Genomic DNA, 57,671 nt, shown 5'->3' with positions numbered 1-57,671 from the left:
TCCCGCGGGCCGCGCGCGGGGACGTCCTGCCGCTGTCCAGCGCCCAACGGCGGCTGTGGTTCCTCGACGACCTCACCGCCGGCGGCACCGAGTACAACACCGGCGTCGCGCTGCGGCTGTCCGGGCCCCTCGACGCGGACGCCCTGCGCCGCTGCCTGCTGCGCCTCGCCGCCCGGCACGACTCCCTGCGGACGACGTTCGAGACGGTCGACGGCCGGGGCGCACAGCGCGTCGCACCCGAACCGGTACTGCCGCTGCGGACGGCCGACCTCGCGGACACCCCCGCGCCGCAGCGCGCCGAGGCCGCCGAACGGCTGCTCACCGACGAGCTGAGCCGCCCCTACGACCTGGCCCGCGGCCCGCTCACCCGGGCCCTGCTCGTCCGGCTCACCGCCGAAGAGCACCTGCTGCTCCTCGCCCAGCACCACATCGTCACCGACGGCTGGTCGGTGGGCGTCCTGACCCGGGAACTCGCCGCCCTGTACCACGCCGAGGTCACCGGCGAGCCGGACGGCCTGCCCGAACCCGCCCTCCACTACCCCGACTTCGCCGTCTGGGAGCAGCGGCAGCGGGCCAGTGGCCAGGACGCCGAGGATCTCGCCTACTGGAGGCGGCACCTGGCCGGCATCCAGCACCTGGAGCTGCCCACCGACCGGCCGCGGCCCGCCGTGCGCACCACCGCCGGCGCCGCGCACCGGCACCGGCTGCCCGCCGACCTGGTGAACCGGCTGCGGCACCTCGCCGCGGGCCGGGGCACGACGGTGTTCACCCTGTACGCCGGAGCCTGCGCGCTGCTCTTCTCGCGTTACTCCGGGCAGCGGGACGTCGCCTTCGGCACGGTCACCAACGGCCGCGGCCGCCGGGACCTGGAGGACGTGCCGGGCTTCTTCGCCAACACCGTGGTGCTGCGCGGTGAGGTGGACGAGCACGTCACCGTCGACCGGTTCGTGCAGTCCGTGCGGACGACGGTGCTGGACGCGTTCGCCCACGACGCCGTTCCGTTCGACCGGGTGGTCGAGGAACTCGCCCCGCCCCGCGACCCCAGCCGCACCCCGCTGGTGCAGGCGCTCGTGGTGCAGCAGACCGCCCCCGCTCTGCCGGCGCTCGCCGGCGGCCTGCGCCTGGCCGACCACCCGCTGCCGCGCCCGGCCGCCCGCTTCGACCTGGTGCTGGAGTTCCAGCCGGACCCGGCGGGCGGCTGCGCGCTGACCGTGGAGTACAACACGGACCTGTTCGAGGCGGCGACCGCGGCCGGCCTGGCCCGGCATCTGCACCGCCTGCTGGACGGCATGGCCGAGGGTCCGGGCCGGACCCTGGCCGAGCTGAGCATGCTGTCGCAGGCCGAACAGCGCACCCTGGTGGACGCGTGGAACCCGCCCGCGGCCCCGGCACGCGGGGAAGGGGCCGCCACACTGCCGGAACTCTTCCGGGCACAGGTGGCTCGCACTCCGCGCCGTACGGCCGTGACCTGCGGGCCGGTCCGGCTGGACTACGCGGAGGTCGACCGCCGGGCCAACCGCCTGGCCCGGCTGCTCGTGGCGCGCGGCGTGGGCCCCGAGGACCTGGTCGCGCTGTGCCTGCCGCGCTCCGCCGACCTGGTGCCCGTGCTGTGGGCGGTGCTGAAGTCGGGGGCCGGATACCTGCCCGTCGATCCCGGCTACCCGGCCGAGCGCATCCGCTTCATGCTCGACGACGCCCAACCCGCCCTCGTCGTGGCGACCGCCGAGACCGCGGCGGCGCTGCCCGAGGAGTGCACCCCGCTGGTCCTGCGCGACCGGGCGGAGCCCGCCGGCGTTCCGGGCGCCGGGCCCGGCGCCGCGGGACCGTCCGACCCCGGCCTGAGCGACGCCGAGCCGAGCGATGCCGCCCTGACCGACGCCGACCGGATCCGGCCGCTCGGCGCGGACCACCCCGCGTACGTCATCTACACCTCCGGATCCACCGGCCGCCCCAAGGGCGTCGTGATCACCCACCGCAGCGTCACCGCGCTGGCCGACTGGGCACGGGAGCGGTTCGGGGCCGACGGGCTGGCGCACGTGATCGCCTCCACCTCCCTGAACTTCGACGTGTCGGTCTTCGAGCTGCTGTGCCCGCTGCTGGCCGGAGGCGCGGTGGAGGTGGTCGCCGACCTGCCCGCGCTGGCCGACGCACCGGCCCCGCGGCGGGCGGGACTTATCAGCGGCGTGCCGTCCGTGCTCTCCCGCCTGGTCGCGGGCGGCACGTCCCCCGTCACCGCGGACACGGTCGTCCTCGCAGGCGAGGCCCTGCCCGCCCAGACGCTGCGCGACCTGCGCGCCGCCCTGCCCGCCGGCCGGATCGCCAACATCTACGGCCCCACCGAGGCCACCGTCTACGCCACCGCCTGGTACGCCGGTGACCGGCTCCCCGACCAGGCGCCGCCGATCGGCAGGCCGGTCGCCCGCACCCGCTGCTACGTCCTGGACCGCGCCCTGCGCCCCCAACCGCCCGGCGTCACCGGCGAGTTGTACCTGGGTGGCGGCGGACTGGCCCGCGGCTACCTGAACCGCCCCGGACTGACCGCCGCCCGGTTCCTCCCCGATCCGTTCGGCGCACCCGGCGCGCGCATGTACCGCACCGGAGACCTGGTGCGCTGGAGCGCCGACGGCGAACTGGAGTACGTGGGCCGGGCCGACCAGCAGGTCAAGGTGCGGGGCTTTCGCATCGAACTCGGCGAGGTCGAGGAGGCGCTGCGCCGCTGCCCGGGCATCGCCGAGGCGGCGGCCGTCGCCACCGACGGACACCGGCGCTTGGTCGGCTACGTCGTCCCGGCCGCCGGGCAGCATGTGCAGCCGGATGCGGTACGCCGGCTGCTCGGCCGTACCCTGCCCGACTACATGGTGCCCGCGACCGTCCTGGTGCTGGACGCCCTGCCGCTCAGCCCCAACGGCAAGGTGGACCGGAGCCGGCTGCCCGATCCGGGTCCCGCCCCGCGCACCGCCCACCACGTCGCGCCGCGCACCGCAACCGAGCGCACGCTCGCCACGATCTGGGCGGACGTGCTGCACCTGGAACGGGTCGGCGCGGACGACAACTTCTTCGAACTCGGCGGCGACTCGATCCTCAGCATCCAGGTGGTGGCACGGGCCCGGCAGCACGGCCTCACCGTGACCTCCGGCGACGTCTACCGGCACCAGACGGTCGCCGCCCTCGCCCGCGCCGCGGACACCGCGGGCAGTCGGCGGCAGGCCGCGCCCGCCCCGGAGGCCGCCACCGGGACGGCGCCCCTGACGCCCATCCAGCACTGGCTGTTCGCCACCGCCGCCGAACGCGCCGGGCACTTCGGCCAGGCCCTGTCGCTGGAACTCGCCGACGACACCGACCCGTCGGCCCTCGAAGCCGCCCTGGGCGACCTCGTCGCCCACCACGACGCCCTCCGCTCCCGCTTCGTGGGCGGCGCCGACCCCGCGGCGCCCGACTGGCACATCGACGCGCGGGCCCCCCGGGTCGCCCTGGCCCGGCACACCGGCCCGGAGACCGACACCCCGCACTTCGGCCCCTTCGACCTGGCCCGCGACCCGCTGCTGCGGGCCGTGCTGCACGACCGCGGCCCCGGCCGGCCCCCCGTGCTGCACCTGGCCGTGCACCACCTGGTGGTCGACGGGGTGTCCTGGCGGCTGCTGCTGGAGGACCTCGACCGCGCCTACCGGGCCCACCGGGACGGCGCCGACACCGCCACGGCGCTGCCCGCCAAGTCCTCACCGCTGCGCCAGTGGGCCCGACGGCTGCACGCCCACACCGCCGAGGGCGGCTTCGACGACGAGCGGGCGTACTGGGCGCGGGCGGTGCCGGACGCCGAGCCCACCCTGCCCACCGATCTCGGCGGCGCCAACACCTACGCCTCGGCGCGCGCGGTGACGGTGCGCCTGAGCCCCGAGGACACCTCCCTGCTGCTGCGCACCCTGCCCGAGACCCACCGCACCCAGGCCAACGACGTGCTGCTCGCCGCCCTCGGCAGGACGCTGTGCGGCTGGAGCGGACGGGACCGGGTGGTCGTGGACGTCGAGGGGCACGGCCGCGAGGAACTCTTCCCCGACCTGGACACCAGCCGCACCCTGGGCTGGTTCACCACCCGCTACCCCGTCGCCCTCGCCGTCCCCGCGGACGCCGGCTGGGACGCCGTGCTGAAGCAGGTCAAGGAGCAGCTGCGGACCGTACCCCGGCACGGGATCGGCCACGACGCCCTGCGGTACCTGGGCGGCCCCGGGCGGGCACCGCGCACCGCGGCCGCCCAGGTCAGCTTCAACTACCTGGGCCGCATGGCGCCGCCGGACGCGGCCGGCGGCCTGTACCGGGGCACCTTCCGGCCACTGGAGCTGGACGCCGACCCGGACGCCGTACGCCCGCACGCCCTGGAGGTGGTGGGCCGGCTCGACGGGGACGCGCTGGAGTTCACCTGGTTCTACTCCGACCGGCTGCACCACGAGGCCACCGTCGCCGGCCTCGCGGCACGCTTCGCCGGCGCCCTGGCCGCACTCGCCCGGTACGCCGCCCGGCCGGGCTCCGCCGCCCGCACCCCGTCCGACTTCCCGCTGGCACGGCTCGACCAGGCGGCCGTGGACAGCCTCGCGGGGCAGGACCCGGGCGCCGTCGAGGACGTCCTGCCGCTGACCCCGACCCAGGCCGGCATGCTGTTCCACGGCCTGTCCGCGGACGACCGGGGCGTCTACCTCCAGCAGCTCACCTTCGTGCTGGACGGCGTGCCCGACCCCGCGGCGCTCGCCGCCGCCTGGCAGCGGGTCACCGACCGCACCGAGGTGCTGCGCGCCCGGGCCGTCTGGCAGGACGTGCCCGAACCGCTGCTGGTGGTGCAGCGCACGGCGACCGTGCCGGTCACCCACCTCGACTGGCGGGAGCTGACCGGCGACGAGCGCCGCGACCGGCTGCGGGAGGTGCTCGCGCGCGACCGCGCCACCGGCCTCGACCTCACCGCGGCCCCGCTCCAGCGGCTGCTGTTCGCCCGGCTCTCCGACTCCGCGGTGCGCGTGGTGTGGTCCTTCCACCATCTGCTGCTGGACGGCTGGAGTCTGTTCCAGGTCCTGTCGGACGTGTTCGCCTGCCACGCGGCGGGCCCCGGCGCACTCCTGCCCGACCGCCGCCCGTTCCGGGACTACGTCGCCTGGCTGCGCGAACGCGACCAGGCCGCGGCCGAACGGCACTGGCGGCAGCGGCTGTCCGCACTGACCGAGCCCACACCCCTGCCGTACGACCGCGAGCCGCGCGAGTCACACCGCGCCGAGTCCACCGCGGCGGTGCGCGCCACGCTGCCCGCCGCCACGACCCGGGCCCTGGAGGACCTCGCCCGCACCTCGGGCCTGACCCTGAACACCCTCGTCCAGGGAGCCTGGGCGCTGCTGCTGGGCCGCCAGGCGGGCCGAAAGGACGTGGTCTTCGGCACCACGGTGTCCGGGCGCCCGCCCGAGCTGCCCGGCGCGGAGGCGATGACCGGCCTGTTCATCACTACCCTGCCCACCCGGGTCGCGCTCCCGGCCGGCGGCACCCTCCTGGACTGGCTGCGCCGGCTCCAGCGGGACCAGAGCGAGGATCGGCGCTTCGACCACACGCCGCTCACCCGGCTGCGCACCTTCACCGAACTCCCGGAGCGGGCCGCCCTCTTCGACAGCATCGTCGTCTTCGAGAACTACCCGGTCGACGGCGACCTCGCCGCCGCCCACGGGCTGCGCCTGAGCGAGCTGGACGCTGTCGAGACCACCAACTACCCGCTGAGCCTCGTCGCCTACCCGGGCACCGAACTGACCCTGCGCCTCGGGTACGACCCCGAGCTGTTCGACGCCGCGACCGCGCACCGCATGACCGAGTACCTCACCGTCCTGCTGGACGGCATGGCGGGCGGCGCCCACCTCCCGCCCGCCCGCCTCAGCCTGCTGACCCCCGCCCGGCGCGAGCAGGTGCTGCGCGCATGGAACGACACGGCCACCGCGCTTCCCGAGGCAACGGTGGCCGGCCTCTTCGCCGCGCAGGTGCGGCGCACCCCCGACGCCATCGCTGTCCAGGCCGGTGCCGAGCACGTCACCTACCGCGAACTCGACCACAGGGCCGCGCGGTTCGCGGCCCGGCTGGCCGGGGCCGGGGTCGGCCCGGAGCGTGCCGTGGCCGTGCTGATGGACCGCTCGGTGGAGCTGGTCGTCGTCCAGCTGGCGCTCGTCCGTACAGGCGGGGTGTACGTGCCGCTGGACGGCAGGGCCCCGCACGAGCGGCTGCGCCGCACCCTGGCCGGGTCCGGAGCCGGTCTGCTGGTCACGGACGCCGCGTGGGAGGAGACCGCGCGGCAGGTGATCCCGGCCGGCGGCGCCCTGCTGCGTGCCGACGACCCGCGCACCGCACCGGCGCCGGCCGGGACCCGCCCCCCGCACCCGGACCAGGTGCAGTACCTGATGTTCACCTCCGGCTCCACGGGCGCTCCCAAGGGGGTGGCGGTGCGGCAGCGGGACGTCGCCTCCCTCGCCATGGACCGCGCGTTCGCCGGACACGACCGGGTCCTCGTGCACTCCCCGCACGCCTTCGACGCCGCCACGTACGAGGTGTGGGTGCCGCTGCTGCGCGGCGGCACGGCTGTCCTGGCCCCGCCCGGCGAGCTGGACGCGGCCCTCGTCCGGCACGCCGTCGCCGAACAGGGCGTGACCTGCCTGTGGCTGACCGCGGGGCTGTTCCGCCTGCTCGCCCAGGAGGATCCCGGCTGTCTGCGCGGCGCCCGGGAGGTGTGGACCGGCGGCGAGGCCGTGCCGGGCGCGGTCGTGCGCCGGGTCCTGGACGCCTGCCCCGCCCTGACCGTCGTCGACGGCTACGGCCCCACCGAGACCACGACCTTCGCCACCCGGCGGGTCTTCCGCGCCGGCGACCCGCTGCCCGCCGTGCTGCCGATCGGACGCCCGCTGGACAACACCCGCGTCTACGTCCTGGACGACGCGCTGCAACCCCAGCCGCCGGGTGTGCCGGGGGAGTTGTACATCGCCGGTGCGGGACTCGCGCGGGGGTACGCGGGCCGGCCCGGCAGCACCGCCGTCCGCTATGTCGCGGACCCGTTCGGCCCGCCCGGTGAGCGGATGTACCGCACCGGGGACCTCGTGCGGTGGAGCGACGACGGCGAACTGCATTTCGTGGGCCGCGCCGACGACCAGGTCAAGATCCGCGGCTTCCGCGTCGAACCCGCCGAGATCGAGGCCCGGCTCACCGCGCACCCGGCCGTCGCCGAGGCGGTCGTCTCCCTCCTGCACGACGGCGGGCGCGGGCGACTGGCCGCCCACCTCGTGCCGTCCGCCGGCACCGATGTGCCGCCCGCCGCCGACCTGCGCGCCCATCTCGCCGCCGACCTGCCCGACTACATGCTGCCCGCCGCCTTCGTCACGGTGCCGGAGCTGCCGCTGACCGCCAACGGAAAGGTCGACCGGCGACGGCTGCCCGCCCCCGACTGGTCGGCGGGCGCGGACCGCGCCTTCCGGGCGCCGCGCACCGAGGCCGAGCGCGTCCTCACCGGCATCTGGGCCGACCTGCTCGGCGTGCAGCGGATCGGCGTGGACGACAACTTCTTCATGCTGGGCGGCGATTCGATCCTGTCCATCCAGGTCGTCTCGCGGGCCCGGACCGCCGGTCTCGCCCTGACCCCCCGCGACCTGTTCCGGCACCCCACCGTGGCCGCGCTGGCCCGGGCCGCCGGCGTCACCGCGTCCGTCGCCGGCACCGCACCGGTCAGCGGCGAGGCGCCGCTCACCCCGATCCAGCACTGGTTCCTCGACCCGCGCCCGCCGCACGCCGGGTTCTTCGACCAGTGCGTCCTCATCGAGACCCCGGACACCGTCGACCCCGACGCCCTGCGCCGCGCCCTCGCCGCTCTGTGGGCCCACCACGACGCCCTGCGCGCCCGGTTCGTCCTCGACGGCGACGGCGACGGCGGCGGCACCTGGCACCAGTACGTCACCGGCGCGGACGCCGCCGCACCCGAACTGCTCCAGGTCTGCGACCCGGGGACGGAGGCCCGCGTCACGGCGGAGGCGCACGCCGGGTTCCGGCTGGACGCGGGCCCGCTGCTCACCGCCCGGCTGTTCACCGCGGGCTCCGGACCCGCCCGGCTGCTGCTGGTGGTGCACCACCTGGTGGTCGACGGGGTGTCCTGGCGCATCCTGCTGGAGGACCTGGAGACCGCCTACCGGCAGGCCGCGGCGGGCGAGCCGGTACGGCTGCCCGCCCGCACGACCTCCGTGCGGGAATGGGCCCGCAGGCTGCGCGAGCGCGCCGCCGGCGGCGGCCTCGCGGACCAGCGGGACCACTGGGCGCGCACCGCCCGTGCCTGCGCCGAGCCGCTCCCCGCCGACGGCGACGGCCCCGGCACGGCGGCCGACGTCCGCGAGGTGACCGTCCGCCTGGACCGACAGAGCACCGCCGACCTGCTGCGCAAGGTGCCCGGCGTCTACCGCACCCGCGTCGACGACGTGCTGCTGACCGCGCTCGGCCGGGTGCTCGCCGACTGGACCGGACGCGACACCGTCGCCGTGGACCTGGAGGGCCACGGCCGCGAGGACCAGCTCTTCGAGGACGTCGACCTGTCCCGCACGGTCGGCTGGTTCACCTCGCTCTTCCCGGTCGCCCTCCGCGTCCCGGACGGCGACTGGGGAACCGTGCTGAAGTCCGTGAAGGAACAGCTCCGTGCCGTGCCCGACAAGGGGCTCGGCTACGGCGTCCTGCGCCACCTCGCCCGCGACGAGGCCCTCACCGGCACACCGATGCCCGGCATCAGCTTCAACTACCTGGGCCGCTTCGACTGGTCGGGCGGCGGCGCCCTCGTCGGCGCGGTCCCCGGCGGCCTCGGCGGCGCGGAGGCGCCCGGCACCCGGCGCCCGCACCTGCTGGACGTGGTGGCCCGCGTCGAGGACGACCGGCTGGAGATCAGCTGGTACCACGACCCCGGCCGGCACAGCGCCCGCAGCGTCACCCGGCTCGCCGAGGGCATGCTGGCGGCGCTCGGGGACATCGTCGCCCACTGCGCCCGGCCCGAGGCCGGCGGCCGCACGCCCTCCGACTTCCCGCTGGCCCGTCTGGACCAGGCGGCCGTGGACCGGATCGTCGGGCAGGACGGACCCGACGTCGAGGACGTCCACCCGCTGACGCCGATGCAGGCCGGCATGCTCTTCCACAGCCTGCTCGACCCCGAGGGCCGCACCTACGTCAACCAGGTGCAGCTGGTGCTGTCCGGCGTCACCGACCCGCACGCCCTCGCCGCTGCCTGGCAGCACACCGCCGACGCCAACCCGGTCCTGCGCACCCGCCTGGAGTGGCAGGACACCGCCGAGCCCGTCCAGGTCGTACGGCACCGCGCCACCGTGCCCGTCACCCACCTCGACTGGTCCGCCCGGCCTGCCGACGACGCCGAACGCGCCCTGGAGGACCTGCTCGCCGCGGACCGGGCGTCCGGCATCGACCTCGCGGCGGCCCCCCTGATGCGGCTGACCCTGATCCGGCTCTCGCCCGACCGGGTACGGCTGGTGTGGACCTTCCACCACGTCCTGCTCGACGGATGGAGCGCGGCCCAGGTCTTCGACGAGGTGTGCGAGCGGTACGCCGCCCTGACCACCGGACGCCGTCCGCACCTGCCCGAACGGCCGCCCTTCGCCGACTACGTGCGCTGGCTGGCCGGGCAGGACACCGGCCGGGCCGAACGGTACTGGCGCGAGCTGCTCGCCGGGTTCCACGCCCCCACCGAACTGCCCCGGGACCGGCGGCCCGCCGCGGCCCACGGCAGTTCCTCGTCCGAGTCGGTGCGCGTCACCCTGGACGCCGGTGTCTCGGCGCGGCTGCGCGAGACGGCCCAGCGGGCGGGCCTGACGCTCAACACCGTGCTGCAAGGGGCCTGGGCGCTGCTGCTGTCCCGCTACGGCGGCACGCAGGACGTGGTGTTCGGCACGACCGTCTCCGGACGGCCCGCCGAACTGCCCGGCGTCACCTCGATGGTCGGCCTGTTCATCAACACCCTGCCCACCCGGGTCCGCGTCGAGGGGCGGCGCCCGCTGCTGGACTGGCTGCGCGCGTTGCAGGCCGCCCAGTCGGAGGCCCGTCGCCACGACTTCGTCCCGCTCGCCCAGGTGCAGTCGTGGAGCGAAGTTCCGGGCGGGACCAGCCTGTTCGACTCCCTCGTGGTCTTCGAGAACTACCCGTTCGACGAAGGGGCGCTGGCCCGCCACGGCCTGGCCATGGAACAGGAACGGGATCTGGAGCCCACCAACTACCCGCTCAGCGTGGTCGTCGCGCCCGGTGACACACTGGCCGTCAACCTCGACTACGACCCCGCCGCGTTCGACACCGCGACCGTCGCCGGAATCGGCGAGAGCCTGCGCACGCTGCTGACCCAGATGGCCGCCGATCCCGGCCGCCGCCTGGCCGACCTGGCCCTCTTGGACCCCGGCGCCGGCCGTGACCTCGTCGGCCGGTTCGGCGGGCCCCGCACGCGACGGCCGCACGGCACCCTGCCCGAGGCGTTCCGGCGGCAGGCCGCCCGCACCCCCGGCGCCGTGGCCGTCCGGCACGGCGAGGACCGCCTCACCTACCGGGAGCTGGACGAGCGCTCCAACCGGCTGGCCCGCCTGCTCATCGGCGCCGGGGCCGGCCCCGAGCGCTTCGTCGCCCTGTGCCTGCCCCGCACCGCCGACCTGGTGGTGGCCCTCCTGGCCGTCCTCAAGAGCGGCGCCGCCTATCTGCCGGTCGACCCGCAGTACCCGGCCGAGCGGATCGCGTTCCTCTTCGAGGACGTACGCCCCGACGCCGTGATCACCTGCGCGCAGACCGCCGGCCGGCTGCCCGAGGGGCCGTACCCCCGGATCCTCCCGGACGACCCCGGGCTGTCCGCCGCCTCGCCGGACCCGATCGGCGACGACGAACGGCACGGCACGCTGCTGCCCGACCACCCGGCCTACGTCATCCACACCTCGGGCTCCACCGGCCGCCCCAAGGGCGTGGTGGTCAGCCACGCCTCCGTGCTGGCCCTGACCGACTGGGCCGCGGCCGAGTTCACCGGCCGGGGACTGGAGCACGTCGTCGCCTCCACCTCGCTGAACTTCGACGTGTCGGTGTTCGAGATCTTCGCACCGCTGCTCGCCGGCGGCTGCGTGGAGGTGGTCCGCGACCTGCTGGCCCTGGCCGAACGCACCGAACCCTGGCGTGCCGGACTGCTCAGCGCGGTGCCGTCGGCGCTGGGCAGGCTGCTCGCCGAGGACACCGTGCACGTCACCGCGGACACCGTGGTGCTCGCGGGCGAGGGCCTGCCCGCCCGCACCGTGCGCCAGGTGCGCGCGGCCGTCCCCGGCTGCCGGGTGCACAACATCTACGGCCCCACCGAGGCCACCGTCTACGCCACCGCCTTCACCTGCGACCCGGCCGACCCCGACCGCGACCCGCCGATCGGCCGGCCGCTGGGCGGCGCCCGCGCCTACGTCCTGGACGACCGGATGCGCCCGGTGCCCATCGGCGCACCCGGCGAACTGTTCCTCGCCGGGACCGGCGTGGCCCGCGGCTATCTGCGCCGCCCCGGCCTGACCGCGTCCCGCTTCCTGCCCGACCCCTTCGGCCCGCCCGGTGAGCGCATGTACCGCACCGGCGACCTGGTCCGCTGGACGGCCGACGGCGACCTCGTCTACCTCGGCCGCGGCGACGACCAGGTGAAGGTGCGCGGCTTCCGCATCGAACTGGGCGAGGTGGAGGCCGCGTTGGCCCGCCACCCCGCCGTGGCGGCCGCGGCGGCCCGGGTGGTCGAGGCGGACGGCCACCGCCGGCTCGTCGGCTACGCGGTGCCCCGCGGCACCGGGCTCTCCGACCCGGCCGACCTGCGTGCCTTCCTCGCCCGCAGCCTCCCGGACCACCTGGTGCCCGCCGCCGTCGTACCGCTGGAGCGGCTGCCGCTCGGGGCCACCGGCAAGCTGGACCGGCGGGCGCTGCCCGCACCGCGGTGGGCGGCCCCGGCCGGGAGCCGGCCGCCGCGCACCGAGGCGGAGCGGACCCTCGCCGCGATCTGGTCCGAGGTGCTCGGCGTGCCCCTGCCGGGCGCGGACGACAACTACTTCGCGCTCGGCGGCGACTCCGTCCTGGGCATCCAGATCGTCTCCGCCGCCCGCCGGGCGGGCCTCACCCTCACCCCCCGGCACCTGTTCACCCACCAGACCGTCGCGGAACTCGCCCGCGCCGCCGAGGAGTCGTCCGCCCCCGCCGCAGCCGACGCCGAGCAGGGCCCGGTGACCGGCACCGCCCCGCTGACGCCCGTACAGCACTGGCTGCTCGACACCGTCCCCGGCGATCCGGCCCACTTCGCCCAGGCGGTCTCCTACGAGGTGGCGCAGGACACGGACGCGTCGCTGCTGCGGGACGCCCTGGCCGTCGTACTGGAGCACCACGACGCGCTGCGGCTGCGGTTCGAACGGGCCGCGGACGGGACGTGGCGGCAGCACGGCACCGCGCCCGGCGGGGCACCGCACCTCGAGGTGCACCACGGCGCCGCCTCGCCCGAGATCGCCGACGCCCTGACGGCAGGATTCGACCTGGCCGCCGGGCCGCTGCTGCGGGCCGCGCTGTGCCGGCCGGCGGACGGCGGCCGGCCCGTGCTGCTGCTGGCCGCGCACCACCTGGTCGTGGACGCGGTGTCCTGGCGGCTGATCCTGGCGGACCTGGACACCGCCTACCGCGCCCTGCGCGCCGGCGAGCGGCCCGCCCCGGGCGCCAAGAGCACGTCGTTCCGGGCCTGGGCCGAGCGGCTCGCCGCGCACACCGCCGCCGGCGGCTTCGACGCCGAACTCACCCACTGGCGCGGCCTCGACACCGGCACCGCGCTGCCCGTCGACCACCCGGGCGGCAGCAACCGCGCCGCCGACGAGGAGACCGTGACCGTGTGCCTGGGCGCCGACGACACCCGGCGGCTGCTGCGCGACGTCCCCGACGCCTACCGCACCCGGATCAACGACGCGCTGCTGTACGGCCTCGGCCGGGTGCTGGCCCGCTGGACCGGTCGGGACCGGGCGGCCCTCACCCTGGAGGGCCACGGCCGCGAGGAACTGTTCGCGGATGTCGACCTCGCCCGGACAGTCGGCTGGTTCACCACCCTGTACCCGGTCGTCCTGGACATCGCCCCCGACGCGGACCCCGGCACGGCGCTGAAGGCCGTCAAGGAGAACCTGCGGGCCGTACCGCACGGCGGGCTCGGCTACGGCGCCCTGCGCCACCTGCGCCCCACGCCCTGCCCGGATCTGCCCGACCTGCCGCGGATCTGCTTCAACTACCTCGGCCAGGAGGACCGGCACACCGGCTCCGCAAACGGGCTGCTGCACGCCGCGCACCACGGCCTGACCGGCGGCACCGACGCCTCGGCGGACCGGCCCCACCTCCTGGACGTGCTGGCCCGGGTAACCGGCGGCGAGCTGCGGTTCACCTGGTCGTACTCCCGGGCGGTGCACCGGCGCGAGACCGTCGCCCGGCTGGCGGACGAACTGGTCGGCGAACTGCGCGCGCTGGTACGGCACTGCGCCGAGCCCGGCGCCGGCGGCCGCACCCCCTCCGACTTCCCGCTGGCCCCGCTGGACCAGGCGGCCGTCGACCGGCTCGTCGGCACCGGCGCGCACGTCGAGGACGTGTACCCGCTCACGCCCACCCAGACCGGCATGGTCGTGCACGGCATGGACGACGCCGAACACGGCCTGTACGTCGAGCAGATCACCTGCGTGGTGGACGGCGCCCGCGATCCGGCGCTGCTGGCCGACGCCTGGCGGCACGTCGTGGCCCGCACCCCCGTACTGCGCACCCGTGTCGCCCTCCGCGACGCGCCCGTGCCCCTCCAGGTCGTCCACCGGGACGCCACCGTACCGGTCACCGCGCACGACTGGACCGCGCTGCCGGCCGAGCGCCGCGCGACGGAACTGGAGCGGCTGCTGGCCGACGAGCGGGCCCGCGGCATCGACCTCGGCCGCCCCCCGCTGCTGCGGCTCGCCCTGGTCCGGCTCGGCCCGGACGCGGTGCGCATGGTGTGGACCTTCCACCACGTCCTGCTGGACGGCTGGAGCGTCTTCCACGTCCTGTCCGACGTCCTGGCCGCGCACGCCGCCCTGACCCGCGGCGAGATGCCCCGGCTGCCCGAGCGCAGGCCGTTCGCGCACTACGTCGCCTGGCTCGCCGCCCGCGACACCGGCCGCGCCGAGGAGCACTGGCGGCAGGCCCTGGCCGGCCTGTCCGCCCCGACGCCGCTGCCCTACGACCGCCGGCCCGCCCCCGGCACGACGGCCCGCTCCGGCACCTGGCGCTCGCAACGGCTCGGCCCCGACGCCACACACCGGCTCCAGGAGTTCGCGCGCCGCCACCGCCTCACCCTCAACACGCTGGTGCAGGGCGCCTGGGCGCTGCTGCTGGCGCGCTGGAGCGGGGAGCACGAGGTGTGCTTCGGCACCACCGTCTCCGGGCGCCCCGCCGATCTGCCCGGCGCCGACACCATCACCGGCCTGTTCATCACCACGCTGCCGGCCCGCGTCACCGTCGACGGCACCGACCGCTGCGCGCCCTGGCTGCGGACGCTGCAAGAGGCCCGCGCCGAGGACCGCCGCTTCGACCACGTGCCGCTGAGCGCGCTGCACACCCTGAGCCGACTGCCCGCCGGAACACCGCTGTTCGACAGCCTCGTGGTGTTCGAGAACTACCCCGTCGGCGACGCCACCGCCGGGGCGCACGGACTCACGCTGCGCGACCTGGACGCCCGCGAGGCCACCAACTACCCCCTCACCGTGGTCGTCTCACCCGGCGTCGACCTCGCCGTCGAACTCGGCTACGACAAGCGGTACTTCGACGAGGCCACCGCCGGATCCCTCGCCGGGCAGCTGCTGCACACCCTGCGTGCCCTGGCCGGCTGCGACGGCGCTGCCCGCCTGGACGACATCGACGTACTGCCCCCCGAACAGCGGGCCCGGCTGCTGCGCGGTCCCGCCCGCCCGGCGCTCGGCCCGGTCCCCGAGGCCGCGCTGCCCACGCTGGTCGAGGCCGCCGTCGACCGCTGGCCGGCCGCGCCGGCGCTGGAGGAGTCCGACCGGCTGCTGACCTTCGGCGAGGCCGAGAGCGCGGCCAACCGCCTCGCCCACCGGCTCATCGCCCGGGGCGCCGGACCCGGCGGCCTCGTCGCGCTGCTCCTGCCGCGCTCGGCCGACATGGTGCTGGCGCAGCTCGCGGTCGCCAAGTCGGGCGCCGCGTTCCTGCCCGTGGACCCCGCCTACCCGGAGGAACGCATCGCGCTGATGCTGCGCGACGCGGCCCCCGCCCTCACCCTCGACGCCAAGGAGGTCGCCGCCCTGCTCGCCGCGCCCCCCGACGAGGCGCCCGGCCACCGGCCCACCGACACCGACCGCGTCCGGCCGCTCGACCTGGACGACCCGGCGTACGTCATCTACACCTCGGGCTCCACCGGCACCCCCAAGGGCGTCGTCGTCACCCACCGCGGGCTCGCCGCCTTCGCCGCGGCCGAGGCCGCCCACTACCACGTGGCGCCCGGCGACCGGGTGCTGGCCTTCGCGACGCCCAGCTTCGACGCCTCCGTGCTGGAGCTGTGCATGTCCCTGCCGCACGGCGCCCGACTGGTCGTGCCCCCGCCCGGTCCGCTGCTCGGCGCCCAGCTCGCCGAGGTGCTGCGCGCCGGGCACGTCACCCACACCCTGCTGCCGCCGGCCGCGCTCGCCACCGTGCCGCAGGACACGCCCGGCACCCTGCCGGACCTGAAGACGCTGATCGTCGGCGCCGACGCGTGCGGCGCCGACCTGGTCGCCCGCTGGGCCCCCCACCACCGGATGGTCAACTCCTACGGGCCCACCGAGGCCACCGTCGTCGCCACCTGGTCCGCACCCCTGGCCCCGGACGGCGCCGCGCCGCCCATCGGACGCCCGCTGCCCGACACCGGCGGCTACGTCCTCGACGCCCGGCTGCGCCCGGTCCCCGACGGCGTCGTGGGCGAACTCTGGCTGAGCGGACCGGCGTTGGCCCGCGGCTACCTCGGCCGCCCGGGGCTGACCGCGGCCCGCTTCGTCGCCGACCCGTTCGGGCCGCCCGGCACCCGCATGTACCGCACCGGCGACCTGGTCCGCCGCGACGGACACGGCGAACTGCACTACCTCGGGCGTGCCGACCACCAGCTCAAACTGCGCGGCCACCGCATCGAGGCGGGCGAGGTGGAGGCGACCCTGGTGCGCCACCCGGCCGTGCTGGACGCCGTGGTGACCGTACGGGAGGACGAACCGGGCACACCGCGCCTGGTCGCCCACCTGCTCACCGCACCCGGCGCCGAACCGCCCGCCGCCGCGGAACTGCGGGCCCTGGCCGCCCGTTCGCTGCCCGGTCACATGGTCCCCTCGGCGTTCGTGCCCCTGGAGCGCTTCCCGCTCACCGAGAACGGCAAGACCGACCGCACCGCCCTGCCCGCCCCGGCACCCGACCAGGTGCGGGAACGCCCCGGGCGGGTGGCACCCCGCACGCCGACCGAGGAGGCCCTGGCGGTCATCTGGGAGGAGATCCTCCAGATTCCCGTGGGCGTCGAGGACGACTACTTCCTGCTGGGCGGCGACTCCATGCGCGCCCTGCTCATCGCCTCCCGGGCGGGCGACGCGTTCGGGGTGGCGCTCACCCCGCGCGACGTCCTGGTCTCCGGCTCCGTCGCGACCCTGGCGGAGCTGGTGGAGGAGCAGGTGCTGAGCGAACTCGAAGACGCCGCGTACGGCGGCCACGACCACGACGAACGGTGAGGACCCGACGACCATGACGTCTTCGAACCCCGCGACCCCCGACGGCGTTCCGCAGCCCTCCCGGCGGGACCGGGCCCAGGCGCTGCCCGAGGACCTGCGCGAGGCGCTGCGCCGGCGCCTGGCCGGGCGGGCCGGTGCCGCCCCGGCCGGGGCGCGCGGCATCCCGCGCGCCGACCGCGACCGCCCGCTGCCGCTCTCCTTCGCCCAGCAGCGCCTGTGGTTCCTGGACCGGCTGCGTCCCGGCGACGCCCGCTACAACAGCGCCGTCGCCGTCCGGCTCACCGGCCCCCTGGACCAGGACGCGCTGCGAGCCGCCCTCGCCGCCGTCGTGGCCCGCCACGAGGCGCTGCGCACCACCTTCGACGAGACCGACGGGCGCCCGGTGCAGACCGTGCACCCCGCCGGCTCCGTGCCGCTGGCCGTCCTGGCGCCGGACGACCTCGACGCCGCCCTGCTCACGGAGTACTCCCGCCCCTTCGACCTGCGGCGGGGCCCACTGCTGCGCGCCGTCCTGCTGTGCGAGTCGGCGACCTCGCACGTCCTGCTGCTGACGGCCCACCACATCGTCACCGACGGCTGGTCGATGGGCATCGTCCTGGACGAGCTGTGCACCGCCTACGACGCCCTCGCCCGGGGCGCCGCACCGGACCTGCCCGCGGTGCCCGTGCAGTACCCGGACTTCGCGGTGTGGCAGCGAGAACAGCTCTCCGGCGCCCGCCTGGAGCACCATCTGGCGTACTGGCGCGGACAGCTGGCGGACGCGACCGCACCCGCACCGCCCCTGGACCGGCCGCGGCGCGGCGCGGAGGCCGGCGCGGGCGCCGTCCACACCTTCCCGGTCCCGGCCGGTCTCACCGCCCGGCTGCGCGACCTCGCGAGAGAGCAGCACACCACCCTCTTCACCGCCCTCGTCGCGGCGACAGCGGCCCTGCTGGCCCGCTGGTCCGGGCAGGACGACATCAGCGTCGGCTCCCTGACCCCCGGCCGGTCCCGCACCGAGCTGGAACGGGCCGTCGGCTTCTTCGTGAACACGATCGTGCTGCGCACCCCGGTGGCGGCCACCGCGTCCTTCCGCGACCTGCTGGCGCGGACGGCCGACACCGTCAACGACGCCTTCGCGCACGGCGACACGCCCTTCGAGCGGATCGTGGAAGCGGTCGGCGCGCGCCGCGAGGCGGGCCGCAACCCGTTGTTCGACGTGATGGTCCTGCTCCACCCCGACCCGCCCGCCGCCGGTGCCGCGCACCGGCTCGCCCCCGCACCGGTCGCCGTGCCCCGGCAGGCGGCCACCTTCGACCTGAGCGTGGAGTTCGTCCCCGCAGCCGGCGGCCTGACCGGCCTGCTGGAGTACCGCACCGACCTGTTCGATGCGGCGACCGCCGCGCGCATGGCCGGGCAGCTGCTGCGCCTGCTGGAGAGCGCCGCCGCCGAACCCGACCGGCCGCTGCGCACCCTGCCCCTGCTCTCGGAGCGGGAGGCGCGGCAGGTCACACACGGCTGGAACGCCACCGCTCGCCCGGTCGAGGACACCACCTACCCCGAGATCTTCCAGCGCCGGGCCGCCCGCACCCCCGACGCGCCCGCCCTGGTCGCCGGCGGCGAACGCCTCGACTACGCCACGCTCAACACGCGCGCCAACCGGCTCGCCCACCACCTCATCGCCCGCGGCGCCGGACCCGAGCGGCTGGTCGGACTGCGGCTGCCGCGCACCGCCGACATGATCGTCGCGATGCTCGCCGTGTGGAAGTCCGGCGCCGGCTGCCTGCCCCTGGACCCGGCGCTGCCCGAGGAACGCGTCCGCCACCTGGTGGCCGACGCCCGGCCCGTGCTGGTCCTCGACGAGCCCGCCCTGCGGGAGGCACCCGGCGACGGCCCGGACACCGACCCCACCGACGCCGACCGCCGCGCGCCGCTGCACCCCCGGCACACCGCCTACGTCGTCTTCACCTCCGGCTCCACCGGCCGCCCCAAGGGCGTCGCAGTGGAACACCGCTCGGCGGTCAACCTGCTGGCCGCCCACCGCGACGGGTTCGTCGCCGACGCCGGCGGCGGCCCGCTGCGCGTCGCCCTGACCGCTTCCTTCTCCTTCGACACCTCCCTCGAAGGCGTGCTGCTGATGGCCGACGGCCACCCGCTGCACCTGGTGGACGAGACGACCCGGATGGATCCGGCCGCCCTCGTCGAGTACGTCGTGGCGCACCGCGTCGACTTCCTCGACGTCACCCCCTCCTACCTGCGGCAGCTGCTGCCCGCCGGGCTGCTCACCGACCCCCGCCACCGCCCGCGGGTGCTGATGCTCGGCGGTGAGGCGGTCGGCCCCGCCCTGTGGCGCGAGCTGGCCGCCCACCCGGACGTCGCCGCCTACAACTTCTACGGCCCCACCGAGTGCACGGTCGACGCGCTCGCCTGCCGCGTCGACGCCGGGAGCCGCCCGCTGGTGGGCCGCCCCCTGCCGAACGTACGGGCCTACGTCCTCGACGACCGGCTCCGGCCGGTGCCGCCCGGCGTCGGCGGTGAGCTGTACCTGGCGGGCGAGCAGCTGGCCCGCGGCTACCTCCACCGGCCGGCCCTGACCGCCGCCCGGTTCCTGCCCGACCCCTACGGGCCGCCCGGCACCCGCATGTACCGCACCGGCGACCTGGCCCGCTGGACGGCGGACGGCCGCCTCGACTACCTCGGACGCGCCGACGACCAGGTCAAGGTGCGCGGCCACCGCATCGAACCCGGCGAGATCGAGGCGGCCCTGCTCGACCTGCCCGAGGTCGGCGCCGCCGCGGTCGCCGCGGTGACGGACGGCAACGGCCACACCCGCCTCGCCGCCTACGTCGTCCCCGCGCCCGGTGCGCCCCGGCCCGCCCCCGCCGAGCTGCGGGCAGCCCTGCGCCGCGTGCTGCCCGACCACATGGTGCCCTCCTCGTTCACCGCGCTCGACACGCTGCCGCTGACCGTCAGCGGCAAGCTGGACCGCCGCGCGCTTCCCGCCCCGGACCCCGACGCCGACGAGCGGCAGCGCGAGTTCGTCGCCCCGCGCACACCCGCCGAGGAGACCCTCGCCGGTATCTGGGCCGAGGTGCTCGGAGTGCCCCGGGTCGGCGTCACGGACAACTTCTTCGAGCTGGGCGGTGACTCGATCCTGAGCATCCAGGCCGTCTCGCGCGCCCGCGCCGCGGGACTGCACCTCGCCTCGCAGGACGTCTTCCGCCACCAGACGGTCGCCGACCTGGCCATGGCATCGGCCCGGCGCACCGCCCCCGTACCCGCGCCCCGGTGCGCACCCGACGACGGGCCCGCACCGCTCACGCCCGTCCAGGAATGGTTCCTCGCCACGCACGGCCCGCTGCGGCACTTCAGCATGTCGATGCTGCTCGACCTGCCGCACGACCTCGACGAGCGGGCGCTGGAGCGGGCACTGGAGGCCGTCGTCGCCGCGCACCCCGCACTGCGCACCCGCTTCACCCGCAGCGAGGACGGCTGGCGGCAGCACCCGGCCCCGGCCGCGCCCGCCGCAGCGCTGACCCGGGCCGCGCCGGGCACCGCGCCCGCCGAGGCCGCCGACGCCGCGCGCGCGGCCCTGGACCCGGGCACGGGGGCGCTGCTGCGTGCCGTCCTGCTGCCGGGAGGCGAGCGCCCGCAGCTCTTCCTGACGGCTCATCACCTCGCTGTGGACAGCGTCTCCTGGCGCGTCCTGCTCGCCGACCTGGAGCGCGCCTACCGGCAGGCCGCCGCCGGCTCGGACATCGAACTCGACGGCGAGCGGACCGCGTCGGCGCACTGGGCCAGCGCTCTCGCCGAGCAGGTGCGGGCCGGCGCCCTGGACGACGACCTGCCGTACTGGACGGCCGAGACCGCCCGGCCGCGCACCCCGCTGCCCGTGGACCTGCCCGGCACCCCGCTCGCCGGATCCGTGCGCACCGTGCGCAGCCGCCTCGGCCGCGCCACCACCGACGCGCTGCTGCGGCGGGTGCCCGGCGCCTACCGCACGCAGGTCAACGACGTGCTGCTGAGCGCGCTGAGCCGGGTGCTGGCCGACTGGGCGGGCGCCGAGCGGGTGACCCTCGCCCTGGAGGGCCACGGCCGCGAGGAGGACCTGGTGCCCGGCGCCGATCTCGCCCGCACGGTCGGCTGGTTCACCACCCAGTACCCGGTCACCCTCACCCCCGCCGAGCCGGACGACTGGGGCGCCACGCTCAAGTCCGTCAAGGAACAGCTGCGGGCCGTGCCCCGCCGCGGCCTGAGCTACCAGGCACTCGCCCACCTGGGCACGCCCCGGCCGCAGACCCGCGCCCTGCGGGACCTGCCGCTGCCCCAGGTCTGCTTCACCTATCACGGGCAGTGGGAGACACCCGCCGGCCGGGACTTCGCGCCCGCCGCCGGCGTACCCGGCCGGGACACGGACCCGGGCGAACCGCTCGACCACCTCCTGGACGTCTCCGCCGCGGTCACCGACGGCGAACTGGAGATCACGTGGCACTACAGCGACCGGGTCCACCGCGCCGAGACCGTGCGCGCGCTGGCCGACGCCATGGAACGGGCGCTCACGGCCATCACCGAGCACTGCGCCCGTCCGGACGCCGGCGGCCGCACCCCCTCCGACTTCCCGCTCGCCCCGCTGGACCAGGCGGCGGTGGACCGGCTCGTCGGCGACGGACGGGGCGTCGAGGACCTGCTGCCGCTCACCCCGCTCCAGGAGGGCATGCTCTTCCACCGGCTGGTCGGCGGACCCGACGACGTGTACGTCGACCAGGCCGCGCTGCTGCTGGACGGCGTCGGCGATCCCGACGCCCTGGCCGCGGCCTGGCAGCACGTCACCGACCGCACCCCCGCCCTGCGCACCCGCGTGGTGTGGCAGGACGTGCCCGTGCCGCTCCAGGTCGTGCACCGCCGCGTGCGGCTGCCCGTCGAGCTGCTGGACTGGCGCGCGCTGCCCGCAGGGGAGCGGGCCGAGCGGTTCGACCGGCTGCGCGCCGACGACCTGGCGCGCGGCCTCGACCTCGACCGCGCCCCGCTGACGCGGCTCACCCTGGTGCGCCTGCCCGACGCCCGCGTCCACCTCCTGTGGACCTCCCACCACCTGATCCTGGACGGCTGGAGTCTCGCCCAGGTGCTCACCGAGGTCTTCACGGAGTACGCCGCGCTCACCGCCGGCACCGAACCGCGACCCTGCGCGCGGCGCCCGTTCGGCGACTACGTGCGCTGGCTCGCCGGCCAGGACACCGCCGCCGCCCGCGCCCACTGGCAGAAGGTCCTCGGCGGCTTCGGCACGCCGACCCCGCTGCCCGCCGACCGGGTCCGGCGGCCCGGACACGAGAGCCGCTCGGCCGGCGTGCACACCGCCGCCCTGTCCGAGGAGGTCTCCGCGCGACTGGCCCGCACCGCCCGGACCGCCGGAGTGACCCTGGGCACCGTGGTGCAGGGCGCCTGGGCGCTGCTGCTGTCCCGGTACGGCGCCGAGCCGGACGTGCTCTTCGGGACCACGGTCTCCGGCCGCCCCGACGACCTGCCCGGCGTGGAGTCGATGGTCGGCATGTTCATCAACACCCTGCCCACGCGCGTCCGCGTGGACGGCACCCGCGGCGCCGTCGCCTGGCTCCGGGAACTCCAGCAGGCCCAGGCCGAGGCCCGGCGGTTCGCCGCCGTGTCCCTCGCCGAGCTGACCGCGATGAGCGACGTACCCGCCGGCGAGGCGCTGTTCGACAGCATCGTGGCCTTCGAGAACTACCCCTTCGACGAGGCCGCCGCCGCCGGCTCGGGCATCCGCCTGGCCGAGGTCTCCTCGCGCGACGCCACCAACTACCCGCTCGTGCTGCGGGCCCACCACGGCGAGCGACTCGGCTTCGACCTGGCCTACGACCCCGAGCTGTTCGACGCGGCCACCGTACGGGCCCTGGCCCACCGGCTGTGCCTGCTGCTGACCGGCCTGGCCGACGACCCCGACCGCCCGCTCGCCCGCCTGCCCTGGACCACCGCCGAGGAGGAGCGGCACATCCTGGAGGACTGGAACGGCACCGCGCAGGGCCGCCCGGCGGACACCCTCGTGGACCTCTTCGAGGCGCAGGCCGCCCGCACCCCGCACGCCGAAGCCGTCACCTGCGGCGACGACCGCCTCGACTACGCCGCGCTGGACGCCCGGGCGAACCGCCTGGCCCACCGGCTCACCGAACTGGGCGCCGCGCCCGAGCGGTTCGTCGCCCTCGCGCTGCCCCGCTGCACCGACCTGGTCGTGGCCGTACTCGCCGTCCTGAAGACCGGCGCCGCCTACCTGCCCATCGACCCGCACCTGCCCGCCGAACGCGTCACCGAACTGCTCGCCGACGCCGCTCCCGTCGCACTGGTGACCCTCTCCGGCGCGGTGACCGCCACGACCGTACCGCTGCTGCGCCTGGACGACCTCGACGTGCGCGCCGACCTGGCCCGCCGCCCGGGCACCGGCCCGGCGGCCCCGGCCCGCCGGCCGCTGCCCGAGAACCCCGCCTACGCCATCTACACCTCCGGCTCCACCGGCCGCCCCAAGGGCGTCGTCGTCCCGCACGCCAACGTGGTCCGGCTGTTCACCCGCACCGCGCACTGGTTCGGCTTCGGCGCCGACGACGTGTGGACGCTGTTCCACTCCTACGCCTTCGACTTCTCGGTGTGGGAGCTGTGGGGGCCGCTGCTGCACGGCGGGCGGCTCGTCGTCGTCCCCGACGACACCGCCCGCTCGCCGGAGGACTTCCTGCGCCTGCTCGCCGACGAGCGGGTCACCGTGCTCAACCAGACCCCGTCCGCCTTCTACCCGCTCATGCGTGCCGACGCCGAACTCCCCGACGTCTCGGCCCGGTTGGCCCTGCGCACGGTGATCTTCGGCGGTGAGGCGCTGGACGTCCCCCGGCTCGCCGACTGGTACGCCCGCCACCCGGACACCGCCCCCCGCCTGGTGAACATGTACGGCATCACCGAGACCACCGTGCACGTCACCCACGCCCCGCTGGACCGGGCCACGGCCGGCGCCGGCACCGCGAGCCCCATCGGCACCGGCATACCCGACCTGCGCGTCCACGTCCTCGACGACGCGCTCAGGCCCGTACCCCCCGGTGCCGTCGGCGAGCTGTACGTGGCGGGCGAGGGCCTGGCGCGCGGCTACCTCCACCGCCCCGGCCTGACCGCCACCCGCTTCCTCGCCGACCCGTTCGGCCGGCCCGGCACCCGCATGTACCGCACCGGGGACCGGGCGCGCCGGCGGGCCGACGGAGCCCTGGAGTACCTCGGCCGCGCCGACCACCAGGTGAAGATCCGCGGCTACCGCATCGAACCCGGCGAGATCGAGGCGGCCCTGCACACCCACCCGGGCGTCGGCGCCGCTGCCGTGGGCGTGTACGAGGACGCCTCCGGCACCCGGCGGCTGGTGGCCCACGTCGTCGGCACCGGCACCGGGGAGCGCGCCGCACCGCCGGCCGCCGCCGAACTCCGCGCCCACCTCCAGCGGTCGCTGCCCGCCCACATGGTGCCCGCCGCCTACGTGCCGATGGCGGCGCTGCCGCTCACCGCCAACGGCAAGCTCGACCGCAGTGCCCTGCCGGCCCCGGGCCCCGACGGCTTCGCCACCGCGCGCGAGCGCACCGCGCCGCGCACGCCCGCCGAACGCCGGGTCGCCGCCGCCTGGGCGGACGTCCTGGACACCCGGGAGATCTGCGCCGAGGACAACTTCTTCGCCCTCGGCGGAGACTCCCTCCTCGCCGTACGCGTGACCGCCCGGCTGCGCGCCGCCTTCGGCCGCGACATCTCGCCCCGGCTGCTGTTCACCCACGCCACGCCGGCCGCCCTCGCGGCCGTCCTGGACGACGCGCCCGCCGGGCCCGGCGACGGCGACCACGATGACCCCATCCCGGCCACCGCCCCCGACACCCCGGCCCCGCTGTCGTACGCCCAGCAACGCCTGTGGTTCCTCGACCGGTTCGAGCCGGGCAGCACCGAGTACACCACCCTGTCGGCGCTGCGGCTGCGCGGCCCGCTGGACGTGGCCGCCCTGCGCACGGCGCTGGACGGCCTGGTCGCCCGGCACGAGTCCCTGCGCACCACGTTCGCCGAACACGACGGCACCGCACGCCAGATCGTCCACCCCGCGCACCCTGTCGAGCTGGCCGTGACGCCGACACCCGACCGCGCCGCCCTGGACGCCCTCCTGGACCGCGCCGCCGCCACCCCCTTCGACCTGGCCACCGGCCCGCTGCTGCGCGCCCGGCTGGCCCGGTGCGCCCCCGACGAGCACGTCCTCGTCCTCGCCCTGCACCACATCGTCACCGACGGCTGGTCCCTCGGAGTGCTCGGCCGCGACCTCGGCGAGCTGTACACCGCCGCCCGCGAGCACCGCGCCCCGGACCTGCCCGCCCTGCCCGTCCGCTACGCCGACCACGCCGCCTGGCAGCGCGCCCGCACCGAACACGTCGAGGCCGGCCTCGCCCACTGGCGCCGGGTACTCGACGGAGTCACCCCGCTGGAACTGCCCACCGACCGGCCCCGCCCGGCCGTCCGCACCCGCGAGGGCGCCCAGGTGACCTTCACCCTGCCGGCCGCGCTGACCGAGCGGCTGACCGAGCGGGGCCGGGAGGCCGACGCCACGCTCTACATGACCCTGGTGGCCGCCTGCCAGCTGCTGCTGGCGCGCTGGGCAGGCCAGGAGGACCTCACCGTCGGCACCGTCACCGCGGGCCGGGACCGGCCCGAACTGCACGACGTGGTCGGCATGTTCGTCAACACGCTGGTGCTGCGCGCCCGGGTGCGCCCCGAGCTGACCTTCCACGAGCTGCTGACCGAGGTGCGGGCCACCGTCCTGGACGCCTTCGCTCACCAGGAGGTCCCCTTCGAACGGCTGGTGGACGCCCTCCAGCCGGAGCGCGACACCAGCCGCACACCGCTGTTCCAGGTGATGGTGGCCCTGCACAACCTCGGCGCCGAGCCGCCCCGGCTGCCGGGCCTGGAGGTGGAGCCGGTGACCCCGCCGGTCCGCACCGCCACCTTCGACCTCGCCTTCGACTTCGTCCAGCGCGACGGCGGCCTCACCGGCCACCTGGAGTACAACACCGGCCTGTTCGACGCGGACACCGCCGAACACCTGGCGGCCCGGATGCGGCTCCTGCTGGAGGCGGCGGCCGAGGACCCGGGGCGCCCCGTCGCCGCCCTGCCCCTGATGACCGACGACGAACGCCGGCAGGTGCTCCGGCACGGCCGGGGCACACCACTGCCCCGGCCGGACACCACCTTCCCCGCCCTGTTCGAGGCCCGGGCCGCGCGCACACCGCACGACACCGCGCTCGTCGCCCACGACGCCACCCTCGAATTCGCCGCGCTGAACGAGCGGGCCAACCGGCTCGCCCACCACCTCATCGCGCTCGGCGCCGGACCCGAGGACGTCGTCGCCGTCCGGCTGCCGCGCACCGGCGACCTGGTCGTGGCGGTGCTCGCGGTGCTCAAGGCGGGCGCCGCCCTGCTCTGCCTCGACCCCGAACTGCCGCAGGGCAGAAGCGACTTCCTGACGGCGGACGCCCGGCCGCACACCCTGCTGGACGACCTCGGCGACGTGCCGTGGGACCGGCTGCCCGCCCACGACCCCACCGACACCGACCGCGTCCGTCCGCTGCTGCCGGGCCACGCCGCCTACCTCGTCTACACCTCCGGCTCCACCGGCCGCCCCAAGGGCGTCGCCGTCGAACACCGCCAGCTGGTCAACCTGTGCCACGACCACCGCGCCCGCCTGCTCGCCCCGCACACCGCCGGCGGCCGTCGGCTGAAGGCCGCGCTCAGCGCCTCCTTCTCCTTCGACACGTCCTGGGAGGGACCGCTGCTCCTCGCCCTCGGCCACGAGGTGCACCTCGTGGCCGAGGACGTACGCCTCGACCCGCAGGCGTTCTGCGCCCAGATCGCCGAGCACCGGCTGGACCTGGTCAACGTCACCCCCTCCTTCCTGCGCGAACTCACCTCCGCCGGCCTGCTCGCACCCGGCCGGCACCACCCGCGCCTGCTGCTCGTCGGCGGCGAGGCCGTCCCCGCCGCCACCTGGCGCGAACTGGCCGCCGCGGGACGCGCGTGCGGGATCACCGCCTACAACATGTACGGGCCGACCGAGTGCACCGTCGACGCCGTCTACGGCCGCCTCGCCGACAGCCCCGACCGCCCGGTCATCGGCCGCCCCGGCGGCAACCTGCGCGCCTACGTCCTCGACGGCGCCCTGCGCCCGGTTCCGCCCGGCGTGCCCGGCGAGCTGTACCTGGCCGGCGAGCAGGTGGCCCGCGGCTACGTGAACCGGCCCGGCCTTACCGCCGCCCGCTTCCTCGCCGACCCGTTCGGCGCGCCGGGGGAGCGGATGTACCGCACCGGCGACCGGGCCCGCTGGGTCCCGGACGGCCTGCTGGAGTTCCTGGGCCGCGTCGACGAACAGGTCAAGATCCGCGGGTTCCGCATCGAGCCGGGCGAGGTGGAGGCCGCGCTGCGCGCGCACCCGGATGTGGCGGACGCGGCGGTGACCGCGCGCGAGCACGCGGGCCGCCTCATGCTCGTCGGCTACGTGGTGCCCGCCGGCGAGCGCGCCCCCTCGGGGGACGAACTGCGCGTGGCACTGCGCCGCACCCTGCCGGACCACATGGTGCCCGCCGCCTTCGTCCCGCTGGCCCGGATCCCGCGCACCACCAGCGGCAAGACCGACCGGCGTGCGCTGCCCGCCCCGCCCGACCGGCCCGACAGCGCCACCCCGTACACCGCCCCCCGGCCCGGCGCCGAGGAACACCTCGCCGCGATCTGGGCCGAGGTGCTCGGCGTCGAACGGGTCGGCGCGCGGGACAACTTCTTCGCGCTGGGCGGCGACTCCATCCTCAGCATCCAGATCATCTCGCGCGCCCGCCAGGCGGGCTACGCCCTCACCGCCAAGGACGTGTTCCGGCACCAGAGCGTGGCCGAACTCGCCCTCGCCGCCGGCTCCGCCGAGCCCGGCCGGACGGCCGCCGACGACCCGCCGCCCGCCCAGGCCCCGCTCACCCCCATCCAGCACTGGTACCTGGACGGCCGCGACCCTGCCGAAACGCTCCGCTTCAGCATGACCCAGCGGCTCGAACTGGCCCCGGGCACCGACGCGGCCGCCCTGCGCCGGGCCGTGGAAGCCGTCGTGGGCCGGCACGCGGCGCTGCGCACACGGTTCAGCCGCACGGCCGCCGGCTGGCTCCAGGAGGCCCTGGACCGGGCGCCGGGCCCCCTCTTCACCCGGCACGACGCGACCGGGCTCGACGGACCGGCACTGGAGGCGCGGGCGCAACGACTCACCGAGGAGGCACAGTCCGCGCTCGACCCCACCGCCGGCCGGGTGGTCCGCGCCCTCCTCCTGGACCGCGGCCCCGACCGCCCCGGCCAACTCGTCCTGACCGCACACCACCTCGTGATCGACGGCGTCTCCTGGCGCATCCTGCTGGCGGACCTGGAGGCCGGTTACCGCGCGGCGGCCGCCGGACGGCCGGTCGAGCTGCCCGGCGCCGGCACCTCCTACGGCCGCTGGGCCGAGCGGCTCACCGCGCACACGCGGGGCGGCGCCCTGCACGGCGACCTGCCGTACTGGACGCGGACCGGCGCGGCCGAGGCCGCCGCGCTGCCCGCCGGACGGCCCGGCCGCAACACCCACGGCACCGCCGCCACCGTCACCGTCGCGCTGGACGCGGAGACGACCGACGCCCTGCTGCGGCGGGTCCCCGACGCCTACCGCACCCAGGTCAACGACGTCCTCCTCAGCGCCCTCGGCCGCACCCTGGCCCGCTGGTGCGGCCGGGACACCGTGCTGCTCGGCGTGGAGGGCCACGGCCGCGAGGACCTCTTCGCGGACCTGGACCTGTCGCGGACGGTGGGCTGGTTCACCGCCGAGTTCCCCCTGGCCCTGCGGGTGGACCCCGGGGCCGGCTGGCACGACACGCTGCGCTCGGTCAAGGAGCAACTGCGCGCGGTCCCGCTGCACGGCCTGAGCCACGGCGCCCTGCGCCACCTCCTGCCCGACAGCCCACTGGCCGCCGCCCCCGCCCCGCAGATCGGCTTCAACTACCACGGACAGTGGGACGCCGCCGGCGGCGACGGCCTCTACCGCGCGGCCCTGCCCCCGGCCGGCCGCGACACCGACCCCGCCGAACCCCGCCCCTACCTGCTGGACATCACCGGCGTGGTCCAGCAGGGGCGCCTCGAACTGGGCTGGACCTACCCGCCCGAGATCTACGACGAGGACACCGTCCACGACCTGGCCGAGGAGACCCTCGCGGCCCTGCGGGACATCGCCGCGCACTGCGCCCGCCCCGGAGCCGGCGGCCGTACCCCCTCCGACTTCCCCCTGACCGCCCTCACCCAGGACCAACTGGACGCGCTCGTCGGCGACGGACGGCACGTCGAGGACGTCCTGCCGCTGACGCCGTTGCAGTCCGGCATGCTCTTCCACGGACTCGTCGACACCGCGGGCGCCTACTTCGACCGCACCGCCGTACGGCTGTCCGGAGTGGCCGACCCGCACGCCTTCGCCCGAGCCTGGCAGCAGGTCGCCGACCGCACCCCCGCCCTGCGCACCAGCGTGCACTGGGCGGGCCTGCCGCACCCGGTCCAGGTGGTCCACCGCCGGGCCGAACTGCCCGTCACCCACCTCGACTGGCGCTCGCTGGACGCCGCCCGGCGCGAGCACGAGACCGAGCGGCTGCTCGCCGCCGACCGCGCCACCGGACTCGACCTCACCACCGCACCGCTCACCCGCCTCACCCTGGCCGCCCTGCCCGGCGACGAGGTGCTGCTGCTGTGGTCCACCCACCACATCGCCCTCGACGGCTGGAGCACGGGGCAACTGCTCACCGAGGTCTGCGAGCGCTACGCGGCGCTCATCGGCGGCCCGGACACCGCACCCCCGGCGCGGCGCCCGTTCGCCGACTTCCTGCGCTGGCTCCACGACCAGGACGCCACGGCCGCCCAGCGGCACTGGGCCGACGCCCTCGCCGGCTTCACCGCCCGCACCCCGCTGCCGTACGACCGCACGCCCACCGGGGCGCACCGCGCCCGGACGGCCGCCGCCGTCCACCACGAGCTGGACGAGCGGGCCTCCCGGCGACTCCGGGAGGCCGCCGCCCGTGCCGGGCTCACCGTCAACACCGTCGTGGAAGGCGCCTGGGCACTGCTGCTGGCGCGCGGCGCGGGCCGCGACGACGTGGTCTTCGGCACCACCGTCTCCGGCCGGCCGGCCGAACTGCCCGGCGTCGAGGGCATGATCGGCATGTTCATCAACACCGTGCCGACCCGCGTCCGCGTCACCGAGGGCGCGGTCCTGCCCTGGCTGCGCGACCTCCAGGAGCGGCAGACCGAGGCACGGCGCTTCGACTTCCTCGCCCTGCCCCGCATCCAGGCCGCCACCCAAGTGCCGTCCACGGAGCCCCTGTTCGACAGCATGGTGGTGTTCGAGAACTACCCCGTCGACGAGGCCGCCACGGCGCGCACCGGCGTGCGGGTGGCGCAGGTGCGCGCCGACGACGCCACCACCTTCCCGTGGTGCCTGCGCGCCCACCTCACCGAACGGCTCGGCTTCGACCTGGCCTACGACCCCGCGCTGTTCGACCGGGACACCGTCGAGCGCGCCGCCGGGCGCCTGGCGGCCCTGCTCACCGCCCTCGCCGACGGCCTGGACGGCACCCTCGGCGAACTCGACGCCCTCACCGAGGCCGACCGGGAACTGCTGGCGGCCTGGAACACCACCGGCCGTCCGGCCCGCCCGCGCAGCCCCGTCGACCTGTTCGCCGAGGTGGCCCGCCGGAGCCCCGGCGCGCTCGCGATACGGGACGGCGAACGCCAGGTCACCTACCGGGAACTCGCCGACTGGTCCGGGCGGCTCGCCGCCCGTCTGCGGGCCGCGGGCCTGGCCGCGGAGGGCCGGGTGGCACTGCTGATGGACCGCTCGGCCGAACTCGTCGTCGCCCAACTGGCCGTCCTCACCGCGGGCGGCGCCTACGTGCCGGTCGACACCCGCGCCCCCGAAGAACGCCTGACGGCACTGTTCGACCAGGCGGGCGTGACCCTGCGGCTGACCACCGCGGAGGTCGCCGCCGCGCGCCCCGGCGCCGCGGCCGCCCGTCCCGCGGATGTCGGCACACCACCGGCCGACCCGGCCACCAGCACCGAGACCGCACCGCACCCACCGGCCGCCGGCTCCCACCCCTCGGACGCCTCGGGCGCCTCGGCAGCCGAGGGGTTCGGCGTGGGCACGTCGGACGCGTCACGCCCGCCGGCCGTGTCCGAGGCCGGCGTTACCCGCTGCGACGCCCCGGGCCGCCCGGCGGCCGGCGGCTTCGACGCGGCCGCGCCGGGCGAGGCACGCTCCTGCGCCCCCGCCGGCCCGCCGGCCCAGGACCCCGGCGCCGCGGGTGGTCCCGACCGGCTGGCGTACGTGATGTTCACCTCCGGCTCCACCGGCCGGCCCAAGGCGGTGGCCGTGCGGCACCGCGACGTGGCGGCGCTGGCCACCGACAGCCGGTTCGCCGACGGGGTGTGCGCACGGGTGCTGCTGCACTCCCCGGTGGCCTTCGACGCCGCCACCTTCGAGGTGTGGGCACCGCTCCTCACCGGCGGCTGCGTGGTGGTGGCGCCCGACGGCAGCGTGGACGCGGCCCTGCTGCGGCGGCTGGCCGGCGACGGCGGACTGACGGCGCTGTGGCTGACCGCCGGACTCTTCCGGCTGCTCGCGCAGGACGCCCCGGACTGCTTCCGGGGCCTGCGGCAGGTGTGGACCGGAGGCGACGTCGTCCCCGCGCCGGCCGTGCGCCGGGTGCTGGCCGCCTGCCCGGGGCTGACCGTCGTGGACGGCTACGGACCGACGGAGACCACCACCTTCGCCACCACCTTCCCGCTCGCGGACGCGGCGGCGGTCCCGGACACCGTGCCCATCGGCCACCCGCTGGACGACATGCGGGCCCACGTCCTCGACGCCCGGCTGCGGCCCGTCCCGCCGAGCTGCCCGGGCGAGCTGTACCTCGCCGGCGAGGGCGTGGCCCGCGGCTACCTGGGCCGTCCCGGCGACACCGCCGCCCGCTTCGTGGCCGACCCCCTCGGCCCGCCCGGCACCCGCATGTACCGCACCGGGGACCTGGTGCGGCGGCGCACCGACGGCACCGTCGAGTTCCTCGGCCGCGCCGACGACCAGGTCAAGATCCGCGGCTTCCGGGTGGAGCCCGGCGAGGTCGAGGCGGTGCTCGCGGCCCACCCGGGCGTCCAGGACGTCGCCGTACTCGCCCGCGAGGACCGCCCGGGCGCCCGGCGGCTGGTCGCCTACGTCGTCGGCCCGGCCGGCCACGACCCCGAGGACCTGCGCGCCTACGCCGGCCGCGCCCTGCCCGACTACCTCGTCCCCTCCGCGTTCGTCCCGCTCGACGCCCTTCCGCTGAGCGGCAACGGCAAGGTCGACCGGGCCGCCCTGCCGATACCGCGGGCCCTCCAGGTGCGCGAGTGCGTCGCACCCCGCACCGAGGCCGAGCGGCGGGCGGCGGAGTGCTTCGCGGAGGTCCTTAGCATCCAACCGCCCGGCGTGGAGGACGACTTCTTCCAGCTCGGCGGCGACTCGATCCTCAGCATCCGGCTCGCCTCCCGGCTGACCGAGGTCTTCGCCGCCGACGTCACCCCGCGAGAGGTGTTCACCCACCCCACGCCGGCCGCCCTGGCGCGGCTGCTCACCGAGCAGCAGGGCACCGGCCGGCCCATCGTCCCGGTCGCCCGCGACGCCGCCGCCCCCATGTCGTACGCGCAGCAACGCCTTTGGTTCCTGGAGGAGTTCGCGCCCGGCGGCGCCGAGTACGTCACCTTCCTCGCGCTGCGCCTGCGCGGCGCACTGGACGCCGGTGCCCTCGGCGCGGCGTTCACCGCCGTCGTGGCCCGGCACGAGTCGCTGCGCACCACCTTCGACAGCGCCGACGGCCACGGCGTCCAGATCGTCCACCCGCCGCACGACGTACGGCTGCCGTCGCGCGACCTGTCCCGACTGCCCGGCACCGCACGAGAGTCGGCCCTGCGTCGGCTGCTCGCCGACGAGCGCAACCGCCCCTTCGACCTGCGCGAGGGCCCGCTGCTGCGGACCGGGCTGATCCGGCTCGCCGACGACGAGCACGTCCTCACCCTCGCCCTGCACCACATCGTCACCGACGGCTGGTCGACCTCGGTGTTGCTGGGCGACCTGGCCCACCTCTACCGCCGTGAACTGGGCGCGGAGCCAGCAGACCTGGCGCCGCTGCCGGTGCAGTACGCCGACTACGCGCACTGGCAGCGCACGGTCGGCGCCGCCGACGCGGACGGCCAACTCGCCTACTGGAAGAGCCAACTGGCCGGCACGGACGTCCTGGAGCTGCCCACCGACCGGCCCCGGCCGCCGGTGCGCACCAGCAACGGCGCCACCACCGGCCTGGTGCTGCCCGCCCGGACCGTACGGCGCCTCACCCGGCTCGCCCGGGACCGGGGCACCACGCTGTTCACCGCGCTCGTCGCCGCCGCCCAGACCTATCTGGCCCGGCTGTGCGGCGGGCAGGACATCGCCGTGGGCACCGTCACCTCCGGCCGCGACCGGGCCGAGACCCGGGCCCTCGTCGGGTTCTTCGTGAACACCCTCGTGCTGCGCTCGCGCGTCGACGCCGGGCGGCCGTTCACCGAGTTCCTCACCGAGGTACGGCAGACGGTGCTGGACGCCTTCGCCCACCAGGACGTGCCGTTCGAGCGGGTGGTGGACGAGGTCCAGCCGGTCCGCGACACCAGCCGCAGCCCGCTCTTCCAGGTCATGGTCGTCCTCCAGAACACCCCCGGCGCCGACCTCGACCTGCCCGGCCTGGAGGTCACCGACGTCGACCCCGACGCGCGGCAGGCGGCGTTCGACCTCACCCTGGAGTTCGCCGAGACCGGCGCCGGGACGCTGCACGGTCTGCTCACCTACAACACCGACCTGTTCGACCCGGCCACCGCCGAACGGATGGCGCGTCAGCTCGGCACACTGCTGACCGCCGTCGCCGAGGAACCCGAGCGTCCCCTCGGCGCCCTGCCGCTGACCGCCGACGACGAACTGAAGACCCTCCTCCACCAGGGCCGCGCCACCTTCCGCCCGGTGCTCGCGGCCACCCTGCCGGCCCTGTTCGAACGGCAGGCGGCCCGCACTCCGGACGCGGTCGCGCTGAGCGACGGCGACCTGGAGCTGACCTACGCGCAGGTCGAGCGGGCCGCCAACCGGCTGGCCCACCGGCTGATCCGGGACGGCGTCGGCCCGGAGCGGGTGGTCGCCCTCGCCCTGCCCCGCTGCGCGGAGACGGTACTGGCCCAGCTCGCCGTCACCAAGGCCGGCGGCGCCTTCCTGCCGGTGGACCCGGACTACCCGGCCGACCGAAGGCAGTTCATGATCCGTGACGCGGGCGCCCACCTGGTGCTCGACGACCCGGCCGCCGTCCGCACCGCCGACGGCCCCGACACCGCGCCCACGGACGCCGACCGCACGGCCGCGCTCCGCCCGGACCACCCCGCCTACGTCATCTACACCTCGGGCTCCACCGGCACCCCCAAGGGAGTGGTGGTGACCCACCACGGCCTCGCCTCCTTCGCCGAGGCCGCGGCCGAGCAGTACGCCGCGGGCCCCGGCGACCGGGTGCTCCAGTTCGCCTCGCCCAGCTTCGACGCCTCCGTGCTGGAGCTGTGCGTCTCCCTGCTCAGCGGGGCCGCTCTGGTCACCGGGGAGGAGGGGCCGCTGGTCGGGGAGCGGCTGGCCGAGGCGCTCGCCGGGCGGAGGGTCAGCCACACGCTGATCCCGCCCGCCGCCCTCGCCACCGTCCCGCCCGAGGCCGCCGCCGCCCTGCCCGCGCTGCGCACCCTCATCGTCGGCGCCGAGGCCTGCCCGGCCGACCTCGTCGACACCTGGGCCGCCGGCCGCCGGATGGTCAACTCCTACGGGCCCACCGAGGCCACCGTGGTCGCCACCTGGACCGGTCCGCTGGCCCCCGGCACGGGTGCCCCGCCCATCGGCCGCCCCGCTGCCGCCACCCGCGTCTACGTCCTCGACGCCGCCCTGCGTCCCGTCCCGGCCGGCGTGACGGGGGAGCTGTACCTCGCCGGTCCCGGCCTGGCCCGCGGCTATCTGGGCCGGCCGGGGCTGACCGCCCAGCGGTTCGTCGCCGACCCTTTCGGCGCACCCGGTGAGCGCATGTACCGCACCGGCGACCTGGCACGCTGGAGCGCGTCCGGTGATCTCCGCTTCGCCGGACGCGCCGACGACCAGGTCAAACTGCGCGGCTTTCGCATCGAGCCGGCGGAGATCGAGAGCGCGCTGCGCCGCAGCCCCCTGGTGCGGGACGCGGCCGTCGTCGTACGCGCCGACGCGCCGCGGGACGGGGCGGTCGCCGGACCCGCCCGGCTCGTCGCCTACGTCGTACCGGCCGGACCCGGTGCCGAGGCGCCCGTCGGCGAGCTGCGCGAGCACCTGGCCGGGCTGCTGCCGCCGCACATGGTGCCGTCGGTCTTCGTGCCGCTCGCGCGGCTTCCGCTCACCCACAACGGCAAGACCGACCGGCGCGCGCTGCCGGCACCGGCACCGGGCCGGGCGGCCGACGGACCGCGGGTCGCCCCGCGCGACGACACCGAGCGGCGCGTCGCCCGGATCTGGTCCGACGTGCTCGGCATCGAGGAGGTCGGCGCCCACGACAACTTCTTCGCGCTCGGCGGCGACTCCATCCTGACCATGCAGGTCGTCTCACGGCTGCGCCGGGACGGCCTCCACGTGGCCACCCGGGACCTGTTCCGGCACCAGACGGTCGCCGAACTCGCCCGCGTCGTACGCCGCGCGCCCCGGCCGGCCGAGGACGCCCCGGTGACCGGCGACGTGCCGCTCACCCCGATCCAGCAGTGGTTCCTGACCACGCCGCGCGCCTGCCACCACCACTTCAACCAGTCCGCCCTGCTCGAGCTCGACGGCGCCCCCGACCGGCGGGCGCTGCGCGCGGCCCTCGACGCCCTGCTGGAGCACCACGACGCCCTGCGCATGCGGTTCACCCGGGCCGACACCGCGGACGGCTGGCACCAGTTCAACCCGCCGCCCGCCGGGCAATACGACGTCCTTGTCCACCACGACCTGTCGGGCCTGCCCACCGAGGAGGCCGACGCGGCCATGGAGAAGGCTGCCGACGACCTGCACACCGGGTTCGACCTGGCCGAGGGTCCGCACCTGCGCGCGGCCCTGTTCACCGGCGAGGCGGACCGGCCGGTGTTCCTCCTGCTCGTCGCCCACCACCTGGTCGTCGACGCCGTCTCCTGGCGCATCCTGCGCGACGATCTGGAGACCGCCTACCGGCAGGCGCTGCACGGCGAGCCCGTCCACCTGGGGGAGCGCAGTACCAGCTTCCGCGACTGGGCGCGCAGGTGCGCCGCGCACGTCGCCGAGGGCGGACTCGACCATGAACTGCCGTACTGGGAGGAGGCGCTGCGGGCCGCACCCGCCCCCAAGGCCGCACCCGCCCCCAAGGCCGCACCCGCCCCCACGGACGCGCCGGCCGGTTACGACAGCGACCGGACCGACGTGGTCAGTGTGGAACTCGACGAGGCGGACACCACCGCTTTGCTGCGTGCCGCGCCGAGCGCCTACCGCACCCGCGTAAACGACGTGCTGCTCACCGCCCTCGCCCTGGCCCTGGCCCGCTGGACCGGACAGGACCGGGTGCGCCTGGACCTGGAGGGTCACGGCCGGGAGGAACTGTTCGACGGAGTCGACCTGTCGCGCACCGTCGGCTGGTTCACCACCGTCCACCCGGTCGCCCTGCGCGTGCCCGGGTTCGAGCATCCGGGCCAGGACCGGGACTGGCGGTCGCTGGTGAAGTCGGTGCGCCGGCAGCTGCGGGCCGTACCCGGCAACGGCTTCGGCTTCGGCGCGCTGCGCACCTTCGGCCCGCCCGAGGTCCGCGAGCGTCTCGGCGGCACCCCGCACAGCCAGGTGGTCTTCAACTACCTCGGCCAGTGGGACGCCCGCCCCGAGACCACGGAAGGCGGCCTGGTGCGCGCCGAACACGGCTCCTTCGGGCAGGACCACGACCCTCGGGACCCCGGATCGCACCCGGTGGAGGTGGTGGGCGCGGTGCAGCACGGCCGTCTCGCCTTCAGCTGGCACCACCGCCCCGGCCTCACCGACACGGCGACGGTGCGCCAGGTGGCGGAGGAGTTCGCCGCCGCCCTGCGGCACATCGCCCGGCACGCCCGAGGAGGCCGGTGACGACCTTCCCTACGCGCGGCGCCCCACCGGGACACAGGACCCGGCGGGGCCCGCGCTCGCCCCGCGCCCCGACCCGCCCACCAGCCCGCGCCACCCGAACGAGCCCGTGACTGCGGCCAGCGGCGACCAGAGACCGCGAGAGACCACGAGAGACGACGAGGAACGAGACATGGACGAGAACACCCGCTACCAGGTCCTGCGCAACGACGAGGAGCAGTACTCCCTGTGGCCCGCCGACCTGGAGGTGCCCGCCGGCTGGCAGCCCGTCGGCAAGGAGGGCACCGAGGCCGAGTGCACCGCCTACGTCGACGAGGTCTGGACCGACATGCGCCCGCGCAGCCTGCGCGAGCGCATGGAGAACACCGGGGCCTGACCGGCCGCGGCGGCGCGACCGCGCCGGGCCGGCCGGCCCGGCGCGGCTCCCCACACCCCACACCCCCCACCTCCCGCACCCGCCGTACCGGCGCCCCACCGCCCTCGGCCCACCGCACCGCGTCCCACCGAGGAGCCGACATGCCACCTGCCCTGCGCACCGAACACCTGGAGTTCCTCCCCTACCGGCCCGAGGACGAAGACGCATTCGTCGGCCTCCTGCGCGACGTGGAGGTGTGCCGCTGGATGGGCCAGGAACAGGTGCCCGAACCCGACCTGCGCGCGCTGTTCCGCGCGATCCTCACCGAGGTCTACCCGCAGCGCCGCTTCGACGTGTGGGGCCTGTGGCTGAACGGCGCCTACGCCGGCCACGCCGAGGTGAAGCGGACCGGCAACGTCCCCGGCCACGAACTGGTCACCGCGCTCGCCCCCGCGTACTGGGGGCGCGGCCTGGGCGGCGAGGCGGTGCGCGGGCTGCTGCGCCACGCCGCCGATCACCTCGGGCTCCGGGAGGCCTACGGCATGGTGGGCGCCGAGAACACCGCGAGCCTCGCCATGTGCCGCCGCCTGGGCTTCCGGCACCTGCGGGACGTCGTCGCCGACGACGGGTCGGTCACGCGGATGCTCGTCGTCTCCACCACGGCGGGCGACCCGGCAGCCGGGGCGGACACGCCCGGCCTCCTCCCTCCGGGGCCCGCCGCGACGGGCCCCGCCCACCTCAAGGACCCCGCGTGACCAGGCCACCGCTGACCGCACAGGACACCGACGCGCCCGACACCGGACCGCCGCCGAGCCTGTGGCGCAACCGCGCCTTCACCCTGCTGTGGGCCGGACAGTGCCTGTCGGACCTCGGCGGCGCCATGGCCGACCTGGCGCTGCCCCTGCTGATACTCCAGCAGACGGGATCCCCCACCCGCGCCGGACTCGTCGGCACCGCCGGGCTCGCCACCACCATGCTGTGCCGGCTGCCCGCCGGCGTGCTCGCCGACCGGTTCGACCGACGCGCCCTGATGATCGCCTGCGACATCCTGCGGATCGCCGCCTACACCGTGCTGACCTGCGCGCTCGTCGCGGGCCTGGCCGGTGTTCCGCTGATCCTCGCGGTGGTGGTCGCCAGTGCGGCCGCCACCGCCGTCTTCAGCACCGCCGAGCACGCCGCGATCCGCACCCTGGTGCGCCCCGAGCAGATTCCCGGCGCGGTCGCCCGCAACGAGGCCCGGTCCTACGGCACGTCGCTGGCCGGTCCGCCGCTCGGCGGCCTGCTCCTCGGGCTGGGCCGCTCCCTGCCCTTCATCGGCAACGCCGTGAGCTTCCTGCTGTCCCTGATCGCGATCGTGAGCATCCGGCGTCCGATGCAGGAGGCCCGGACGGACGCCTCCGGGCGGCGCGCGGCCCCCGGCGCGTCCGTCGTGGAGGGCGTGCGGTTCGTGCTGCGGCACCCCTTCCTGCGGGGGCTGCTTGTCATCGCGGCCCCCCTCAACATGGCCTTCACCGGGATGATCTTCGGCATGACCCTCGCGCTCAGGCGGGCCGGCGTCTCCCCGTTCCTGGTCGGCGTCGCCGGCACGATCTTCGCGCTGGGCGGCTTCCTCGGCGCCCTGGCCGCCCCCGCCCTGCAACGGCGGCTGCGCCTGCCCACCCTGATCACCGCGCTGTGCTGGGCCACCGCTGCCCTGATGGCGGTGGCGACAGCGCTGTCCGGCCGTGTCCTGGCCGCCGTACCCCTGGCGTTCGCGGTGTTCCTCGGGCCCACGGCGAACGCCGCCCTCTTCGGCCACCAGGTCGCCGTCACCCCCGACCGGCTGCAAGGGCGTGTCGTCAGTGTGCTCCTGCTGGCGGCGGGCGCGGCGGCCGCCGTGGCCCCCGCCCTGACCGGGGCACTACTGGCCCGGTGGGCTCCGGGCACGGCGATGCTGGTCTTCCCGCTGCTGGTCACCGCCGCCGCGCTGACGGCCACCTTCGGCCGGGGCGTGCGGACCGCGGCGCCATGAGGGGCGGTCGCAGGGGCTGCGCGGGAGCCTCACACGCGCTGTAATGGCGAACGTGGTGAGCGAGCGCGCTGCGGTCGGCGGCACGAGGACGGGGCCGGAGCGTGCCGCAGCCGCCCTCGGCGCCCTCGGCGCGTACCCCGGCACCCCGGACCTGCTGCGCCGCGTCCTCGAACAGGCGCTGGTGTTCGCCGGCGCGGCATTCGCCGGGGTGTACACGCCCGGCGACGACCCCGCCCACCTGTCCCTCACCGAGTCGGCGGGGCTGCCGCGCACCCTGTTCGGGCTGCGCGACGGCTACCCGGCCGCCGGGGCGTCCCCGGTCGCCGAGGCACACCGCACCGGGCGTCCGCTGTGGCTCGGTCCCGAGGAACTGGCCCGCTGTCCCGAGGCCCGGCGGGTGCCGTCCCCGGACTTCTCCGTGGCCGCGCTGCCCCTCGGCCCGGCGGGCGCCGGCACCCTGCTGGCCGTCAGCGAGCACCCGGGCGGGTTCGGCGACGACGACCGCGCCTGCCTGGAACTGATCGCCCGCGCGGTCGCCGTGCCCGCCCCGCTCACCGCGGGAGACACCGGCGAGCTGCCCGAGGACGCCTTCAGCCTCGCCATGGACACCGGCCGGGTCGACGTCGGCGAGGCCATCCTGCGGCTGTTCGGACTCGCCCGGGACGACTTCGACGGCCGCGTGGAGACCCTGCTCGCACGGGCCGTGCCCGAGGACCTGCCCGCGCTGATGTCCGTGGTCGAGGCGGACCACATGTCCATCGGCGACCGCGAGCTGGAGTTCCGCATCCTCCAGCCCTCCGGCGCGCCGCTCTGGCTGCGGCTGCGCGGGCGGCTGCTGCCCGGCGGGGAGGGCCGCCCGGCCCGGCTGGTCGGCACCGTCGCCGACGCCTCCACGCTGCGCCCCGACGTCACGGATGTGGCCCGTGTGCAGCGCCTGGCCGCCGCCCTCGCCACCGCCGGCACCGTCAAGGACGTCGGCCGGGCCGTCGTCGCCGCCCTGCGCGGCCCGCTCCGGGCCGACCGGATCGCGCTCGCCGAACTGGAGAACGACCGGCTCGTCGTCACCGTCCTCGACCCGCCCGAGCCCGAGGCGTGGCCCGAGGTGTGGCGCACCGAATGGCGCACCGAGTGGCCCGACGCGCCGGTGCGCGCCATGCCCACTCTCGCCGCCGCGCTGCGCGAGGGCCGCGCCCGGATCTGGCCCGCCGGCAGCGCCCTGGAACCCGCCCTCGCCGGGGTCGGGCCCGGCGGCCTCGCCGTGCTGCCGCTGCCCGCCGGCGGCCGGGTGGCCGGCGCCTGCCTGATCGGCTGGGACCGCCCGCACGACTTCGGCCCCGACGAACGCGCCCTGCTCACCGCCTGCGCCGGCCTGACCGGCCAGGCTCTGCTGCGCGCCCACGCCTTCGACGCCGAGCACGAACTCGTCGGCATGCTCCAGCGCACCCTGCTGCCGCGCCGGCTGCCCCGGCTGCCCGGCGCGGTCGCCGTCGCCCGCTATCTGCCCACCACCGCCGGACTGGAGGTCGGCGGCGACTGGTACGACGTGATCCCGCTCGCCGACCACCACGTGGCCTTCGTCATCGGCGACGTCCAGGGCCACAATGCGGGCGCCGCCACCCTCATGGGCCAGATGCGCACCGCGCTGCGCGCCTACGCCGCCGAGGGCCACGCCCCGGACGTGGTCGTCGCCCACGCCAACCGGCTGCTGCTGGACATGGAGACCGACCTCTTCGCCACCTGCGCCTACGTCGACGTCGACATGGAGGAGGGCACCGCCTGGTGCGTGCGCGCCGGCCATCTGGAGCCGATACTGCGTCACCCGGACGGCGGTACCGAGGTGCTGCGCACCGAGGGCGGCCCGCCGCTCGGGGTGACGGCGCAGGCGGAGTTCCCGATGACCCCGCTGCGGCTCCAGCCCGGCACGGTGATCGCGCTGACCACCGACGGCCTGGTGGAGTCCGTGGACACCGACCTTGACGCCGGCATGGAGCGGCTCGCCGGCGCGCTGTCCGGGGCCGACCCCGCCCACCTCGGCCTGGTCGCCGACGCGCTGCTCACCGGCGCCCGGCGCACCGACGACGTCGCCCTGCTGCTGGTGCGCTACGACGGGATGGCCGTACGGCCCCTGCGGGAGAGCTGGACGGTGTGGCGGGTACCGGAGGCGGCCCGGCACGCCCGCCGCTTCACCCGGCGCACGCTGCGCGCCTGGGGCGTCCACCCGGACATGCTCGACGCGGCACTGCTGGTGGTCTCCGAACTCGTCACCAACGCCCTCGTGCACACCGACGGCCAGGTCCGCCTCGACCTCAGCCTGGTCAACCACCGGCTCCGGCTCGCCGTCGCCGACTCCTCGCCGCGCAGCCCGGTCAAGCCCACCAGCATCGGCTGGGAGGCCACGGGCGGACGGGGCATCCTGCTGGTCGAGGCGGTCTCCGCGGCCTGGGGCACGGTTCCGGTCAGCGGCGGCAAACAGGTCTGGGCCGATCTCGTGCCCGGCGGCTGACGCGCTGGTTCAGGCCCCGGTGACCGAGCCGCCACTCGGGTGCGCGTGCGGGTGCTTCCGGCAGGTCGGAGGGGATCACCCGACGGCCTTGCCTAGGGTCGGTCGGCGTGGCAGACACCTTCCAGGAACTGGTGGCGAAGCAGCGCGCGGCCGACGCGGCGCAGCAGATGGTCGAGGCGCTGCGGGAGGCCTACGGCCCGCCGGCCGAGCGGGGAATGACCGGCGCCCAGTCGGGCACCTACGAGACCGCGCTGCGTGCCTGGCGGGACCTGGACCGCGAGGTGCAGACCGCGCTGAGTGACTACGCCCGGCAGACCGGCCGGGCGCGCGCCGACATCGAGGCCGAGGTGGCCCGGGCGGCGGCGGAGCAGCAGGACACATGATCCGCACCGCTCGCCGCGCCGAGCGGCTCGTGGCGGCCGTGGAGACCACCCCCTCCATGCCGCTGCCCCGACAGGCTCACCGGCCCCCGATCGGGCATCCCGGGCGACGCCCCGTGCGGTGACCTGGCGGCCCGCCCGCGCCACGCCCCGCGCACACCCGGTCGTATCCGCCGCGCGGGCGGGTACCCGGGTGCCATGGACATCGCCACGCAGGAAGCAGTCACAGGTGCCCAGGTCTTCGGGTACGTCCTCATCCTGATCGCCGGGATCGTCTGCGTCGCCGGGCTGATCTGGGCCTTCCGGCTGGGCATCAAGGTCCGCGAACGCGAGCCGGCCCCGCCGCGGCCCGAGGAGCAGCCCACGGTCCCGCCGTCCGGTCCGGTCCGGGAGGTCCACGAGATGCGCGAGCCGCACGAGGTGCCCCGGGCCGAAGGCGACGCCGAACGCCTCACGCCCTATCAGCTCGGCAACGTGCGCAGCCGGCGCGCCGCCGACCAGCGCAGGGCGCGCTGGTCGCCCGGCTCCAGCGGCTCCTTCGGCGGCGGAGGCGGCGGCCGGACCTGAGCCGTCAGCGGTGGCCGCCTGTCCACGAAAGACAGGCCCGAGGCTGAAGGAATCCGGCCCGGCCGGTCGCTCCGGGGAGCGTCGGGCCGGGCCGGCAGGGATCAGGCGTGGGTCTTGGCCAGCAGTTCCAGGACCTCCGCCGTGGTGCCGCTCTCGCCGAGCCGCGGGAAGATCCGTTCGACGCTGCCCGCGTGCGCCTCGGCGTCGGCGTCGGCCATCGCGTCCGTGGCGAGGGTGACGTGGTAGCCGTGGGCGTAGGCGTCACGGGCGGTCGACTCCACGCCGATGCTGGTGGCGATCCCGGTCAGCACGATCTGCGTGATGCCGCGGCGGCGCAGCTGGACGTCCAGGTCGGTGCCGTGGAACGCGCTCCAGTTGTGCTTGGTGACGAGGATGTCACCGGCGTGGCCGGACAGTTCGTCGACGATGACGTCCCAGCCCTCGGGGAACGACAGGCCGCGGGCCTGACGCTCGGTGCGCCCGGGCACCGTGTCCCCGCCGTCGGCCGAGAAGGAGACGCGGACCAGGACCACCGGCAGGTTCTTCGCGCGGAAGGCGTCGGCCAGTTCGGCCGTGCGCGCCACCACCTCGGGGCCCGGGTGCGGCTGGGTGGGCATGGCGACGATGGCGTTCTGGAGGTCGATCGCGACCAGGGCGGTACGGGGGTCGAGCGTGGTGAGCGACATGGGTCGGTCAGGCCTTTCCGGTGGGTGCGGTGTTCGCGGGGGTGAGCCGGCCGAGGGATCGGTCCGGCAGGGTCGTCGCCAGCAACAGCACGGAGCAGGCGAGCATGAACAGGGCCAGGCCGTGCAGCCCGGAGGTGTCGGCGCGGTGCGGATAGAACGCCGCGGTGGCGGCTGACGCGGCCAGCGCGCCGAGGTAGCCGAAGGTCCGCAACAGGCCGGCCGCGGAGGCGATCCGCTCCGGGTCGGCCTGCCGGTACAGGGCGTTCTGCGTGGCGAGGCCGAGCAAGCCCTGCGGAACGCCGAGCACGGCGCCGACCGCGAGCAGCAGCCACAACTGCCCCCCGGCGTGCACGAGGAGCATCAGGGCGCAGCCGGCGATCTGCAGCACGGAGCCGATGAGCAGTTTGCCGCGCACCGCCTCCCGGCGCCCGGTGAGCGCGGACACGACCAGCGCGGCCGCCGACTGGGGCAGCAGCACCAGCCCGGCGGTGGAGGCGCTCAGACCACGCCCCTGCTCCAGCCACTGCGTGTAGCCGTACATGAAGACGTACGACGTGGTGTAGGCGAGCAGTTGACGCAGATAGGTGGCGATCAGCGGGCCGTTGCCGCCGAGGACGCGCAGGTCGACGAACGGGTCCGGCACCCGCAGCTCGCGCAAGCCGAAACCGGCGGCAGCGGCGGCCGAGAGCACCGGCAGGTACCAGCGGTCTGCGCGCGGATCCATCAGGAACAGCATCAGCGCGACCAGGAGCAGCGCGAACAGCGCCATGCCGGTCAGGTCCACGCTGCGCCGCCGGGTCTCGGTCCGGGGCAGCCGGAGCGTGCCGAGCACCAGGCAGGCCGCCGACAGCGGCACGTTGACGGTGAATACGGCACGCCAGCCGCCCAGTCCGATCAGCAGCCCGCCGAGCGCGGGCCCGATGACGGCCACCGTCTGGTTGGCGACGGCGAGCGCGGCCAGCACCCCGGCGGGGCTGTCCCGCCCGGTGCGCTCGGCCTCGGAGCGGGTCAGCCGCATGGCCGCCGGATACGCCGCCGACGTTCCGAGACCGAGCAGCACGCGGGCCGCGATCAGCGCGCCGAGCGAGGGCGCGAGCGCGCCGAGCAGACCGGCGATGCCGACCAGGCCGGTGCCGGCGAGGTAGAGCCGGCGCGGGCCGTACATGTCCACCAGGCGGCCGATGACCGGCTGACCGACGGCCGTGGCCAGGTACAGCGCCGAGACCAGCCACACCGTCTGCGCGGGCGGGGCGCCGAAGGCGACGCCGATCGGCACCAGCGCCACGGCGATCATCGAGGAGTTGACCGGGTTCAGCACCGACCCGAGGACCATCGGCGGGATCAGCCGCCGGTCGAATCCGGCGGGGGAGGGACGTGTGGTCCGCGCGGTGCCCGCCGCGTGCCTCGGTATCACGGCTGCGACAGCCGATCCATCAGCTCCAGCGCGGCGAGGACGGTCTGCCGCTCCTCCTCGGTGTACCGGTCCTGGAAGGCGCGGGCCAGCCACTCCTCCCGCACCTGCCGGTTGCCCTCTGTACGGGCCCTGCCCGCGTCGGTCAGCGTGACCAGCTGACGGCGGCCGTCGGCCGGGTCGGGGGCGCGCCGGATCAGACCGTGCTGGTCCAGGACGGCCAGGGTGGTCGCCATCGACTGCGGGCGTACGCCCTCGGTGGCGGCGAGCGCGCTGGCCGTGGCGGCGCCGTGCTTGCCGACGAGCGTCAGCGCCGACTCCTGGGACGGGCTGAGGTCGGTGTCCTGCGCGACCTCGCGGAGGCGACGCCGCAGCCTGCTGAAGACCACGCGCAGATCGCGCGCGGCGCGGGTGGCGGAGTCGGAGATGTCTGCCATGCCCGCCAGCGTAGGGCCGACAGCCAAAACTGTCCAGCTCAAACTGTTCAGTTTCGCCTGACTGAATTGCGGGATCGCTCTCCGCTAGGTTGGGGCTGTGCGTCTGCTGATGGTGTCCGACACCCATCTGCCCAAGCGCGCCAAGCGTCTGCCGGAGCAGCTGCTGGCCGAACTCCCGCGCGCGGACGTCGTGTTCCACGCCGGGGACTGGGTCGACACCGCCACCCTGGACCTGCTGGAGAGCCGCAGCCGCCGCCTGATCGGCGTCTACGGCAACAACGACGGCCCCGAACTGCGGGCCAGACTCCCCGAGGTGGCCCACGCCGAACTCGGCGGCCTGCGCTTCGGGGTGGTGCACGAGACCGGTCCCGCCCAGGACCGCGAGGCCCGCTGCGTCGCCCGCTTCCCCGACCTCGACGTGCTGGTCTTCGGGCACAGCCACATTCCCTGGGACACCACCGCCCCGACCGGCCTGCGCCTGCTCAACCCCGGCTCCCCGACCGACCGCCGCCGCCAGCCCCACTGCACCTACCTCACCGCGACACTGGCCGACGGCGCCCTCACGGAGGTGACCCTGCACCGCCTGCCACGGCGGTAGCGGTCCTGTGCCAGGATGCCGAGATGATCTCTGACACGGGCGTCCCCGGTGACGTCGTTCCCAAGGGCCGCATGGCACGCGGCGAGCAGCCCGTGCTCGCCCTGCCCGGCGGACACGAGCTACGGCCGTGGCGCCTCGACGACGCCGGCACCCTCGTGACGGCAGGCCAGGACCCGGCGATCCGCCGGTGGAACCGGTTCACCGTCGCCGGCCCCGAAGAGGCGCGCGGCAGGATCGGGCGCATGCACGCGCGCTGGCAGGCCGAGACCGCCGCGATATGGGCCATCGCCAGGCTCGCGGGTCCCGTCGTCGGCCTCTGCGGGTGGGGCGACATCGATCTGCACGTGGGCAGCGCCGAGATCGTCTACTGGCTGCTGCCCGAGGCCCGCGGCGGCGGCATCGCCGTCGAGGCCACCCGCAGGCTCACCCGGTGGGCCCTTGAGGACCTGGGCCTGCACCGCCTGCGCCTGTGCCACTCGGTCGCCAACCCGGCGTCCTGCCGGGTCGCCGAGAAGGCCGGATACACCTACGAGGGCACCCAGCGCAGTGCCCTCCTGCACGCCGACGGCTGGCACGACGAGCACCTGCACGCGCACGTGGCCGGCGACCCCGTCTAGCGGGCGACGCCCTCGGGCGGGCGACGAGGCGAAGAGCCTCGTCAGGAGCGTTGTCAGTGCCGCGTGGTACCCGTGGTGCATGGCCTTCTCACCGGTAACGCTCCTGCGTCGCGCGGTACGGCCGGCCACCCGAACCGGCTCCCCGTACACCGTCCTGGTCGTGATGTGCGCCGGGTACTTCCTGGTGCTGCTCGACGTCACGATCGTCAACGTCGCCCTGCCCTCCATCGGCACCGGGCTCGACACGGACGTCGGGGGACTGCAGTGGGTGGTCGACGGATACGCGCTGGCCCTCGCCTCGCTCATGCTGACCAGCGGCACAGCCGGGGACCGGTACGGCCACAGACGCGTCGTGCTGGCCGGGCTCGCGGTGTTCGGCGCCGGGTCGCTGGGCTGCGGCCTCGCCCCCGGCGTGCCCGTGCTGGTGGCCGCCCGGGTGGTGCAGGGCATCGGCGCGGCGCTGCTGCTGCCCGGCACGCTGGCCATCATCGGCCGCGCCTTTCCCGACGACGCCCAGCGCGCCCGGGCGATCGGCGTGTGGGCGGGCATCGGCAGCCTCGCCCTGCCGGCCGGACCGCTGCTTGGCGGCGCCCTCACGGACGGGCTCGGCTGGCGGGCGATCTTCCTCATCAACGTCCCGATCGTGCTGGTGGCCCTGCCGCTGTCCGCGGTCCTCGTGCGCGAGAGCAGGGACGAGCACGCCGCCCCGCTGGACCTGCCCGGGCTGCTCCTCGGCGCGGTGGCCCTCCTGGCCGCCACCTACGCCCTCATCCAGGGCGGCCGCTCCGGGGCCACCGCGCCCGCGGTCCTCGCGGCCGCCGGTGCCGCCGTGTCGGCCCTGGCCGTGCTCGTCGTCGCCGAGAGACGGCGCGGCGACACGGCGATGATCCCGCCCGCGCTGCTGCGCCGGCCCGCGTTCGGTGCGGCCAACGCCACCGCGGGGATCATGAACCTGTGCACCCTGGGCACGTTGTTCGTGCTGCCGCTGTTCCTGCAGTCGGTGCAGCACCGCTCGGCGTTCCAGGCGGGTCTTGCCCTGCTGCCGCTGTTCACCCCGCTGGCCGTGTTCGCGCTGCTCGGCGGCCGGATCACCAGCCGGATCGGCGCCCGGATCCCGGCCGCCGCCGGGCTGCTCGTCGCCGCGGCCGGACTGGCCCTGCTGACCGGGGCCACGGCCGCCTCCGGGCTCGCGCTGCTCGTCCCCGCGTTCCTGCTGTGGGGGATCGGGGTCGGGCTGCTCACCCCGGCCGTGGTGGCGGCCGCCATCGCCGCGGTGCCCGGCGAGCGAGCGGGGCTCGCCTCGGCCGTCAACAACACCGCCCGGCAGACCGGCGGGGCGATCGGGATCGCGGTCGCGGGGGCGGTGGCCGGGCAGCCGGCGGCGCAGGAGCGGTTCCTGCGGGGGTTCCACGCGGTGGCTCTGGGCGCGGCCGGTCTGTACGTGGTCGCGGCGGCGCTTGCCCTGGTTCTGCTGCCGGGGGCGTTGTCGGTCCGCAGGGAGTGACGCAGGCCGCGAAGGGCACAGCGACACAGCCGCCCGTGCCCCGGCGGAGTCACTGCCACCGGCGTCGACAGGCGCGGACTCTTCGCCCTCGTCGCAGCAGGCGTCTCGCCGCGCACGCCAGGGCGGCCAGCGCCGTCGCGACCAGCGCGGCCCGCTTCGCCAACGGCAGCCCCGCGGTGCGCACGAGGTGGAGGGGCGGCGCTTCGGGCGCGGGCCGCTGCCCGGGTCCGGCAGCGGGCTCGGCATCGGCGGCGGGCTCGGGGCGGGCGGCGGGTTCGGGTTGGGCGGCGGGTCCGGGGCGGGCGGTCAGCCGGTCCGCCAGGCAGTCCGCGAACCGGCCGACCAACCGGTCGCCCACCTCCGCCAGCACCCCTCGCCCGAACTGCGCCGGTCGGCCGGTCACCGTCAGGTCCGTGTGGACGGACACCGCCGTACCGCCGTCGCGTTCGCTCAGGAAGCCGGTGACCCTCGCCCTGGCCGTGCCCTGGCCCCGGGTCTCGGCCGCCGGCCACGAGCACCAGGCGGTGCGCCGCGTCGTCCTGTTCCTCGAAGACCGCCGTGCCCCGGTAGGCGACGGTGACCGGGCCGACCTTCACCTTCACCGATCCGGTCACGGTCCTGCCGTCGTGGTCCTCCACCGTCGCGCCCGGCAGGCACGGGGCGATCCGCTCGATGTCGAGGAGCGCGTGCCAGGCCTCGTCGAGCGGGACGGGGACGGTGAACTCGTGGTGCAGTTCCATGCCCCTGCTCCTCACGGCCGGGTCGGGCTCCGCCGGGCGGCGGGCGGGTGGATGGCGCCGGCGGTGGTGGTCAGCGGGGCGCCGGTGCCGCCCCAGCGCAGGGCGACGATCTCGGCGGCGACGGACACCGCGACCTCCTCGGGGGTGCGCGCCCCGAGGTCGAGCCCGAGCGGTGAGCGCAGCCGGGACAGTTCGACCTCGGTCAGCCCGGCCTCGGTGAGCCGGGCGCGCCGCTCGTCGTGCGTCTTGCGGCTGCCCATCGCCCCGATGTAGGCGGCCGGCCGGCGCAGGGCCTCCTGGAGCAGCGGTACGTCGAACTTCGGGTCGTGGGTGAGGACGCAGATCACCGTGCGCGCGTCGGTCTCGGTGCCCGCGAGGTAGCGGTGCGGCCAGTCGGCCACGACCTCGACGGCGGCCGGGAAGCGCTTGGGCGTGGCGAAGACCGGGCGGGCGTCGCACACGGTCACGCGGTAGCCGAGGAAGTCGCCGACGCGGGCCACCGCGGCCGCGTAGTCGATCGCGCCGAAGACCAGCATGCGCGGCGGCGGCGCGAACGACTGCAGGAACACGGTGACGGCGTCCTCGCGGCGCTCGCCGTGCGGCCCGTAGTGCCGGAGCGCCGAGGCGCCGAGGGCGAGTTCGCCCCGCGCGTCGGCGGTGACCGCGACGTCCAGGCCGCTCGCGCCGAGCGTGCCGTCCGCCCGGTCCGGCCAGACCGCGCGCGTGGCGCCGCGCGGTGCGGGCCCGTCCACCACCGTGGCCACGGTCACCGGTTCGCCCGTGCCGACGGAGGCGGCGACCGCGCCGAACGCCGGGTCCGACGCGGCGGTCACCGGCCGTACGAGCAAGGTGATCTCGCCGCCGCAGGTGAGCCCGACCGCGAACGCGTCGGCGTCGCTGTAGCCGAAGGTGGCGAGGCGTGCCTCGCCGCTCGCCACGACCTCCCGCGCCAGCTCGAACACCGCCCCCTCGACACAGCCCCCGGACACGCTGCCCACCACCTCGTCGCCCGGGCCCACCGCCATCGCGGCACCAGGCCCGCGCGGCGCGCTGCGGCTGACGGCGACGACCGTGGCCAGTCCGAACGGCACCCCGGCCGCGTGCCAACGCGCCAGCGCCGGCAAGATCTCACGCACGCTCCACTCCTCCCACCGCCCCCGAATCTCCTGACGGCCCCTCCCCGCCTGCCGGCCGCCCAGCACCGCTCACGTGGTCCGCGCCGGCCGTACCGCTCGCCGCGCGCGCATCCCTTGCCGGGGGCGCTCCGGTGGCGGGGCCCGCACCGGCCACCCTGTCCGCGCCGGCCGCCGCAGCCGCACCGCTCGCGGGTGCTGCCAGGCTCGCCCCTCCCACGCCGCTCCGCCCGCCCACCAGACTCACCGTGTCCGCGCCGCCCGCCTCCGCACCCCGTACCACCGCCGCCAGCCGCTCCAGAGCCGCCAGGCTGTTGCCCGCGACGAAGGCGTCCACGCTGGGCAGGGCTGCGGACATGCCGGCGGCCAGGGGGGCGTAACCGGGGCGTGCCTTGCGGGCTTTGGCCCAGATCACCTGGTGTGCCAGCGCGTGCAGCCGGCGCATCTGCCGGCCCAGCAGTTCCGGATCGCCGCGCTCCCAGCCGTCCGAGAGCAGCACGACGACCGCGCCGCGCGCCATCCCGCGCTGCCCCCACCGGTTCAGGAACTCCCGCAGCAGCTCGCCGAGCCGGGTGCCGCCGCGCCAGTCCGGTACGGCCGCGGCGACGGCCGCCATCGCCACATCCGGATCCCGGTGCGAGAGTTCGCGGGTCACCCGGGTCAGCCGGGTGCCGATGGTGAACACCTCCGTACGGCCCGTGCGCACCGCCGCGTGCGCGAACCGCAGCAGCGCGTCGGCGTACGGCGCCATGGAACCGCTCACGTCCACCAGCAGCACCACCCGGCGGGGCCGCGCCACGCGCGCGTGCCGCCGCAGCCGGGCCGGCTCGCCGCCCCGGCGCAGCAACTCCCGTACGGTGCGCCGCGGATCGACCTCCCCGCGCCGGGCGGGCCGGCGACGCGCCGAGCGACGCGCCTGCCCCTCCAGGGCGAACGCGGCCAGCAGACGCCGCAGTTGGCCGCGTTCGGCGACGTCGAGCGTCGCCACGTCACGATGCCGCAGCACCTCCGCGGAGCTGGCGAGCACGGCGGCCGGCGGCCCGGGCGGTTCCTCCGCGCCCGGCGTCCCCGCGCCCACGGCCGCCTCCCGCGCGACGAACCGGAGCCGGGGCGCGGGGGCGGCCCGCACCGCACGCGGCGCATGCTCCTCGGCGGACCCGAAGTACGCGGCGAACACCCGCTCGTACCGCTCCAGATCGTCGTGCCCGCCGCACAGCGTCGCCCGCCCCGCCTCGTACACGTCCGCCCGCACTCCCGGCCGCAGCACGGCCACGGCACGCAGGAACGCGTGCAGGCGCTCGGTGCTCGCCTCGACACCGGCCGCCCGCAGGGCCCGTACGAAACCGAGCAGCACGGCGTCGGGGCCCATCCGCCCGGCACCGGCCCCGCTCCCGTACGCGCCCATCCCGCTCACCCGCCCCGCGCCGCGAGCACCGCGGCGATGTCCAGCCCCCGCGCCCGGTCCGTGTCCTCGCGGTACTTCAGCACCGAGCCCAGCGTCGCCACCGCCAGCTCCGCGTCCACCTCGCTCGCGCCGAGGGCGTCGAGGGCCTCGGCCCAGTCGAGAGTCTCGGCCACCCCGGGCGGCTTGACGAGGTCCGCGCCCCGCAGGGCCTGCACCAGCGCTGTCACCTGCTCCGCGAGCCGCGCCGACACCCCCGGCAACCGGCGCCGCACGATGGCCGGTTCGCGGACGAAGGACGGATGGTCGAACCATGTGGTAGAGGCAGCGCCGCTTCTGGTCTCGCCGGTGATCAGCCGCGCGTCCTCCTTGCGCGGCCTCGGGCGGCCGACCTCGTGGGCGACGGCCTGCTCGGTCATGCCGTGACCTCCTCGCCGGCCTGCCGCTCGCGGCCGGGGGCGGCCTCCTGGGCGGCCGCGGCGGCGAGCACCGCGCGCACGATGTTCTGGTAGCCGGTGCAGCGGCAGAGGTTGCCCTCCAGGCCCTGCCGGATCTCCTCGGGCGACGGGTGCGGGTTCTCGCGGAGCAGATCGCGCGCCGCCATGATCATGCCCGGGGTGCAGTAGCCGCACTGCAGGGCGTGCTGCTCGTGGAACACCCGCTGCAGCGCCGTCCCGGCGCCGTCCCGCGCGAGCCCCTGGACCGTGGCCACCCGGCACCCGTCGGTCTGGACGGCGAGCACCGAACAGCTCTTGGCGCTCGCCCCGTCCAGGTCGACCGTGCAGGCCCCGCAGTTCGAGGTGTCACAGCCGATCGGGGTGCCGGTCAGACCGAGGCGGTCGCGCAGGTAGTGGGCGAGGAACAGGCGGGGTTCGACCTCGTCCTCGTCCTCGTACGTCGTGCCGTCCACGTTCACGCAGATACGGGTCATCGGCCCTCCAACCGTACCGGAGAGGGGAGAACGCGACCTTTCGCGGTGTACGTCACCTTACGACCCCGCCGGGGGAGCGGCGAGCGCTGCGCAGGGGCTTCGTCGAAAGTTGATCCATTGCTGTCGCCGGGCCGTTCCCGCTGCACTGCTCGGCGACCCCGTGTCACACGGAGAGGACCGGCGATGCGCGCGGCGCGCATGTCGACGCCGGTAAGACCAGCCTGACCGAACGGCTGCTGCACACGGCCGGGGCCATCGACGAACCCGGCAGCGTCGACGACGGCAGCACCCGCACCGACACCCTCGCGCTGGAACGCCGGCGCGGCATCGCGATCAAGTCCGCCGTCGTGTCGTTCCCGCTCGACGGCGTCACCGTCAATCTCGTCGACACCCCGGGCCACCCGGAATTCATCGCCGAGGTCGAGCGTGTGCTCGGCATCCTCGACGGCGCGGTCCTGGTCGTCTCGGCCGTCGAGGGGGGCCAGGCGCAGACCGGGTTCTGATACGCACCCTGCGCGGCTGGGCCTCCCCACGTTGATGACGTCTACCCCGTGCACGAGCAGATTCATTCCCCTACGCGGAGGCCCGCGGAGCTGAAGCATCGGAAGGTGGGGGAGTTGTTCTTCTGCCTCCCGGCAGTGGCTTGGAGGAGGTGGTCCGCGGGGTGGACCGCGTGGATGCACGCTATAGCGTCCCGGACAAAGGGTGGGGGACGGCGTGGGTGCGGGCGGTACTGATCGTGGAGGGGTGTGGCGGCACAGAGTGGGAGTCCGTGCCGCTGGGCGGGTGGCGGGAGGCGATGTGGACGACGACGTGGTGCCGGGCGAGTTGCTGGAGGGGCTGCTGCCCGAGGGCGTTGCCGCGGCGCGGGCGGCACCGGCCGCGTCTGTGGAGGCGACCTTGTCGGCGTAGGCGTCCTTGGCGTCGGCCTTGGCGCGGGCGGCGTCCGCCTTCTGCTCGGCGTCCCAGGCGTCGTCTCGCATGGCCTTGGCGTGGTCGCGCGCTGTGACGGCCGCGTCCCGCTTGTCCGCGGCGGTCTTCTCGGCGGCGTCGGCCTTGTCCTTGGCGTCCTTGGCCTTGCCCGCCGCGGCTTCGGCGCTCTTCCTGTCGTTGGCGGCCTCGGCCTGCTTCGCGGCCGCCGTCTCCTTCTCCGCTTTGGCGGTCCTTTCCCGGGCCTCGGCGTCGAGCCGCTTGGCGTGGGTGTCGGCGGCGGCCGCCTTCGCATCACCCTCCGCCTTCACCGCAGCCGCGAGCTTGGCCTCCGCGGTCTCCTTGTCCGCCTTGGCGTTGTCACGGTGGATCTTCGCGCAAGGCACGTGAAGACCGCGCGGCGCGCAACGCCAGCGCGGACGCAAGGAACGCGCTCGCGTCCGCAGCGAGAAGGGCATCCGCTGGGGCGGACGCCCCCTCAACACCGCAGCCTGACCGACCGCGAACCGCAGCCCCCGAGCGCCGAAGGGGGCGAGTTCAGGAGAAGGACAGGGACAGAAGGATGACTCAGGAGGCGGACGGTTCGATCTCCCCCGCAAAGACGATGACCTGGTCGATGAGGCTCCGCCGCAGATGGACGACGTCCGTTCCCGCCAGGCGGGGACCTCCATCCGGCGTGGTGAAGACCCACTGGTACCGGGCCCACTCGTCAGGCATGTCCACCGCCGAGCAGCGCACCATCGTGCCGGTCCCCGCCGGGTGGCGCCGGATGTCCAGCACGAACCGCTCGACCGCCGCGATTCCTTCGCTGCGACCCAACGGCCCCCAGAAGACCACGTCTGAGGTCAGAGCCTGGGAGAGCAGGGCAGTCACATAGCTGTCGTCCGAGGCGTTGAACGCGGAGATGAACGTGTCGATCGCGGAGCGTGCAATCTCTTCCTGCATGCCCCAGTAATACCAGCCGTCTCGCGTGCGCTCGTCCCGCGAGCCGCCTTCCGATCACGGTGAGCCATCCCGGTCACAGCACTAGCACGGTCTGACCCGCGGTACAGCCGTTGGCGCCAAGCGCTTGATCATGGCGGTGAGCTGCGGGTCTCGGCGTTCGGGTGGGGCTGGGCCTGGAGCCGTTCGCGCAGTTCGACCTCCTCGGCGGTGAGCGGGTCTTCGGGCTGGCGGATGCCGGTGGGCTTGGGCCGCAGCGGCAGGCCGTCGTCCACCCGCGGCGGCCCCGGCTTCAGCAGCTACCCGAAGGAACGGCGACCGTGGTGACGGACGTCGAGCCCATGACCACGACTCTGACAGACGCGTCGAGCAACTACAGCCCGCGAGGTGTACCACCTGATCCGCGCCGACATGGTCACGCGCCACCAGCAGCCTGATGCCTCAGCGCCCCTGATGCCGCAGCTATGACGAACATAGGGGCATCAGGGAGTTGCCGCGAGCCGCTTGGCGGCATTGGCCGCGGCGCCCCCGCTCGTGCAGTTGGTCCAGGGACAGCGGTGCGGCGGTGGTCAGGGCGTCGAGGAGTGCGCCGGTGTATGCCGTGTACCGCTCTCCCATCGGGGCGGAGGCAGGGCTGGTTCCGGGCGCCGAGGTGAGGGTGTAGGTGCACGGACCTCTTCCGCAGCCACTACGTGAACGCGCCGGGGGAGCGTGGTCAGGCGATCGTGGATCTCTTCCGGGTGCGGAACGGGAAGATCGTGGAGCACTGCGACGTGATCCAGGACGTGCCGGCGACCTCGGCGAACGACAACACGATGTCCTAGATCCGGCTTGCCGTCGCCGTGTCCGCCGACAGGCGCTGGGCGACGTAGATCGGGATCACCGACAGCAGGACCAGGACGGCCGCCACGACGTTGACCACGGGCGCCTGTTGCGGGCGCGTCATGTTGTTGAAGATCCAGATCGGCAGGGTCTCGATGCCGGGGCCCGCGGTGAACGTCGTCACCACGATCTCGTCGAAGGACAGCGCGAACGCGAGCAGCCCGCCCGCGAACAGCGCCGAGCGCACCAACGGGAAGGTGATGTCGACGAAGGCGCGGAAGGTGTCGGCCCCGAGGTCCATCGCCGCTTCCTCGTAGGAGCCGGAGGTGCGGCGCAGCCGTGCGACTACGTTGTTGAAGACGACGACGATGCAGAAGGTGGCGTGCCCGACGATCACGGTGAACAGGCCGAGACCCACGCCGAGCGGCTGCAGGACCGTGCTGAACGCCGAGTTGAGCGCGATGCCGGTGACGATGCCGGGCAGCGCGATCGGCAGGACGACCACGAACGACACGGTGCCCCGGCCGAAGAAGCGGTGCCGGGCCACTGCGAAGGCGATCAGCGTGCCCAGCACCAGGGCGACGGCCGTGGCGCCGAGGCCCGCCTTCACCGAGACCCACAGCGCGTTGCGGGCGCCCGCGTTCTCCCAGGCCACCGACCACCAGTGGACGGTCCACCCGGGCGGGGGCCAGCTCGCGCTGTGGTCCGGGTTGAAGGAGTTGACCAGGACCAGCGTGAGCGGGACGTAGACGACCGCGAAGCCGAGCCCGGCGGCAACGCGCAGCACGATGCGTGCGGAACGGGACAGTTGCATGACAGCGGACCTGTTCTAGAGGCTGCTGAGCGCGCCGGTGCGGCGCATGGCCAGCAGGTACAGCACGATGACCACCACCGGAACGGTGCCCAGCGCGGCGGCCATGGGCAGGTTGAGCTCGATGTTGGAGTAGACGAGGTTGCCGATGAGCTGGGTCTTGCCCCCGACGATCTGCACGGTGATGTAGTCGCCCAGGCTGAGCGAGAAGGTGAAGACCGAGCCGGCGGCGACTGACGGCAGTACCATCGGCAGTACGACCGAGCGGAAGGTGCGGCCGGGCCGCGCCCCGAGGTCGGCGGAGGCGTCCAGCAGGTTGGCGGGAAGCTGCGCCAGTGCCGTGTGGATGGGAAGGATCATGTACGGCAGCCACAGGTACGTCAGGGTGATGATCGCAGCCGGGAGGCCGAACCCGGGTCCGCTCAGCCCGAACGGCTTGAGCATCCAGTCGGCGAGCCCGCCCTCGGACAGGATCAGCCGCCAGGCGTACACCTTGACCAGGTAGCTCGCCCACAGCGGGGTCAGGATCGCGACCACCAGCAGGGGGCGCCACCTGGGCCCCGCGACGCGCGCCGTGTAGAAGGCGACCGGGAAGGCGATCACGGCGCACAGGAGGGTGACGGCGAGAGCCACGACGATGCTGCGCCAGATGACCTGGCGGAAGACGGGGGTCGTCAGCAGCGCGTGGAAGTTGTCGGTCGACCAGACCTTCACCACCTCGGAGGTGAAGGAGTTCGTCGTCCAGAACGCCGAGGCGAACAGCACTGCGAGCGAGCCGAGGTAGAGCACGGCCAGCCACAGCAGGGGGGCGGTGAGCAGCAGGGACAGCCGCAGCCGGGGGCGGCGGTGCAGCATCCCGGCGAGCCGACGGACGGGGGCCCGTCCGGCGGCCTGCGCGGTGGCGGTCATCGTCTTGCCTCAGCCCTTGATCTCGGTCCAGGCCTGGACCCACTTGGCGTACGGCACACACGTGACGTCGCTGCGGCCGTCGAGGCACTGCTCGATGGGCGTGTTCCAGAAGGCGATGTTCTTCCAGTAGGCCGTGTCGGCGGCGTGGAAGGTGGTGCAGAAGCTCTTGTCGCTGGTCTGGTCGCACGCCTTGGCGTTGGCGGGGGCCTCGCCGAAGTACTCGGCGACCTGCGCGTTCACCTTCGGCGAGATGATCCAGTTCATCCACTGGTAGGCGCAGTTGGGGTGCTTGGCCTTCGCGTACAGCATCCAGGTGTCGGACCAGCCGGTCGAACCCTCCTTGGGCACGAAGGCAGTGACCTTGGCGCCCTCGCTCTTCGCCAGGTTGGCGATGACCTGCCAGGTCGTGCCGACGACGGAGTCGCCGCTCTTGAACGCGGAGACCTCCTTGAGGTAGTCGCCCCAGTACTCGCCGATGTTCGCGTTCTGCTTCTTCAGCAGGCCGACGGCCGCGTCGAACTGCTTCTGGTCGAGCGCGTACGGGTCCTTGATCTTCAATTCGGGCTTGGTGGCCTTGAGGTACAGCGCCGCGTCGGCGATGTAGATCGGGGAGTCGTACGCCGTCACGTGCCCCTTGTACTTGGCGGCGTCGTCGAAGACGGCGGACCATGAGGTCGGCGCGGGCTTGACCTTCTCCGTGTTGTACATGAGCAGGTTGGCGCCACGGCCGTGCGGGATGCCGTATGCCTTGCCCTTGACGGAGTTCCAGGCCTGCAGCTTCAGGTCGCCGAAGACGTCCTTGTAGTTGGGGACGAGGCCGGTGTTGACCGGGGCCGCGTCTCCGGAGGCGATCAGGCGCAGGGAGGCGTCGCCGGAGGCGGAGACGGCGTCGTACTCGCCGGTCTTCATCAGCTTGACCATCTCGTCGGAGCTGGCCGCCACCTTGGAGTGAACCTGGCAGCCGGTCT

The 57,671-nt window shown here is 75.5% G+C and carries 22 protein-coding genes and 4 pseudogenes (2 of these 26 running past the window's edge); 13 read left to right on the top strand and 13 right to left on the bottom strand.

Features of this window, described 5'->3' with window-relative positions; genetic code table 11:
* The 8 genes from ACZ60X_RS17245 to ACZ60X_RS17210 form a co-directional block, all read left to right on the top strand.
* Nucleotides 1-16,775, top strand: the 3' portion of a protein-coding gene (locus tag ACZ60X_RS17245; protein ID WP_469598991.1) for a non-ribosomal peptide synthetase. It extends 1,981 nt beyond the left edge of the window; 16,775 of the gene's 18,756 nt are visible here — the last part of the coding sequence; its start codon lies beyond the left edge, outside the window; its stop codon occupies nt 16,773-16,775.
* 13 nt (nt 16,776-16,788) lie between these two features.
* Nucleotides 16,789-37,017, top strand: a complete 20,229-nt coding sequence (locus ACZ60X_RS17240) for a non-ribosomal peptide synthase/polyketide synthase (protein WP_469598989.1) — start codon at nt 16,789-16,791, stop codon at nt 37,015-37,017.
* 169 nt (nt 37,018-37,186) lie between these two features.
* Entirely contained in the window at nt 37,187-37,390 is a 204-nt protein-coding gene (locus ACZ60X_RS17235) for an MbtH family protein (protein WP_469598987.1), read from the top strand.
* Between the two features lie 140 nt (nt 37,391-37,530).
* Nucleotides 37,531-38,124 carry a GNAT family N-acetyltransferase gene (locus tag ACZ60X_RS17230; protein WP_469598985.1) on the top strand — a complete coding sequence of 198 codons (594 nt, stop codon included), beginning with the start codon at nt 37,531-37,533 and terminating at the stop codon, nt 38,122-38,124.
* Nucleotides 38,121-39,380, top strand: coding sequence for an MFS transporter (locus ACZ60X_RS17225; protein ID WP_469598983.1), 1,260 nt, complete (start codon nt 38,121-38,123; stop codon nt 39,378-39,380). Before ACZ60X_RS17230 ends, ACZ60X_RS17225 begins: the two co-directional genes overlap by 4 nt.
* 43 nt (nt 39,381-39,423) lie before the next feature.
* Nucleotides 39,424-41,883 carry a SpoIIE family protein phosphatase gene (locus ACZ60X_RS17220; RefSeq protein ID WP_469598980.1) on the top strand — a complete coding sequence of 820 codons (2,460 nt, stop codon included), beginning with the start codon at nt 39,424-39,426 and terminating at the stop codon, nt 41,881-41,883.
* A 107-nt stretch (nt 41,884-41,990) separates the two neighbouring features.
* Nucleotides 41,991-42,266 carry a hypothetical protein gene (locus tag ACZ60X_RS17215; protein ID WP_469598978.1) on the top strand — a complete coding sequence of 92 codons (276 nt, stop codon included), beginning with the start codon at nt 41,991-41,993 and terminating at the stop codon, nt 42,264-42,266.
* 195 nt (nt 42,267-42,461) lie between these two features.
* Nucleotides 42,462-42,830: a DUF6479 family protein gene (locus ACZ60X_RS17210; RefSeq protein WP_469598976.1), complete on the top strand. Its 369-nt coding sequence runs from the start codon at nt 42,462-42,464 to the stop codon at nt 42,828-42,830.
* A 101-nt stretch (nt 42,831-42,931) separates the two neighbouring features.
* Here ACZ60X_RS17210 and ACZ60X_RS17205 read toward each other — a convergent pair whose 3' ends face one another.
* Genes ACZ60X_RS17205 through ACZ60X_RS17195 form a run of 3 tightly spaced genes read right to left on the bottom strand, consistent with a single transcriptional unit; the run spans nt 42,932 to nt 45,364 of the window.
* Nucleotides 42,932-43,516 (bottom strand): isochorismatase family protein, encoded by a 585-nt coding sequence (locus ACZ60X_RS17205; RefSeq protein ID WP_469598974.1) that lies wholly within the window; start codon nt 43,514-43,516, stop codon nt 42,932-42,934.
* A gap of 7 nt (nt 43,517-43,523) precedes the next feature.
* Nucleotides 43,524-44,930 (bottom strand): MFS transporter, encoded by a 1,407-nt coding sequence (locus ACZ60X_RS17200; RefSeq protein WP_469598972.1) that lies wholly within the window; start codon nt 44,928-44,930, stop codon nt 43,524-43,526.
* Nucleotides 44,927-45,364, bottom strand: a complete 438-nt coding sequence (locus ACZ60X_RS17195) for a MarR family winged helix-turn-helix transcriptional regulator (RefSeq protein WP_469598970.1) — start codon at nt 45,362-45,364, stop codon at nt 44,927-44,929. Before ACZ60X_RS17195 ends, ACZ60X_RS17200 begins: the two co-directional genes overlap by 4 nt.
* 97 nt (nt 45,365-45,461) lie before the next feature.
* On the opposite strand from ACZ60X_RS17195, the gene ACZ60X_RS17190 reads away from it, so the two are divergent.
* The 3 genes from ACZ60X_RS17190 to ACZ60X_RS17180 all read left to right on the top strand — a co-directional run bounded on the left by ACZ60X_RS17190 (nt 45,462) and on the right by ACZ60X_RS17180 (nt 48,083).
* Nucleotides 45,462-45,962 carry a metallophosphoesterase family protein gene (locus ACZ60X_RS17190; protein ID WP_469598968.1) on the top strand — a complete coding sequence of 167 codons (501 nt, stop codon included), beginning with the start codon at nt 45,462-45,464 and terminating at the stop codon, nt 45,960-45,962.
* A 23-nt stretch (nt 45,963-45,985) separates the two neighbouring features.
* Nucleotides 45,986-46,579 (top strand): GNAT family N-acetyltransferase, encoded by a 594-nt coding sequence (locus tag ACZ60X_RS17185; RefSeq protein WP_469598966.1) that lies wholly within the window; start codon nt 45,986-45,988, stop codon nt 46,577-46,579.
* A 79-nt stretch (nt 46,580-46,658) separates the two neighbouring features.
* A complete protein-coding gene (locus tag ACZ60X_RS17180; protein ID WP_469598963.1) occupies nt 46,659-48,083 on the top strand; it encodes an MFS transporter in 1,425 nt (474 codons plus the stop codon).
* Nucleotides 48,084-48,132: 49 nt separating this feature from the next.
* Here ACZ60X_RS17180 and ACZ60X_RS17175 read toward each other — a convergent pair.
* The 5 genes and pseudogenes from ACZ60X_RS17175 to ACZ60X_RS17155 all read right to left on the bottom strand — a co-directional run bounded on the left by ACZ60X_RS17175 (nt 48,133) and on the right by ACZ60X_RS17155 (nt 52,289).
* A pseudogene (locus ACZ60X_RS17175) lies at nt 48,133-48,823 on the bottom strand (SRPBCC family protein).
* Between the two features lie 11 nt (nt 48,824-48,834).
* Nucleotides 48,835-49,959: an XdhC family protein gene (locus tag ACZ60X_RS17170; protein ID WP_469598961.1), complete on the bottom strand. Its 1,125-nt coding sequence runs from the start codon at nt 49,957-49,959 to the stop codon at nt 48,835-48,837.
* Nucleotides 49,952-51,361, bottom strand: coding sequence for a vWA domain-containing protein (locus ACZ60X_RS17165; protein WP_469598959.1), 1,410 nt, complete (start codon nt 51,359-51,361; stop codon nt 49,952-49,954). Before ACZ60X_RS17165 ends, ACZ60X_RS17170 begins: the two co-directional genes overlap by 8 nt.
* 5 nt (nt 51,362-51,366) lie before the next feature.
* Nucleotides 51,367-51,694, bottom strand: a pseudogene (locus ACZ60X_RS17160) (AAA family ATPase); the annotation flags it as partial.
* A gap of 79 nt (nt 51,695-51,773) precedes the next feature.
* Nucleotides 51,774-52,289: a (2Fe-2S)-binding protein gene (locus ACZ60X_RS17155; RefSeq protein WP_469598957.1), complete on the bottom strand. Its 516-nt coding sequence runs from the start codon at nt 52,287-52,289 to the stop codon at nt 51,774-51,776.
* Between the two features lie 140 nt (nt 52,290-52,429).
* Between ACZ60X_RS17155 and ACZ60X_RS17150 the strand changes: the two are divergent.
* A pseudogene (locus ACZ60X_RS17150) lies at nt 52,430-52,783 on the top strand (GTP-binding protein); the annotation flags it as partial.
* Between the two features lie 1,003 nt (nt 52,784-53,786).
* On the opposite strand, the gene ACZ60X_RS17145 reads toward ACZ60X_RS17150, so the two are convergent.
* Nucleotides 53,787-54,164: a hypothetical protein gene (locus ACZ60X_RS17145; protein ID WP_030825962.1), complete on the bottom strand. Its 378-nt coding sequence runs from the start codon at nt 54,162-54,164 to the stop codon at nt 53,787-53,789.
* Nucleotides 54,165-54,292: 128 nt separating this feature from the next.
* Nucleotides 54,293-54,436, bottom strand: coding sequence for a hypothetical protein (locus tag ACZ60X_RS17140; protein WP_469598954.1), 144 nt, complete (start codon nt 54,434-54,436; stop codon nt 54,293-54,295).
* A 408-nt stretch (nt 54,437-54,844) separates the two neighbouring features.
* Here ACZ60X_RS17140 and ACZ60X_RS17135 point away from each other — a divergent pair.
* A pseudogene (locus ACZ60X_RS17135) lies at nt 54,845-54,985 on the top strand (nuclear transport factor 2 family protein); the annotation flags it as partial.
* Here the strand turns inward: ACZ60X_RS17135 and ACZ60X_RS17130 are convergent.
* The 3 genes in view from ACZ60X_RS17130 to ACZ60X_RS17120 are tightly spaced (at most 15 nt apart) and all read right to left on the bottom strand, a layout consistent with a single transcriptional unit that may run on beyond the window.
* Entirely contained in the window at nt 54,982-55,797 is an 816-nt protein-coding gene (locus tag ACZ60X_RS17130; protein WP_469598952.1) for an ABC transporter permease, read from the bottom strand. The pseudogene ACZ60X_RS17135 and the gene ACZ60X_RS17130 sit on opposite strands and share 4 nt — an antisense overlap.
* Nucleotides 55,798-55,812: 15 nt before the next feature.
* Nucleotides 55,813-56,703 carry an ABC transporter permease gene (locus ACZ60X_RS17125; RefSeq protein WP_469598950.1) on the bottom strand — a complete coding sequence of 297 codons (891 nt, stop codon included), beginning with the start codon at nt 56,701-56,703 and terminating at the stop codon, nt 55,813-55,815.
* Nucleotides 56,704-56,712: 9 nt separating this feature from the next.
* Nucleotides 56,713-57,671 carry the 3' portion of an ABC transporter substrate-binding protein gene (locus ACZ60X_RS17120; RefSeq protein WP_469598948.1) on the bottom strand. Its footprint extends 241 nt past the window's final position, so only the last 959 of its 1,200 coding nucleotides appear in the window; its start codon lies beyond the right edge, outside the window; the stop codon is at nt 56,713-56,715.

Source organism: Streptomyces sp. NPDC104106 (assembly GCF_055584345.1).
This window is presented reverse-complemented; position numbering and strand designations above follow the sequence as displayed.

Excerpts from the sequence above, each read along its gene's own strand:
- ACZ60X_RS17240 (WP_469598989.1), top strand. The coding sequence starts at position 16,789 with ATGACGTCTTCGAACCCCGCGACCCCCGACGGCGTTCCGCAGCCCTCC.
- ACZ60X_RS17235 (WP_469598987.1), top strand. The coding sequence starts at position 37,187 with ATGGACGAGAACACCCGCTACCAGGTCCTGCGCAACGACGAGGAGCAG.
- ACZ60X_RS17230 (WP_469598985.1), top strand. The coding sequence starts at position 37,531 with ATGCCACCTGCCCTGCGCACCGAACACCTGGAGTTCCTCCCCTACCGG.
- ACZ60X_RS17220 (WP_469598980.1), top strand. The coding sequence starts at position 39,424 with ATGGCGAACGTGGTGAGCGAGCGCGCTGCGGTCGGCGGCACGAGGACG.
- ACZ60X_RS17210 (WP_469598976.1), top strand. The coding sequence starts at position 42,462 with ATGGACATCGCCACGCAGGAAGCAGTCACAGGTGCCCAGGTCTTCGGG.
- ACZ60X_RS17205 (WP_469598974.1), bottom strand. The coding sequence starts at position 43,516 with ATGTCGCTCACCACGCTCGACCCCCGTACCGCCCTGGTCGCGATCGAC.
- ACZ60X_RS17195 (WP_469598970.1), bottom strand. The coding sequence starts at position 45,364 with ATGGCAGACATCTCCGACTCCGCCACCCGCGCCGCGCGCGATCTGCGC.
- ACZ60X_RS17185 (WP_469598966.1), top strand. The coding sequence starts at position 45,986 with ATGATCTCTGACACGGGCGTCCCCGGTGACGTCGTTCCCAAGGGCCGC.
- ACZ60X_RS17180 (WP_469598963.1), top strand. The coding sequence starts at position 46,659 with ATGGCCTTCTCACCGGTAACGCTCCTGCGTCGCGCGGTACGGCCGGCC.
- ACZ60X_RS17165 (WP_469598959.1), bottom strand. The coding sequence starts at position 51,361 with ATGGGCGCGTACGGGAGCGGGGCCGGTGCCGGGCGGATGGGCCCCGAC.
- ACZ60X_RS17155 (WP_469598957.1), bottom strand. The coding sequence starts at position 52,289 with ATGACCCGTATCTGCGTGAACGTGGACGGCACGACGTACGAGGACGAG.
- ACZ60X_RS17145 (WP_030825962.1), bottom strand. The coding sequence starts at position 54,164 with ATGCAGGAAGAGATTGCACGCTCCGCGATCGACACGTTCATCTCCGCG.
- ACZ60X_RS17130 (WP_469598952.1), bottom strand. The coding sequence starts at position 55,797 with ATGCAACTGTCCCGTTCCGCACGCATCGTGCTGCGCGTTGCCGCCGGG.
- ACZ60X_RS17125 (WP_469598950.1), bottom strand. The coding sequence starts at position 56,703 with ATGACCGCCACCGCGCAGGCCGCCGGACGGGCCCCCGTCCGTCGGCTC.